The following is a 56,963-nucleotide window of genomic DNA, read 5'->3' as shown; positions in this document are numbered from 1 at the left end:
CTACACGTTCGCGGCAGTGCTGACCCTGATCGCCCTGGGCAGCGGCATCGTCTACGCCACGTGGATGGCCGGTTTCACCGAGACCGTGGAGAAACGCAATCCCGCGGCCACGGCGGTGGGGCTGGCGGTGTGGGGCGGCATCTTGCGCACGATCGTCACCCTGGTGCTCTTCGGCCTGTTGGTGGTGGTCACCGCCGCGGGCACGCTGGTGAACTACGGCCCACGGCTGCAAACGATTTCGACCAAGTACCGCGACGAGATCGCCACCATCCAGACCGTCGGCGAGGACACGCTGACGGCGCTCGGCAAGAATCCGAACGATCAAGCGGCACAGGTGAACGCGCTGGTGAAGCTGACCGGGGCCTCGCCCTCGGACGTGCAGACGGCGCTGTCGGTGAACGCCAAGTACCCGGACGAACTGGCCACCTTGCAGGCGATCGATTCGCAGATACTGGTCAAGCTGATGCTGAACCCCGGCGATCAGGCGACCGCGGCGACCGCGGTCGGGCAGGTCGCGCGGAAGTTCAATATCCCGCCGGATCAGGCCGCCGCCCGGATCGCGGCCGCCCAGAAGGTCCCGCTCGATCAGCTGACCGTGGTCTCGCAGGTCGGTCCACAACTCGCGGTCGCGAGCGCGAAGCTCAAAGCGGTGAGTGCCATACCGGCCGACGATCTGGCGTACCTCTCCGCGCACGGCAAGGACGTCCAGCAGGCCAAGGCGGATTCGGCGAAGCAGTGGAAGCGCTGGTGGCTGATCTGCCTGATCGCGCAAGTGGTGTTCTTGCCGTTCGTGTTCCTCATGTCCGGGCATTGGAGTCCGAAGAAGGCGGCCGAGGATACGGCCGAGCACGACGTGGCGGTGCAACGCGAGCTGGCGGCCTTGAACGAGTAGGGCGCCGACGTGTTGGTAGCGGGGACTGAAGTACAGTTATTGAAGTGAGAAATCCGGTAGCCGCGACCTTCGATCTACTCGGTGATCGCCTGACGCTGACGATCCTGCGGCACGCCTTCGTCGACCACGCGAGCCGGTTCACCCAGTGGGCCGACCGCACCGGGGCGCCGCCCGCCGTGCTCACCGCGCGGCTGGCGGCGCTGGTCGACGCCGGGGTCCTGGAACGCGCCCCGCGGGCGGGCTCGGCGGATCGTTACGAATACCGGCTCACCGAACTGGGTCTGGCGACCTGGGAGATTCTGGTCTGCGTCTGGTCCTGGCAGCGGGAGTGGACCCCGGAGTGGGCGCTGCTGCCCGAATTCACCCACACCGAGTGCGGGCATCGGGGCCCGCCGGTCATCATGTGCCGCGGCTGCGGTCGCGACGTGACCGCCCACGACACCGAGGTGGAGCTGGATCGGGATGCGCTGTGGCATCTCGCGTCCGGTCGCCGGCGTTCGGCGCGCGCGGCCGGGATCGCACGCGGCGACGCGCGGTTCGACGAGATCATGGAGGCCATCGGCGACCGGTGGAGCGCGGCCGTCACCGGGCTGGCGCTCGCCGGCGTGCGGCGTTTCTCGGATTTCCGTGCGGCACTGAATATGTCGCCGACCACGCTCACCGAGCGACTCGCGCGGTTGGTGGACGCGGGCATCCTGAACCGGCCCGAGGCGGGCGGCCGCGACTATCGGCTGACGCCGCGCGGGCGAGCGCTGTTCGGGGTCTTCGCGTTTCTGCTCGCCTGGTCCGACCGCGCGCATCCGGAGACCCCGGAACCCGGTCTGCGCATCCGCCACAAGGAGTGCGGCGCGGTCCTGGTCCCCGCACTGCGCTGCCGCGGCTGTGACGCCGTGCTCGGCCGCCGGGAGGTTCGCTTCGAGCCGCCGGTCGCCCGACCGACCCCTTGACAGCCTCTGGTGAGACGCGTATCACTTCATTAACTGTAGTGAATCTTGCCGGGCATTGCCTGCCCGGTTGCTGGAGGCTTCTCATGCCGCTCAACGAAGAACTCATCGCGCCCGCCGCGGAAGCGCTCACCAACCCGTATCTGGAAGGCCCGTACACGCCCTGCGCGCAGGAGACCACCGCCACGAATCTGACGGTGCTGCACGGCGAATTGCCGGTCGACCTCGACGGCGTCTACGTGCGCAACGGCCCCAACCCGCAGTTCGCACCGATCGGCCGCTACCACTGGTTCGACGGCGACGGCATGCTGCACGCGGTCCACTTCGAAAACGGTCGGGCCACCTACCGCAACCGCTTCATCCGCACCGGCGAGTTCGATGCCGAGCGCGCGGCGGGAACGGCCCTGTGGCGCGGTGTGATCGAGCCTTGGAACGAGAACCCGCCCGGTGATCGCCGCGAACGCAACTCGGCCAATACCGATGTCGTCTACCACCACGGCAATCTGCTGGCCCTGTGGTACCGAGCGGGCAAGCCCTATGCGCTCGACCCGATCAGCCTCGAGACCCGCGGCATCGACACCTTCGACGGCACCCTGCGCGGGGAGATGTCGGCGCACGCCAAGGTGGACGAGCGCACCGAGGAGCTGCTGTTCTTCGACTACGGCATCCACTCGCCCTATCTGCGCTACGGGGTGGCCGACCCGGACGGCGCCGTCACTCATTTCACCGGCCTGGAACTGCCCGGTCCGCGCCTGCCGCACGATATGGCGATCACCGAGAACCATTCGATCCTCATGGATCTGCCGCTCTACAACGATCCGCGCGCGGCCGCCGCCGGCCGCTTCAAGATCTTCTTCGACCGCACCCTGCCCAGCCGATTCGCGGTGCTGCCGCGTTACGGCGAAGGGGCGCAAGCGAAGTGGTTCGAGGCCGAATCCGGCTACATCTACCACACGGTCAACTCCTGGGAGGAGGGCGAGGAGATCGTCCTGGTGGTCTGCCGCGTCTGCGAGCCCAGCCCGGTGTCCGATCGCGCCCACCCGCTCGCACAGCTGCTGGCCTACCTGCGGCCCGAGGCCACGCTGTACAGGTACCGCTTCAACCTCCGCACGGGCGCCACCCTCGAGGAGGCCATGGACGACGTCAACACCGAATTCCCCGCCATCGACCAGGGCATCACCGGCCGCCGAGGCCGCTACTCCTATCAGATGCGCCTCTCGGTCGACCGCACCATGATCTTCGACGCCGTCATCAAGTACGACATCCTCACCGGCGCGAAGCAGACCGCGCCCTTCGGCGACGGCATCTACGGCAGCGAACTCGCCGTGGTTCCGCGCTCCGGCGGCACCGCCGAGGACGACGCCTGGCTCACCATGTTCGCCCACAACAATCACACCGGCCTGGGCGAGGTGTGGATCTACGACGCCGCCGACCTCGCCGCCGGACCCGTCTGCCGTCTCGGCCTGCCGGTCCGCGTCCCGCTCGGCTTCCACGCCACCTGGGTCAGTGGCGACCGCATGCGGGCCGCTGCCCGCCCTCTTTCCTGAAAGAGGCTGTCCGCGTGCCCTTTTCGCATCTGAGCGTCAGCCTCCCCTACTGGCAGAACCGTGAACCCCTCGACGCCCTGCGGGTGGCCGAGGCCGCCGACCGGCTCGGCTACCACCGGCTGTGGATCGGCGAGATGGCGACCTTCGACGCCTTCGCTCTCGCCACCGCCATCGGACGGTCGCCGGGCCGCATCCCGCTGTGCATCGGCCCGCTGGCCATCGGCGTGCGCAGTCCCGCGACCATCGCCATGGGGACCGCCACCGTCGCCGCCCTCACCGGTCGCCCGGTCGACATCGCCCTCGGCAGCTCCAGCACGGTGGTGGTCCGGGACTGGCACGGCCGCCGAAGACACCGCACCGCACGGCATCTGGAGGAAGCGACCCGCATCGTCCGGGCATTGCTGGCCGGCGAGAAAGTCGAGTACGACGGCCTGATCGAACGCGTGCGAGGGTTCCGCCTGCGCCTGCCCGCTCTGGGCCCGACGCTCGCCCGCAGCGTCGACGGGCCGCACACGGACGCCCAGATCGGCCGGCCCAGTGTGGGATCCGCGCACGCCAGGCATGGGCGTGAGCAGCAGTCGCGGCCCCCTACCGCGCCCGAGGGTGCCGCCACCGTGGACGAGGCCGAGAACGCGGGGCCCCGCGCCGTGGCCGCGCCCCGCGGCGGCGAGGTCGTAGTGGCGGCCTTCGGCGAGCGCGCGCTGGAGGTCGCCGCGCGTTGCGCCGACCGCGTCGTGCTCAATCTGGTGACACCGGCTCAGGTCGCCCGATGCGTCGCTGTCATACGTGAATTCGCTGCGGCGGCCGGGCGGCCGGCACCGCCCGTTTCGGTGTGGGTGACCGCGGCATTCGAGCCCGATGCGGGCATGCTCGTCACGGTTCGTCGAGGGGTGGTCGGCTATCTCCGCGCTCCGGGGTATGACGCCATGTTCACCGAGGCCGGGTTCGGCGATGTGGTCGAGCTGGCGCGCACCGGAGCGCACCCACGTCAGGTGCTGGCGGCCATTCCGAACGAATTGCCCGCGGCCGTCGGCATATTCGGGGATGCCGAGACGGTGGCCGCCCGGCTCGGCCGGTACCGGGACGCCGGTGCGGACGAGGTGGTCATCGTGCCGGTGACCGCCGACGACGATCCCGCCGGTCAACGGACGCTGGAGGCGCTGGCAGGAATTCGCGCGCAGTCGGCGGGACGGCCCGAAGGGAGTGTCGATGAGTGAGGCGTTCGTCTACGACGCGGTGCGCTCGCCGCGGGGGCGGGTGCGCAAGGGCGGCGGCACGTTGGCGGAGATCCCGCCGTACGAACTGTTCGGGCAATTGCTGACGGCGCTGGAAGAACGCGGGTGTCCGCCCGCGGCCGTGGACGACGTGTTCGTCGGCGTGAGTACCGCGGTGGGCGAGCACGGCGGGAATGTCGCCCGGTCCGCGGTGTTGTGGGCCGGATGGCCGGATTCGGTACCGGGAGCGGTGGTGTCGCGGCTGTGCTGTTCGGGCTTGGACGCGGTGGAGGGCGCGGCCGCGCGGGTGGCGGCCGGGTTCGCCGATGTGATCGTCGCGGGCGGAGTCGAGTCGATGTCCCGCGTACCCATGCTCACGGACCGGCCCGCCATCGCCGTGGACGCCGATCTGGGGGAGCGGACCGGGTTCGTGACCATTGGAGTATCGGCGGATCTGACGGCGGCCGAGTACGGCATCACCCGGCCGGAACTGGATGCCTACGCGGTGCGGTCGCATCGAAGGGCCAGTGGCGCTGCTACTTCGGAGTCGGTGATCCCGGTACGCAAGGGCGACAGCGTGATACTCGCCGCCGACGAGGGCGCGCGGCCGGACGCCTGCGCATCCGCCTTCGCGGCCCTGCCGACCCTGTTCGGCGCCGACCCGTCCTGGGGGCGGGTGGCTCGGCGGATGCCGCGCGCACGACATCCGATCGGCGGGCTGCACACCATCGCCACCGCACCGCAATTGGCAGACGGCGCTTCGGCGCTGCTGCTGGGCAATCGGCAGGCGGAACGCATTCTCGGCAGGCCGCCGGTCGCGCAGATCGTGGGCACGGCACAGACAGCCGTCCGATCGCCGCTGCTGACCGCGCCGACCAGTGCGGCCCGGGTGGCGCTGCAACGGGCGGGAATCTCGCCCGCGCAGCTGGATGTGATCGAGGTGAACGAATCCTTCGCCGTCACACCGCTGGTGCTCATGCGCGAGCTCGGACTGGATGCGGCGCGGGTGAATCCGTCCGGCGGCGCGGTCGCGGTCGGGCACCCGCTCGGCGCGACCGGAGGGATTCTCCTCGCCCTGGCGCTGGACGAACTGCGCCGCCGCGATGGCGAGCACGCGCTGGTCGCCATTCCCGCCGCGCTCGGACTCGGCGCGGCCGTGGTGCTGCGCCGCCTCACCTGACCCGCCGCCGTCACCGGACCAACTCGTCACCAGGGAATCCCGATGGTCGAAACATTCTCCTCCGCAACCACTCCCAGTACCGATCGTGCGGTGCGGCCCTGCCATCCCGCGGACACCGTGCGCACCTATCTCGAGCGCGGCTGGTGGCAGCCCGAGACGATTCCTGACGTCTTCCGCCACCGCGTCACCGAGGCCCCCGACGCCCCCGCGATCACCGACCCGGCCAATCTGGCGGATCTGACCGGAGCGCACCCGCGCACTCTCACCTGGCGCGAGCTCGACGACCACGTCCTCGACATCGCGGCGACCCTGCTGGCCAACGGGATTCGTCCAGGATCGACCGTCGTGATCCAGCTGCCCAACTCGATCGCATTGACGGCGGTCTACCTCGCCCTGTGGCGACTGGGCGCGGTCGCCACGCCCATGCCGGTGTCCTTCCGGCGGCACGAGCTGTCCGGCATTGTCGCGGCGACCGATGCCGAGGCCATCATTACCGTTGGGGCGCTGGGAGACCGGGAGATCGCCGCGGAGGCGCTGACCGTCGCCGACGGGAAGCGCACCGTCTTCGGCTTCGGTCCCGGCGTCCCGGAACACGCGATACCCCTCGGCGATCCGGTCGGCACGCCTGCCCGGAATCGCGTGCGCGACTACGCCTCCGCACTCCCGGTCACCGTGAACGACCGCATCACCGTCTGCTGGACCAGCGGCACCGAGGCCGCGCCCAAGGGCGTTCCCCGCTGTCACGGCGACTGGCTGGCCGTGGCGGGCGGCGTTCAGGACGGGCTGGGCGTGACCCCGGATTCGGTGGTGCTCAACCCGTTTCCCATGGTGAACATGGCCGGGTTCGCGGGCTCGTTCCTGCCGTGGCTGCTGGCGGGCGGGCACCTCGTGCAGCATCATCCGCTGGACCTGACGGTCTTCTTCCGGCAGATCGCCGAGCATCGAGTCACCCACACCAGCATGCCGCCCGCTCTGCTCACCATGCTCTTGCAGAACGACGCCCTGCGCGCCCGAGCAGACCTGTCCTCGCTGCGCACGGTCGGCTCGGGCGGTGCGCCGCTGCCGCCGCCGGTGGTCCGGCGCTGGCAGGAGGAGCTGGGCATACAGGTGATCAACTTCTTCGGATCCAATGAGGGCGTGAGCCTGCTGGGCGCACCCGCCGACATTCCGGATCCGACACTGCGCGCCCAGCATCTGCCGTACTACGGGGCGGCGGGAGTGCGCTGGTCCACCAGGCTGGCCGAGCGGACGGCGGTGAAACTGGTCGACGTCACGAGCGGGGAGACGGTCACCGAGATCGGCGGGCGCGGCGAGCTGCGGCTGCGCGGACCGGCCGTCTTCGGCGGCTACCTGCCCGGCACGGCCGACACCGGACCCTTCGACCACGACGGATACCTGTGCAGCGGTGACGTCTTCGAACTGTGCGGCGAGGGCGGCAGATACCTGCGCTTCGTAGACCGGGTGAAGGAGATCATCATCCGCGGCGGCATGAATATCGCACCCGCGGAGATCGAGGGCCTGCTCATGGATCATCCCGCGGTCGCGGATGTGGGGGTGGTCGGCTACCCGGACGCGGTGCTCGGCGAGAGATGCTGTGCCGTGGTCGTTCCCGCACCCGGCGCGACGGTGACCCTCGAGGATCTGGTCACGCATCTCAGGGCGCGCGAGGTCGCGTCCTTCAAACTGCCCGAGCGCCTGGAGATCACCGACGCGCTCCCGCGCAATCCGGTCGGCAAACTGCTGCGCCGGGAACTGCGCGCCCGACTCTGACCACACTTCGACAACAGGAGGACTCCGTGTCCGTGCACATTCTGGGCGGCGGCCAAACCGATTTCGCCGTCAACTGGCACCGCGTCGGCCTCGGATTCGACGCCCTGATCCGCGCCGTCCTGGACGAGACGCTCGCCGCCACTCATCTCGATGCCACCGCGATCGAGGTGATCCATGTCGGCAATGCCTTCGGTCAATTGTTCACCGGCCAAGGCCATCTCGGCGGTATGCCCGCCACCATCCATCCGGACCTGTGGGGAATCCCCGCCTCCCGTCACGAGGCCGCCTGCGCCTCCGGCAGCATGGCGGCCCTGGCCGCCATGGCCGACCTCGAATCCGGCCGCTACGACTGCGCGCTGGTGCTCGGCGCGGAACTCGAGAAGACCGTCCCCGGTGGGCAGGCCGCGGCATACATGGGCGCGGCGGCCTGGGCGGGTCACGAGGCGCAGGGCACCGACCTGGTCTGGCCGACCCAATTCGCCGCCATCGCCGAGGAATACGACCGCCGCTACGGACTCGACCCCGCCCACCTGCGCGCCATCAGCGAACTCAATATCGCGAACGCGCGGTCGAATCCGTATGCCCAGACCCGGAATTGGAGCTATTCCGACACCAGCTTCACCGACGACGACACCGCCAACCCGCCGGTGACCGGCATGCTGCGCCGCCAGGACTGCAGCCAGATGACCGACGGCGCGGCCGCTGTGATCCTGGTCTCGGACCGGTTCCTGAAGCGGCACAGCCCTGCCCGCGCCGAGCGCACCGCGGTGATCTCCGGCTGGGGCCACCGCACGGTCGGCCTCCCGCTCGAGGAGAAGTTCCGCGCCTCCGCCGCCGAAGCCTACGTCTTCCCCCACATCCGCACGGCCGTCCTGGACGCCCTGTCCCGGGCCGGGCTCGCCGACATCCACCAGCTCGACGGCGTCGAGGTCCACGACTGCTTCTCCATGTCCGAGTACCTGGCCATCGACCACCTCGGTCTCACCGCGCCCGGCGAGAGCTGGAAGGCCGTGGAATCCGGCGACATCACCCGCACCGGCAGCCTGCCGATCAATCCCGGTGGCGGCCTCATCGGTGTCGGTCACCCGGTCGGCGCGACCGGGGTCCGGATGCTTCTCGACGCCTACAAGCAGGTCACCGGGCAGGCCGGCGACCCTCAGCTGGCGGACGTCACCCGATACGGCACAGTCAATATCGGCGGCAGCACCACCACGGTCGCGAGCTTCGTCGTCGAATCCACCGCCGGCTGACGCCCGCACGGTGTGGAGTTGACGGACTTGTCACGCGGCGGTGTGGGGCCGGTGCCCATCGGGCCCCGCGTGCCGCGGAGGCGGGTCACCGTGGGCCGGCGCGTACCGGATCCGAGGGCGGTCCTCAGCATCGTGGTGATGGTGAGTGAGGCCCACCGTCCTCACGGCGGACGCCCGCCGTGAGGACCCGGGCCCACGTCTCACTCGGCGAGTTTGGCCGGGTCGCGGACCGCTCCCCGGTCGGACGAGGTGGCGAGCAGGGCATAGGTTTTCAATGCCAGGGAAACCTCACGTTCGCGGTGGCGCGGCCGATAGCCGCTGCCGGCCTCCAATTCGATACGGCGAGTGGCCAATTCGGCGTCGTCGACGTGGAGGGTAAGGGTGCGCGATGGGATGTCGATGGTGATGGAGTCGCCATCGTGGACCAGTGCCAGCGGACCGCCCGCCGCGGCCTCGGGTGAGATGTGGCCGATGGAGCAGCCGGACGAGCCACCCGAGAACCGGCCGTCGGTGATCAGCGCGCACTCCTCGGCGAGGCCGAGGCCCTTCAGATAGGAAGTCGGATACAGCATTTCCTGCATGCCCGGCCCGCCGCGCGGACCCTCGTAGCGGATGACCAGCACATCCCCGGCCTCGATCCGGCCCGACAGGATCGCCTCGACCGCGTCCTCCTGCGACTCGACCACCACGGCCGGGCCGGTGAAGGTGTGCATGTGCGCGGCTACGCCCGCCGACTTCACCACCGCGCCGTCGGGAGACAGATTGCCGCGCAACACCGCCAGGCCGCCATCACGCGAGTGTGCGTGGGCCCGATCGCGAATGCAGCCCACCGCGGCGTCCAGGTCCAGGGTATGCCAGCGTTCGGACTGGGAGAATGCCATCGCCGATCGCTTGCCGCCGGGCGCGGCATGGAACAACTCCAGGGCGGCGGGGGTGGGCCGGCCGCCCCGCACATCCCACTCACCAAGCCATTCGGCGAGTGAATCCGCGTGCACGGCATGAACATCGCGGTGCAGCATCCCGGCGCGGTCCAGCTCGCCCAACAGCGCGGGAATGCCGCCCGCCCGGTGCACGTCCTCGATCAGATGGTCGCCATTGGGCGCGACCCTGCACAGGCACGGCACGCGCAGCGACATCTTCTCGATATCGGTGAGCGTGTAGTCCAGTCCCGCCTCCCGTGCGGCCGCCAGCAGGTGCAGCACCGTGTTGGTGGACCCGCCCATGGCCAGGTCCAGGGCCATCGCATTGTCGAAGGCCTTGCGGGAGGCGATGTTCCGGGGCAGGACCGTCGCGTCGTCCTCGTCGTAGTAGCGGCGCGCCAGATCCATGACCGCGCGGCCCGCGGCCCGGTAGAGCTCAGCGCGCGCGGAATGGGTGGCCAGGGTGGTGCCATTGCCCGGCAGCGCCAGCCCCAGGGCCTCGGTCAGGCAGTTCATGGAGTTCGCGGTGAACATGCCCGCGCATGAGCCGCAGGTCGGACAGGCGTTCTCCTCGATGCGCTCGAGATCCGCGTCGGACACCTCGGGCGAGACCGCCTCGGCCATGGTGACGATGAGATCCAGTCGGCTGCGCACCGTGCCGTCGACCAGCACCGCGGTGCCGCCCTCCATCGGGCCGCCGGAGACGAACACCGTCGGGATGTTCAGCCGCATCGCCGCCATGAGCATGCCGGGAGTGATCTTGTCGCAGTTGGAGACGCATACCAGGGCATCGGCGCAGTGCGCATTCACCATGTACTCGATCGAATCCGCGATCAGATCGCGCGATGGCAGCGAGTAGAGCATGCCGCTGTGCCCCATGGCGATTCCGTCGTCCACGGCAATGGTGTTGAACTCGCGTGCGATGCCGCCCGCGGCGCGCACCGCCTCGGAGACCATGCGGCCGACCGGCTGGAGGTGGGTGTGGCCGGGCACGAACTCCGTGAAGCTGTTCGCGATGGCGATGACGGGCTTGCGGCCGATATCCGCCGAGGGAACGCCGCTGGCCCGCATGAGGGCGCGGGCCCCGGCCATATTCCGTCCGTGCGTGACCGTGCGGGAGCGCAACTCGGGCATCACGCCACCTCCTCCTCAATCTGCAACCGGGTGGTTGCAACTGCGTGGTTGGAGTTTGCCACAGCCGTGAGCCCCATCGCAACCGTGTGGTTGGAAATGGTTGGATGGAACCCATGGCGTGGGATACCGAGAGGACCAGACGGCTGCTGCTCGAGGCGGCGGTGCACGAGTTCGCCGAACGCGGACCCGACGGCGCCCGGGTGAACGCGATCGCGGCCCGCGCCGGCATCAACAAGGAACGCATCTACCAGTACTTCGGCGATAAGCGCGGCCTGTTCGAGGCCGTGCTCACCGATCAGCTCGAACAACTCGCCGCCGCCAGCCCGCTGACCGCCGACAAGGCCGGAGACCTGGCCGAATACGCGGGCCACGTCTTCGACTTCCACCGCACCCATCCACAGTTCCTGCGGCTCATGTACTGGGAAGGGCTGCAACCCCAGGATGGTGAGCTGCCCGCCGAATCGGCCCGGGCTTCGCACTACGCGGACAAGGTGGCGGCGCTCGCCGCCGCTCAGCAGGCCGGAACCCTGCCCCGCGATGTCGCGCCCGGCTACCTGCTGTACGCGGTCGCGGCGCTGGCGGCCTGGTGGTTCGCGGCGCCGCAGGTGGTCCGGATGATCCTGGGCGCGGACACCGACGATCCGGACACACTGCGGGCCGCACTGGTCAGCCTGGTGCGGCGGCTCGAGGTACGGAACTAGCGGCGAACCAATTCCTGCAGGGCTCCGATGATTTCGGCCGGATTCCTCGGCCGTGCGGTGACCGCGTGTGGCGGTCCGAGGGAGCGGGTCGCGAGCCCATCTGCCATCGGGCTGCGCCCGTGCCTGCCGGCCCGCGCCGCCCTCGACCCGGATGAGCGCGATCCGATGCGGCGGGTGAACTCCCCGGAGGGGGCACGGGATCGATCACCCCCGAATCCGCATCGCACTACCTGGATCTGCTGAACGCCAGACTCGGCTAGCCGTAATCAGTTGGGCGCGAGGGCATTCGAGAGCGCGGTCAGCACCGGTGCGCAGCCCGTGTCCAGGGTGAGGGCGGCGAGGTCGTGCCCGCGGGTGCGGCCGCGATTGAGGATGATGACAGGGCGGCCGGACTTGGCGGTGCGGCGGGCGAAGCGGAGACCGGACATGACCGTCAGCGACGAGCCGACGACCAGGAGGACATCGGCGGCGTCGACCAGCTCGAACGCGGCGGCGACGCGGGGTTTGGGCACGGATTCGCCGAAGTAGACGATGTCGGGTTTGAGCAGGCCGCCGCAGTGCAGGCAGTCGACCATGCGGAAGCAGTCGGTGTCGGCCACGACCGCGTCGGCATCCGGTGCGACCTCGAGTCCGTCGAGGAGCACCGAGTCGGCGAAGCCGGGGTTGGCGGCCTCGAGGCGATCGGCCAGAGCCATGCGCGACGTGAGCCGGTCACACGCGAGGCAGCGCACCCGGGCGTAGACGCCGTGCAGATCGATGACGCGGCGCTGCCCGGCCTTGGTGTGCAACAGATCCACGTTCTGGGTGATGAGACCGGTGACGATCCCCGCGCGCTCCAGCCGGGCCAGGGCGCGATGCGACGGATTCGGCCGGGCCGCGTCCATCCGCCGCCAGCCGACGTGATTGCGGGCCCAATACCGTTGGCGGAACACCGGATCGCCGACGAACTGCTGATAGGTCATCGGGTTCCGAGGCGGGGCGTCGGGGCTGCGGTAGTCCGGAATGCCGCTGTCGGTGGAGATGCCCGCACCGGTGAGTACGGCCAGGCGCCGCCCGGCCACCAGCTCCAGCAGGCGATCGAACTGCTGCGAGGAACCGGAATCGGGCATGCGGCCAGCCTACGACGCACCCGTCGTGTGCCCTCGATCACGTCGAGTCACACTCGCCGGGTCCACGTCGTCTCCATGGCAGGACGCCACCGCAGCGGCGGTGGGCACTCGGCGAAGGAGATGGTCGACATGGCGAAGACGGTTCTGGTCACCGGCGGTACCGGCACCCTGGGCAGCCTGGTCACCCCGCTGTTGCGGGAGGCGGGTGTACGGGTGCGCGTGCTGAGCCGCACCGCACGCGAGGGCACGGACGGCCTCGAGTATGTGGCCGGGGACCTGCAGACCGGTGACGGCATCGCCGCGGCGGTCACGGGCGTCGACACCGTCCTGCACCTGGCCGGCAGCCCCAAGGGCGACGGCGAGAAGGCCCGCATCCTGGTCGACGCCATCCACGCCGCCGGCGTCGCGCCGCATCTGGTTTACATCTCGGTGGTCGGCGCCGAGCGCGTCCCGGTCGAGAGCGCCCTCGACCGGCAGGTCATGGCCTACATGGCGGCCAAGCGGGAAGCCGAACTGGTGGTGGAGAATTCGGGACTGCCGTGGACCACCCTGCGCGCCACCCAGTTCCACGACCTGCTCTTCACCATGGTGTCGGCGCTGGGCAGACTGCCGCTGGTGCCGGTCGTCGACTTCCGCTTCCAGCCCATCGAAACCGCCGAGGTGGCAGCGCGTTTGGTGGAACTGACATTGGGCGATCCCGCGGGTCTGGTCGACGAGATCGGCGGACCGCGCATCTACACCATGAAGGAACTGGAGCGCAGCTACCTGGAAGCCATCGGCCGCCGCCGCCCGGTGTTCACCGTGAAGGCCCCGGGCAAGGCCGCCCGCGCCTACGCGGCGGGCGGCAACCTCACCCCGGAGCACGCGGTGGGCGAACGCACCTGGGAGGAATTCCTGGCCGCCAAGCTCGCGGCCGCGTGAGCGGATCGGATGCGAAAACCGGTGTCAGCGCGGTCCGTTGGTATTGAGGTACACCACCGGACCGTCGCCGAAGCGGCCGTGCGCGTTCATGTCCAGCAGCGCGGCCATCGCCTTGGCGGTGTAGACCGGCTCCAGCCGTATGTGCTCCCGATCCGCCGAGAGGGACTGCGCGGTAGCGGCTTCCGGCATCGGATGGCCGTATCCCGGACCGAGGTAGTCGGTCACGATATCCAGATTGCCGGCGGGGGCGAGGTTCCCGGGCAGCCGAGCACCGCGGGCCCGCAACAGCCGCTCGGTCCGGTCCGCCAGCTTGGCCAGCGTCCGTTCATCGAGGCGCAGCGTGTCGTTCACGACCACGCCCACCACCCGGGTCGGCAGACCGGCCAGCCGTAGTCCGAGCGAGAGCCCCGCCGCCGTCCCGCCCGAGCCGACCGGGATCACGATGTGGCTCGGCTCCGGCAGCGTCCCATCGCGCACCTGATCCGCCAATTCCAGTGCCGCCTCGACGTATCCGAGCGCACCCACCGGCGACGACCCGCCCGCCGGGAGAAAATAGGGCGGCCGCCACCCCGAGAAATGCCGGGCCAGCAGCAATGGCGCACTCAGGATCGTGCGGGCCTTGGAATGGGTGAAGTGCAATTCCGCACTCGAGGCCCGCAACCGCTCCAGTTGCGCGCGCACATGCTCGTCCACCGGTTGATCCACCAGCGCCAGCACGGTTTTCACTCCGTGCTCGCGCCCGTACAGCGCGGTCGCCAGACCCCAGTTGGTGCCCAGGCCACCCACCGTCACGATGGTCGTCCGCCGCTGCCGCAGCGCGTCGGGCAGCAGCCACTCCAGCTTGCGCACCTTGTTGCCGCCCCAGCCGCCGTCGCCGAAGGCGCTGTCGTCCTTGAGCCAGATGTCCGCGCCCACCGTGTCGAGGGCATCCAGTCGCCGCACCGGTGTCGGGGTCGTTCCCAGCCGCACATGCGGCAGTGTCCGGGTGAGTTCCGGGTGCAGGCGATGCAGGTGCGGCGTCACCGGTCCAACCTATCGACTGTCCAGTTTTGCGACGAGTGTGTCAGGTGACACATGGTTCGCACACCCCTGCTGCTACGTTTCGCAAAGCAATCAGATTCGGCAAGGAGAACTCATGCCTGGTGTAACCGATCGCGTCGTCATTGTCACCGGAGCTGGTGGCGGTCTGGGCCGGGAGTACGCGCTGCTGCTCGCCCGGGAGGGCGCACTGGTCGTGGTCAACGACCTCGGAGGCGCACGCGACGGGTCCGGATCCGGGCACAGCATGGCCGATGCCGTGGTCGAGGAGATCCGCGCGGCCGGCGGCACCGCCGTCGCCAACTATGACAGCGTCGCCACCGAGGAGGGTGCGAAGTCGCTGATCCAGACCGCGCTCGACAGCTTCGGCGCGGTGCACGGCGTGGTCAACAATGCGGGCATCCTGCGCGATATGAGCTTCGTCAAGATGACCCCCGAAGCCTTCGAGGCGGTGCAGCGGGTGCACCTGTTCGGCTCGTTCTACGTCACCCACGCCGCCTGGCCGCACTTCCGCGAACAGGGCTTCGGCCGCGTCGTCATGGCCACCTCCACCTCCGGCCTGTACGGCAACTTCGGCCAGGCCAATTACGGCGCGGCCAAACTCGGGCTGGTCGGCATGATGAACACCCTCGCCATCGAGGGCCGCAAGTACGACATCACCGTCAATGCCGTCGCGCCCATGGCCGCCACCCGCATGACCGCCGACATCGCCTCGGCCGAGATGCTCGACAAGCTGCCGCCCGCCCAGGTCGCCCCCGTCGTCGGCCATCTGGTCGGCGAGGACTGCACCGACTCCGGCTTGGTGCTTGTGGTCGGCGGCGGCTCGGTGCAGCGGGTCCAGCTGTTCGCCAACCAGCCCGTCTTCTTCAGTGAGGTCCCGACGGTCGATCAGGTGCGGGAGAATTGGAGTCGTATTACTGATATGTCCGACGCTCAGCCCGGGGTGAACCCAGCGGGCTGAGCCTGCCCGAGGAGCCTCGCCATGAGCGAGAACACGTGGGACGCACTGGTTGTCGGAGCCGGAGCGGGCGGGCTGTGCGCGGCCGCCCGGCTCTCTCACCACGGCTACCGCACCCTGGTCGTCGAACGTCTGGACCGCGTCGGCGGCCGGGCCTCCACCACCGAACTCGACGGCTTCCAAATCAACACCGGCGCGGTCGTCGTCGAACTCGGCGGCCTCACCGAACAGACCTTCGAGGAGTTGGGGGCGAAATTCGAAGTGCGCCCGGCCGATCCGCCGATTCTGTACCGAATAAACGGCCGTGACGTGGACGTCACCAGCGGCGGGTGGGGACTGCTCATCTCCCAGCTGACCCGGCAGGGCGCCAAGCTGCTCACCGGAGTCGGCGCGGCCCGCGTCGACGGCGGACTGCTTGACCGGGAACTGTCCACCGCCGACTGGGTGCGCCGGTACACCAGAAACGATGCGGTACAAGGGATCTTCCGCAATATGTGCGGCTCCGTCTTCGCGGTCGGCTCCGAGGAACTCCCGGCGCGGGTCTTTCTCACCTACTTCACCCGCAAGTCCGCCTTCAAGAAGTTCGGCTTCTGTCCCGAGGGCACCATCGGGATCTGGAAGGCGCTGGTGGAGGTGGTGGAACGCAATGGGGGAGAGGTCCGTCTGGGCAGCGAGGTGCGGCAGTTGCTCGTCGAGGACGATCGCGTCACCGGCGCGCGGATCCGCCGCGACGGCGAAACCTCCGATGTGTCGTGCGCTGTGGCCATCAGCGACATCGGCCCGTCGGCCACACTGGATCTCGTTGGCCCCGGCCACTTTCCGTCCGAGTACGTCGGCTCGGTGCTGCAGCGGGATCTGCCCTGCGCCATGATCTCGGTCAACTTCGCCAGCCGGGAACCGCTCATCGACGCACCCGGTCTGCTCAGCTTCGCCCGCACTCGGCGACTGTGCTACGTCGCCAACTTCACCGCCACCTGCCCGGAGATGGCGCCCGAGGGCTGGCACCTCTATGTGGGCGCCGGGGTGCCCAAGCCGTCGGTGGGCGACTTCGACTCCGAGGCCGAAACCGCACTGGTACTCCAGGATCTGCGCGAGGAGATCCCGGGCTTCGACCGGGCCCGCATCCTGTCCATCGCGGTGACCCGCGACGACTGGCCACCCCAGCGCGCCGTCGCCGGCTACGACCTACCCCACGACACCCCGATCGCCAACCTGTGGAATGTCGGCGACGCCGTCAAGGAGTACGCCAACGGCGGCATCACCGCCTGCGTGGAAACGGCGAAAATCGTTGTCGACGAAATAATCGCCAGCGGCGTAGGCCGCTCCGAAACGTGACACCTGACGCCGTATCGATGGAGGGACCCCAAGATCGGTTCGGCGCCCAGCCGGCGGCGTGCCCACGCGACCGGCAACGTCTTCTCAGCCGGGCGCCGCAGTACCGGGGAGGCGGGTCCGCATCCCGGGCAGCCGATCAACCATGGCCACAACGTAATCCGCGACGATTCCGACCAGCACCGGCCGCTCCACCTTCAGTCCGCCGTCGAGCCACACGAGGATCAGCTCCGCCGCACCGCCGGTGATCAATTGGGCCAGTGCGGTCAGCGCGGTGTCCTCGCCCTCCGGAATATCGAGAAGCACGCGGGTCTGCTCGATGAGCAGCTCCGCCACCCGCCGCATGCCCTCGAACCGGCGGCGCATGAGCATCTCGCTGCCGTACGCCTGGGCGAAGGCGATATTGGCCCGGCGCGGATCGTCGGTGACCGCGATGATGAGCGCCGCCACCCCGGCCCGCAGCTTCTCCTCCGGCCCGCCCGGTGTGTCGATCATGGCCGAGCGCGCCGCGTCCAGCGTCGCGCCCTGCACCTCGTCCAGCAGCGCCTCGGCCAAAGCGTCCAGGTCGGTGAAGGATTCGTAGAAGAAGCGCGGCCCCACCTTCGCCTGCTCGCACACCCCGCGCACCGTGAGTGCGGCCAGCCCCTGCGTGCCGACGATGTCGAGGGCCGCGTCCAGCAGCCGTCGTCGACGCTGCTCGCGGCGCTCGTCGGTCGTGGTGCCGCGATAGGTCCCGTTGGAAGCTCGCGTCACCCCCACAGCTTGGCACAGAAATCAGGAAACGACCGTTTACGGAAACCGTCGTTTCCGCTACCGTGGAAAGCATGGCTGTACGAAAAGCCGTGGTGAACCATCGAATTCAGTGCCGCGCCGCCGGGGTACTGCAGCGGTATCCCTCCGTGCCGCGGGCGCTGGCGACACCACCGCCCGGCAGCGGCCTCAAACCGGTGATGGGCGACTATGGCCCGCCCGGTATCGGTCACGTGGTGAGCAGTCTCGCCGATCCCCTCGCCTTCGGCCGCGAGCGCATGCGCCGCTACGGCCCCGTGCAATGGATGGGCGTGTTCGGGCGGCAGGTGGTCGGCATCGGCAGCCCGGCCGCCGTCGAGGAGGTGCTGCTCGACCGCAAGCACGTCCTGTCCGCGCAACAAGGCTGGGAATTCCTGATCGGCCCGTTCTTCCGCGGCGGACTCCTGTTGCGCGACTTCGACGATCACGCCTACCACCGCCGCATCCTGCAGCAGGCCTTCACCCGCCCACGGCTCATCGGCTACCTCAATCTGACCACCCCCCGCATCGTTCGCGGTGTCGATTCCTGGCTGCCCGGCCCCGATTTCCCGCTCTACGATCACGTCAAGCGCATGCTGCTGGAGCAGGCCACCGTGGTGTTCGCGGGCGCGGAACTCGGCCCCGAGGGCACCCGGCTCGCGCGCGCCTTCGAGGACGCGGTGCACGGCGGCAAGGCCATCATCCGCACGAATATGCCCGGCGGCGTATGGAATCGCGGTCTACGCGGCCGCCGCGTGCTCGAGGACTACTTCCGACGCGAACTGTCCGCCAAACGCGCCGGTGCGGGGGAGGACCTGTTCAGCGTGCTCTGCCACGCCGAGACCGAGGACGGTGAATCCTTCACCGACGCCGACATCGTCGACCACATGATCTTCGTCATGATGGCCGCCCACGACACCAGCACCCTCGCCATCTGCATGCTGGCCTACGAGCTGGCCCGGAATCCGGAATGGCAGGAACGGCTGCGCGAGGAATCCCAGGAGCTGGGCAAACCCACCCTCGACTACGCCGACCTCGACCGGCTGCCCAGTATGGAGCTGGCCTTCCGCGAGACCCTGCGGATGTACGCCCCGGTCGGGCAGATGGTGCGAGAAGCCTTGGAGGACACCGATATCGCCGGGTACTTCATTCCCAAGGGGGCGCTGATCATGGTCGGCCCGTACTCCATGATGCGCAATGCGGAGTATTGGCACGATCCGGATGTCTTCGATCCGGAGCGCTTCGATCCCGCACGCGCCGAGGACAAGTCGCACCGCTTCGCCTGGCCGCCCTTCGGCGGCGGCGCGCACAAGTGCATCGGCCGGTACTTCGGCGGCATGACCGTCAAGGCGACCATGCACCGCATGCTGCTGAACTATCGCTGGAGCGTGCCGGACGGCTACGAGGTGACCCTGGTGGCCGGCACCGGCCCCTCTCCCGCCGATGGACTGCCGATCCGTCTGAGCCGTCTCTGAACACCGCGCGGCGGCTCAGCGGACGTCACGCGGGATCCCGAGTTCGATGTCCAGATAGCGTAATTCCGGATCCCGGCGCCGCCCATTGCGGAAGGCGCGGAACACCAGATCCTGCGGATGCCCGACGGTGAACACCTCCGTGAAGGTCGCCACCGTCCGCCGCGGCGCACCCTCCAGATTGGGATTGAACCCGACCTTGGCCAGCGGCCCCTCCCAGATGAGCGCCGCCCCGCCGGGCACGCTGTGCGGGGCGAAGCTCCAGCCCAGTTCGCGCATGCGGCGATCGAATTCGGCCGCGCCGTGCCCGGCCACGTCCCAGCCGCTGGCCTCATTGAAAAGCTGCCTGCCGTGCAGGAATTGGACGAAGCACGGATCCGGGCCGGGATGCGGGGTGCTGAGATTGATGACGCCGTCCCAGGGCAGGGTGGTCAGCGCCCAGCTCAGCCGCGCCTCGAAATCGGCCCAGTCCGAACACACCACGGGCGCCTGCCGCTCGCTCGGGCGGTCGGCGGGCAGGCCGTAACTGCCGACACCGGGCGCGTCCATGCTCCACGTCGCGAACCGCAGCCGGTCGCCGTCCATGCCGAGGCCGTCGCGTAGCACCGCCACCACGGATTGAGCGACCCCGCGCCGATGGTCGACGGACTCGCCGCGCTGCCAGCCGGTGCTCCACTCGCGCGCCAGCCGCGGCTGCTGATGCACCCGCTGCATGGCCCGCCACTGCGGATCGGGTGCGGTGGCATCGGATTCCGAGGGTAGTGGCACCGGATCCCAGGTGCCGTCGGGCTGGATGCGAAGGACGCTCAGCAGCTGTTCGGCGTCGGCGGCGTCCTCGGGGACCGCCACCAGGACCTCGATCTCGGTGCCCTGCTGTGCGAAATGCACACGGCGGTCGGTGAGTTCGTCACGAACCTGAATGAATCGCGGGTTCCACCCGAGCCCGGATTCGTCCGCGTCCTCGTCCTCCTCGAGAAAAAATGGCATCCATTTGAGCAGTACGTCCCATCCCTGCGAACCCACCTTGCCTCCCTCCGGGTTCTCGCCAACCTACTCGCCGTTCCCGCGCCGTGTCCGCCGGTGGGTACCGGCCGACCTGCCCACTGTGGTAGAACGTGTTCTAATTTTTCACCTGAAGGACCACGAATGAACTGGTATACCGGCAATACCGTCTACGACACCGTGCTGACGATCGCTTTCGCGTTCGCGGCTTTCGTTCTGATCGGCGGCCTCTTCGGGCAGAGCCCCTACGGCCGCTTCGCCACCGCCAAGCTCGGACTCAATATCGATCCGAAGCTCGGCTGGTGGTTGATGGAGATTCCGGCCACCGTGGTCTTCGCGATCGCGTACCTGACGGGTCCGCGCCGCTTCGAGCCGACTTCCCTGGTGCTGGCGGCCATCTGGATTCTGCACTACGGCAACCGGGGCTGGTTCTTCCCCCTCTCGATTCGCCAAGTGCCCGGCAAGACCAGTAGTTTCAACGTTTCGGTGCTGGGCATGGGCATGTTCGTGACCGCGCTGCACGGTTACCTCAATGGTGCGCTGTTCAGCAACGATTATCTCGGGCAGTACGGAACCCACTGGCTCACCGACCCACGCTTCATCGTCGGATTGATCATCTATCTCAGCGGTTTCGCGCTGCTGGTGAGCTCGGAGGCGATCGTTCGCAATCTTCGCGACAAGAACAACCCGGGCGCAACGGAATACAAGATTCCGTACGGTTTGGGATTCCGATTCGTCACCAGCCCCACGTATCTGGGCGAGCTGGTCGCCTGGGCGGGATTCGCCATTCTCACCTGGGCGCTGCCCGGAGTGGTCATCTTCCTGATCACCTTCGGGAACCTGGTGCCGCGCGCCTTCGCCACCCACACCTGGTACCGGGAGAAGTTCGAGGACTATCCGCCGGAGCGAAAAGCGCTGGTGCCGTTCGTCATCTAGCGTCGCCCAGTGCGCCGTGGCGCAGCGCCTTGTCGCGATACATGGCGGTGTCCACGGCGTGCATGAGTTCGTCGATGGCGGTGGAGTCGGTGTCCACCAGTGCGGTGCCGATGCTCGCGCCCACGTGGACCAGCAATCCCGCGACATCGAACGGGTCGCGCAGCGCGGCCAGCAGACTCTCCGCGATGGTGTCCAATTCGTCCTGACCCGAGCAGTTTTCGACCAGGACGATGAACTCGTCGCCACCCAGTCGCGCCGCCACGCCGTTGGGCGGCAGGGCCCGGCGCAGTCGCTGGCCCACCTCGCAGAGCACCCGGTCGCCGGCGGTGTGGCCGCGGCGGTCGTTGACCTCCTTGAAGCCGTCCAGATCCAGGTAGCAGACCCCGACCTGGCCGGTGGCGGCGGCGAGGCGGTCGAAGAAGAGCAGACGGTTGGGCAGGCCGGTCAGCCAATCGTGGTGGGCGTCGTGCCAGAGCTGGTCGGCCAGCTGCTTGCGGTCGGTGACATCGACGGTGACGCCGACCAGGAAGCGCGGCCTGCCCTCGCTGTCGCGGACCACGGTCATCGACAGGTCGATGGTGGTGCGCGCGCCGTCCGGTTTGGTGTGCTCGCTCTCGAAACGGAAGCGGTCGATCTCCCCGGACAGCAGGCGCTGGAACAAACCGAACGCCTCGCCGATATTCGCCGGGCCGAGAATGTCGGCCACCGAGCGGCCCGGCATGGCCTCCGCCGGCACGCCCAGCGTCTCTGCCATGGCGTTGTTGACGTCCAGCACCAGCCCGGTGTGGATGTCGATGGTGCCGATGCCCACCGATGCGCCCTCGAAGATGGCCTGGAACCTGGCTTCCGACAGCTGCCGGCGAGCCTCGGCCTCGCGGGCCGCGGTGAGGGCCGCGCCCAGGGTCCTCTCCTGCTCGGACAGCGCCACATTGCGCAGTCCGGCGGTGAACTCGGCCGCGAACTCCGCGCCCAGCTCGATGGCGCGGTCGCGGACGGGCCAGTAGTCGGCGCAGTCGCGTTCGGGGCATACAGCCTCGACCAGGTCCTTGCACAGCACCAGCACCGACCGATGCACGGCCAGCGGATCGCGGTAGTTGGCGGCCACCAGGGCGGCGGCCGCCTCGCGGGCGACCGACATGTCCGCGGTGCCGCGCACGGCGGCGATCAGACGCTCGCCGAAACCGTCGAGCAATTGCTCCACCTGGGCCCGGGTGAGCGTCGGCGCGACCGCGCCGTCGAGAGCGTCGGCCCATCGGACCGCCAACTCCTGTGCTCTCACCGGATACCCCCTACCCCTGCCTCGTTCGAACCACTCAGGCCTTGCGGCCCACACCCGCCAGCCCCAGCGATCGCCCCGGCGCCTCGTGCTGGTCACGGTCGGATTCTGGCCGCCACATCGGCAATTCCACCACACCGGGGTCGATCGGCTCCCACTTGCCGAACAGGGCGGTGATCTCGTCGCGGGCGCGGAATTGCAGCCCTATCTTGCTGACATTGTGTGAGTTCTCCACCAGCTTGGCCGCATCGTCGGGGCGGGTGGCCGAGGTCAGATGCGAAATCGCGACGTAGCTACCGGCGGGCACGGCATCGAAGAGAGCGTTGACCTTGTCGATGGGGGTGTAGTCGTCGCTCATCAGGTGCAGGACCGCGATAAGCAGAACACCAACCGGTTGGTTGAAATCAATGATGCCGGTCTCTCGCGCCCGCACCAGCAGGGCCTCGGGTTCGCGGAGATCGGCCTCGATGGCAGCGGCCCGGTCATTGCCCTGCAGGATGGCGCGGGCGTGGGCCACGGCCACCGGATCGATATCGGCGTAGAGCACCCGGCATTCCGGATCGATGGTCTGCGCCACCTCGTGCACATTGCCCGCGGTCGGAATGCCGGAACCGATGTCGAGGAACTGCCGCACCCCCGAATCCACCAGGAAGCGCACCGCGCGGCGCAGGAATGCCCGGTTGCTGAGGGCCAGTCGCGGGAGATCCGGAACCAGCGTCTTGCCGGCCTCGGCGGCCTGGCGGTCGACCTCGAAGTTGTGCGAGCCGCCCAGCAGCGCGTCGTACATGCGCGCTGGGCTGGGCCGGTCCATGTCCACGCCCTCCGGGGCCCATGCCGGTCGTTTCATCCCGAAACCCTCCTTGCCGCAACGATCGAACGCCCGCCGGTGGTGCGAGGCAGGCCAAGAGCCGGGCGAATCCGGTGTTCGGGACCACCCGGACGGTGTAGGGCGAATGTTAGTCCGCGTTCACCAGAAATCTTGCAGCGATACCACTCTCGCCCTGAGGTGCGAGAATGCTCACCCGGCGGTTGACGTCGCGCAGGTGTTGTGCGTGAGCGGCGGCACACAGACGCCCGTGACATCGGCCAGCAGCAGGCGCGCGCCGACGACGAGCGAGCACAGCGCAACCCCGGCGAAGGCCAGCACCCACATCAGGCCGGGAATCCGCGTCAGGTAGGCGAGCTGGTCGGCATCGGAGTTGGGCTCGTGCGCGCGATTGCGCTGCAGCTCGATCACCGGCCGCACCGCCGCCAGCAGCAGGAACCAGGCCGCCAGATACGCCAGTACCGCCTGGGTGGTGTCGCTGCCGAACCAGGACACCGCGAACACCCCGCCGCCGGTCACCAGAATCGACAGCAGGCCGTACCAGTTGCGGATCTTCGACAGCAGCACCACCAGCAGCGCGATGGTCAACCACAGCATGAGGGTGATGCGATGCGCGCCCAGCAGCGCCGCGTAGGCCAGTCCCAGCAGCGCGGGCGCGGGATATCCCGCCGCGGTCGTCGCAATCATGCCGAGCCCGTACGGTTTCCCGCTCGATATGGTGAGTCCGGAAGTGTCCGAATGCAAGCGGATGCCATTGAGCCGCCGTCCCGTCAGCAGCGCGGTGAACGCGTGCCCGCCCTCATGGGCGATGGTCACCGCATTGCGCAGAATCCGCCATGTCGGCCGGAAGGCCACCAGCGCCAGCGCCACCATCCCGGTCCCGACCACCAGCTGCCACGGCGGGGGTGACTGCGTAGTGGACAGCCGATCCACGACCGTACTGCCCCGCTGAACGAATTCCGCTGTATCCACCGCCGCACCCTATCGACTCCGCCTGAGAGCGACCACAGCTCGATCGGGATGGTTGTCGACCCCGCTGACGGCGGTCGGCTCGGTGGCGGGTGTCGCGGAGCCGCAAGGCGGTGGGCCGCGTCAGTTTACGAAGATGTCAGATAGCCGATGGTAAATGTCAACGCACACAGCCATTGTCGTTGATTACGCTGCAAAGCGGCAGTGAGCCGGGTGCCCGTCCGGTACTGCCCGAGTGGGTCTCGCTGGTATCCCGAGGCGTAACCACCGAAATCGCTGATGCCGCCGGAATCCCATCCCCTGCTCCGGCGGCATCGCCAGGCGGGTCCGGAGTTCGCGGATGGTGATTCGCCGGTCAGGCCACGGCGTACGGCTTCGGATCGGACGTGGTCTCGTGCTTCGCGTCGGTCTTCGAACCCCGCTCCCGGTGTGCGCGCAGCCGGAAGGTGATGCAGGCCAGGAGTTCCTGGGTGTGCACCGGCAGCAGCAGGCATTCCGACGCGCCCGCGGCCAGGATCGAGTCCAGGGAGTCGGGATCGTGGTCGGTGCTGAGCACGATGATCGGGGCGGTGGTCCGCGCGCGTAGCTCGCGGCACAGATCGCCCGCCGAGAGATCGGACACCGAACGATCCAGCAGGATCGCATCAGGGCACAGTCGGGCCTGAGTCCGCAGGGCCTGTCGTCCGCTCGCGGTCTGAACGGCCTGGTAGCCCGCCGCGGCGAGTACCAGCACGGTCATCTCCGCGACGGCCGGATTGCTTTCGATCACCAGGATCTTCGCTGGTGCGGTCTCATCCTCACCCGGTGTGATGTGTGGGTGAGTCGTCGAACTCGATGTCGGGACATTGTTCATGTTGCGGTCCTCCGCTCGGCGGGTCCCCCGACCCATGCCGTCAACCGTCGCGCGAAACATCACCGCTGTGGCGTCCGTTTCGACTAACTTGCCCGAACGTGCAACCGACGGAACCCGACGCTATCCCGTTGCCAGTCCGATATGCCAGGAAATTCCGAGAATTAGCCGCTTGATTGCTATAGTGTTCTCGATACCGACACCTGTTGTTAACCTTTTGTACATCTATGATTAGCCGTTTGGTCGACTTCGCGAGATCATCGTCGGTGATCGCTCGAACCGGATCGCTCGCTCCGACTCCGGTGCCGCGTTGTCGGCTCTCGTTCGGTGACCACGGCGCGGCGCTGCCATAGCGGATCAGTTGCCGCAGAGACGAAACTCGGGCGGTTTCGGCGCGAGGTCGAGTAGCTGCGCGGCCGCCTGTGGCACGACCGGGGCGCCGCAGGGCTGTCGAGATCAGGACGATCTGTTGTGTCCGATGCCGAGGGCGAAGTTCCGCCATTCTCGAGCCCATTCGGCATCGCGGCGACGGCTGAGGATGTGGTCGGCGCACCAGACCAGAGCGGTTGCGCCGCAGCAGGTTGCGATCACGGTCAGGGCGCCGATGTCGAAGCCCTCGATCACGGCGTCGAAGGCGGGGCGCGGCGAGGCGGTGGCGCGGCCCGAGGAGTCCAGCCACCGGGTGACGGTGTCGCCCCGCTTCACCGAGTCCGGGACCACGGCCACCGCGATATCGGTGCGGCCGTGGAAACCCCACTCGACGGTAGCCTGCGGCGGACCCGACGCCACCGCTTGGCCGACCGGGAGCGCGAGGCGAACGGGATCGGAGATGACCGTGGCCGTCACAGCGGTTTTCGACGCGTTGTCGGCCCGGATCTGCGCGCCGGTCGTGGCAGCTGCCGAGATTCCCATCATGACCGCCAGCGGGATGGAAGCCAGGGCCATCAGGACGGCGAACAGCCGCCAGGCTGCCTGCACCCGGTCCGAGCGCCGCATCAGACGATTCCGGCTCCACGGAGAGATCCGGTGGATCCGCGGCGGTAGCGGCACCGGGCGTGCCATTCTCGTCGGCCTCCTGCTCAGGTGTTCAATCGCGGCCGAGCGCGTGTGCGAGTTGAGCCTTGGACATGCTGGAGCGGCCCTCGATGTTGCGCTTCTTGGCCTCGTTGTAGAGCTGGTCCCGGGTGAGTCCCTTGGGGCCGCGTCGGCCGGAGCGCTGCCCACCGCGCTGCTGCGGGGATTTGTCCTCGAGTGAAGTGCGGCTTGCGGTCTTGGTCTCACCGGCGCGCGCTCGATTCTTGTTCACCGTGCGAGCGCCGATCTCTCTGGCGCGCTTCGGGGATGCGCCGCGTTCCTCGGCCGAGTCCCGGATGTGCTCGTACTGGCGTTCTTCCTTGCTGGTCCATTCCTTCGGCATGACTGGCCTTTCGGTCGGGGTTGGGGCAGCTCATGGTGGAGGCGAATCGGTGTCACCGGTGTCTGCCGCCCTTCGATGCCGTCATACCCGGATACGGCGAGGGGAAACGGCGGGGTAGCCACCGTCGCGGTCCGGTGGCAGACTGAGGAGAGGTTGAGACTCCAGCCGATCCCGGTCCCACATGCCTTCTCACAGTTCGGGCGGTCATTCACACGGCCACGGCCCCAGACGCTCTGCGTCGAGGCGGAATCGGACGCCCCCCTCTGGGAGGTTTGTGTCATGTCAACGGTGTCCCTGGTACGCAGTCATATCGCACATGAAGTGGCGGCCCGTCGATCGCGATTCACCCGCGATACGAATGGGCGATCGACTGCCGGGACCGGATCCATCGATTGCCTGGTCATCGCGGTCACGGGTGAACTCGATATCAACGGGTTGCCCGCATTCCGGACCACGCTGTCCACAGCGGTCGATGCCGGGCCGCCCGCGGTGGTCGTAGACCTGCGCTATGCGCGATTTCTGAGTCTGGGCAATGCTGTCGTGCTTCTCGATGCGGTCCAGCGTGCCGCCCGACGCGGCGTCGGAGTTTTCGTACCGACCGCGCCCCGCCCCATCGAACGAGTACTCGACCTGACCGGTGTGCGGGCCCTGGTCGATCGCGAACCCGATGTGTTGAGCAGCTGATCGGAACGGCCGGCGCGGCCGATGTCGTATCGGTCGCGCCGAGTTGTTCCCCGCGCAGGTGAAGCAGCGGATAATTCGGCTGTGACACAAGGCGGACATGTCCCTCCAGACGATGCGAGAATCCTCGGACGGGTGATAGGGGCAGGCCGCCCACAGAGCGTCGGCAGTTTTCGCTTCTGGTTCGGTGACCAGCGGTGGGAGTGGTCCGACGAAGTGGCGGTGATGCACGGGTACCAGCCGGGGTCCGTCCAGCCGACCACTGATCTGCTGCTGTCGCACAAGCATCCCGACGATCGCGCCCAGGTCGCCAGCACCATCGCACGTTCGGTGGCCGACTCCCTGCCGTTCTCGAGTCGGCACCGCATCATCGATACCGGCGGGAACGTGCACGACGTGATCGTGGTGGGCGACCAGATGCTCGACGGGGAGGGTCGGGTCGTCGGATCGGCGGGCTACTACGTCGACGTGACCGACGCCCTCGCCGAACATCGCCAGGAGGCCCTCGACGACAGCCTGCCCGAGCTGTACGCCGCGCGCGCCGTGATCGAGCAGGCCAAGGGCGCGATCATGCTGGTCTACGGCGTGAGCGCCGAGGCCGCCTTCCGCGTGCTCACCTGGCGGTCGCAGGAGACGAACACGAAGTTGCGCGCGCTGGCGGCGCAATTGATGGAGGAACTGCAATCACTGGCAGATTCGGCGATGCCGATCCGCACCCACTTCGACCACCTGTTGCTGACCGTTCACGAGCGAATATCCGATAGATGACTTCGGGCGGTTTCCCGGCCGCCGCACGGGGTACGCGATCAACGAATGCGGGCGAGCAATCGCACATCGGGATTGATGGGTGGGTGACGCATGAATGAACCGTCACGGGGCAATGGGACCGAGCGCGGTCGAACGCCGTGGACGGCCTTCACCGATCCGCAGAACAACGGACAGGCGCCCGCGGTCACCGACGGCGCGGCGATGGAGTCGCGGTCGCTGTGCGGTCGGGTGGCGTTGCGGGTGCCGGCCGATGTCGGGCAGCTGGCGATGCTGCGTGCGCTCACCGAAACCGTCATGCTCACAGCGGATTTCACGATCGACGTAGTGATCGATGTGCGGGTGGCGCTGGACGAGGTGGCCACCACGCTGATCGCCGCCGCTGTTCCCACCGCCTCGATCGAGTGTGAATTCCATTTCGACGAGCAGCGAGTCCGGGTGAGTGCGGCGGCCGTGACCGGTTCCGATGCCGGATTGATCGAGCACAGCTTCGGGTGGCATTTCGTGGAGACATTGACCGACTCGATCGCGGTGAGCAGTGCCGACTTCGACGCCGTGAAGAGCGGATACCCGGTGGTCGTGGAGTTCACCCGGCTACGGGGCGGGAACGACGAGGGATAGCGGGAAACGGGATTATCCCGCGGGGCAGGTCCCGATCGCGGCGTCGTGCGTCCCGTCGATCGTGGCCTGCCGTTGTTCGCCGGTGAGAACCGGCCAATCAGGGCTGGAGGGATAGGCGGCGATGGTCTCGTCGACGGCTCGCGCGACTCCGGCCTGCCCGGAATCGTGACGGACCCGGTCCAGCCGGGACCGCAGGTCCTCACAGGTCTTGTGCCGCAGCGCGGCCGGTGAGATGCCCGAGGGGGCGGATACCGACCGCGAATTCCGAGGTGGCACAAGATCTTTGGAGATGGCGGTCGCATTCGTCGCGGACGGGGTGGACGAGACGGACAGTGGCTCGGCGGGGCCGTCGTGGATGAGGTCGCACGCGGGAGCCGTCAGCGTCACCGCGCAGAGACATACCGCAACCAGATACCGGCGCACGGGCATTCCTTTCTCCGACCGTGTGTCCCAGCTCGCTCAGCGGGTAAGTCGGTGGCATCAAGCAATCAGCGAGGAGGTATGGACATGGTCGAGGTACCCGGAACCGACGGGCCGAACCTGCCCCCGTTGCTCGACGCCACCGGCGCCGGTGGTACGCAGGTGAACCGGATGGTGCGCGAGCAGATCGAGCTCGCGGTGCGCGAAGCGCTCGGCGGAATGGTGCCGCGGTTGCGCGAGGGGGCCAAGTGGAATGCCATGGCGGCGGTGCTCGCGCTGTACGGCGGAGGAGCACTGGTCACGACGATGCTGCTGTTGATCGCTCTGGTGGCTCCGGCCTGGGTCGCCGCGCTCATCGTGGGCGTGCTCCTGGTGATCGCCGCGGCGATCGTGCGCGCGCTGGCGAAGTCCCGTACGCATCCCGAGCCGAGCCACGTGCCGGCCGAACGGCGCGGCGTGGAATCGCATCGGCCGGGGTAGGGGAATGCCCCAGCGCCACGATTCGACGGTCCCGGCTGACGAGGAGTCAGCGGGGCAGTCGGTCGCGGCGACCGAAAACCGTAAGAGCGTAACGGATACCGTCCGGCCGAGCCTGGTGATCGGCGCGCTGGGGGTGGTGTTCGGGGACATCGGGACCAGTCCGATCTATACCCTGCGGACGGTGTTCGATCCGTCGGATCCGCACCCCGTCCCGGTGGACCCCGGCAATGTGTACGGCGTTGTATCGCTGGTGTTCTGGTCGGTGCTGATCATCGTGACGGTCACCTATGTGCTGCTGGCCATGCGCGCCGACAATGACGGTGAGGGCGGGATCATGGCGCTGATCACCCTGGTGCGGCGCTGGGCCGCGGGCGGGCGGCGGCTGGCGGCGATCCTCGCGGCGCTCGGAATCTTCGGCGCGGCACTGTTCTTCGGCGACAGCATGATCACCCCGGCCATCTCGGTGCTGTCCGCGGTCGAAGGGCTCGAGGTGGTGGAACCGCCGCTGGCGAAGGCCGTGGTGCCGATCACCGCGCTGATCATCGTGCTGTTGTTCCTCTTTCAGCATCGCGGGACGGCGTCGGTGGGCCGATTGTTCGGTCCGGTGATGGTCGCGTGGTTCCTCGCGATCGGAGCGTGCGGCATCGGCGGGATCCGGCAGCATCCGGCGATCCTGAAAGCGCTGTCACCGGGCTACGCGCTCGGCTTCCTCGCCGGGCACTTCGCCATCGCCTTCTTCGCGCTGGCCGCCATCGTGCTGGCGGTCACCGGCGCGGAGGCGCTGTACGCGGATCTGGGGCACTTCGGACGCCGATCCATCACTCGCGCTTGGCTTTTCCTGGTTCTGCCCGCCTGCGTGCTCAGCTACTTCGGGCAGGCCGCCCTGGTGCTCGGGACCCGCGGGCATGTCGCGAGCCCGTTCTTCCTGATGGTCCCGGGCTGGGGGCGGCTCCCCATGGTCGCCCTCGCCACCGCGGCGACCGTGATCGCCTCGCAGGCGGTGATCACGGGCGCGTACTCGGTGGCCTCCCAGGCGGCGCAGATCGGATATCTGCCGCGGCTGCGCATCGCGCACACCTCGGAGTCGACGCCCGGGCAGATCTATGTGCCGTGGGTCAACTGGCTGCTCCTGGCGTCGGTGCTGACACTGATCTTCGCCTTCCGCAGTTCGACGGCGCTGGCTTTCGCGTTCGGCATGGCGGTGACGTGCACGATCACCATCACGACACTGCTGCTCGGCTACCTCGCGCACGCGAAATGGCGCCTGCCGCTGTGGCTGGTCGTGGCGGTCTGGACACCCCTGCTCGCGGTGGACCTGCTGTTCGTCGCGGCCAATCTCACCAAGCTGGTCCGCGGGGCCTGGCTGCCCCTGCTGATCGGCCTGGCCGCCTTCATGGTCATGACGACCTGGCAGCGCGGTCGCGAGGTGGTCGCCGGCAAACGGGAGCGGTTGGAGGGGCCGCTGCGCGAGTTCGTCGACGAGTTGTGGCGGGACGGGTCGCGGCTGGTCACCATCGACCGGACGGCGGTGTTCCTCAACCGTGGCAAGGAAACCGTGCCGCTGGCGCTGCGGGCCAATGTCGAGCACAACGGCGTCCGCCATCGCCAGATCGTCATCGCGTCCGTCGAAACCGAGCCGGTGCCACGAGTTTCGGCGGAGGACCGCGTGCGGATCGATCACCTCGGCTACCGCGACGACGGCATCGTGCACGTGACCGTGCGTGGCGGATATATGGAAACCCCCGACGTCCCGGCGGCGCTGGCCGGCCTGGATCCGGAGGAAACCGAGGGTGAGCTCGATCTCGACCATGCGTCGTATTTCCTGTCCGAGATCGAGTTGCGAGCCGCGGCGGAACCGGTCATGTCCCGCTGGCGCACCAGGCTCTTCATCGCCATCGGCTACCTCTCCGCCGACGTGGCCGACTACTTCCGGCTGCCGCGCCAACGCACGGTGATCCTGGGTGAGCGGATCGAGGTGTGACGCGGGAACACCGACCCGCGCAGTGGCGCCGCAGGGCGTCGCGGCGCTCAGCGGGCCGTCACCGCGGAACCACACGCAGGGTGCGTAGGTGCGGGTCGGCCGGGTCGGGGACGTTCATGCCGGCTTCGATCCCGGTTCGCAGGTAATCGATGACAGCGGTGTCGATCAGTTCGCCGGGCACGATCACCGGGATGCCGGGCGGGTAAGGGGTGACCTGCTCGGCCGCGATCCGGCCCGGGGCGGCATCGATGGGGACGGTTTCGTGGGGGCCGAAGAACGCCGCGCGCGGTGGCATGATGGTGGCGAGTTGCAGCTCGTGCGGAGCGGGCAGCCGGATAGCTTGGGGTGCAGGTGCTTTCAGCTGGATGCGCCAGGCGGCGAGTCCATCGACGAGGGCATCGATCGACTGCTTGTCGTCACTCATCGACAGGGTGGCCAGGATGCGGCGGTGGTCGCTGTGCCCGACGTCGAGGCGCCGCTGCTCGCGGAGCCAGTCGGCGATCTCATAACCGGTCGCGCCCGTGGCGGAGACGTCCATGAGGACTTGCAGCCGGTCCAGATCGTGGGAGGCCTCAACGCCGAGCAACTCGTCCTCCATGACGGAGATATCCGGCACGGCGTCGAGTGCGCCGCGCGCGTAGGCGGCGACTTCGAGTGCGGTGCTGAGCAATTCGTACCCGTGCTCGACCATCTGGCGGCGCCACCCGTCGATGGCCGCGTACAGCAACACGTTGGGGCTGGTTGTCATCAGCAGGTCCGCGCACCGGCGCAGTCGGTCCCGGTTCACGAGGTCGCCCTGGACGTGAAAGACCGATCCCTGCTCGAATCCGGCCCCCATCTTGTGCACGCTGACCACGCAGATGTCCGCGCCCGCGTCCATCGCCCAGGTCGGCAGGTCCGGATGGAACGGCAGGTGCGCGCCCCATGCCTCGTCGACGATGAGGGGTTTGCCGTATTCGTGGCACACCGCGGCGATTCCAGCGATATCCGCGCAGGTGCCGTAGGGGCTGGGGCTGACGATGAGTGCCCCGGCCGCCTCGGGGTGGGCCTGCCACGTTTCGCGAACCTGTGCGGGTGCGGGCGGATGTGAGAAATGCCGCGCCGCATCCCATCTGGGCGCGATCCAGTACGGCCGCACCCCGGAGAACACCAGGCCCGCCACGATCGACTTGTGGCTGTCGCGACCCAGGATGAGTCCGCCATCGCCACCGGCGACGGCCATCATGGCCGCCTTTACCGACAGTGAGCTGCCGCAGGTGGAGAAGAAGGCATAGTCGGCGCCGACCGCGTCGGCCATGAGCTCCTCGGCGTCGCTGAGATGGTGGCCGCGGGCGAGTCGGTCGTCCATGCCGGGGGACGCGAGGATATCCGAGCGCAGCGCGTCCCCGAGGACCTCACGCACGCGCGGGTCGGCGGCGCGGCCCTGCCGGTGCCCGGGCGGGGTGAATCCGTAGCGGCCGAGTCGCCGATAGTCGGCGAGCGCGTCGAGTACCGGGGCGGTCGAATGATCCATGTTTTCTCCCTGAGCCGTGTCGGCGGCGGTGATCGTGTGCGCTCTATTGCGGAGATAACCGGTTCGGCGTCGGTCAATCATCGCGAGGGGCCGGCCGCGAGGGCATGGACTCACCCGGGCCGATCGCGTGCAGGCCCCGGCCATGTGCCCGAGCCTCGTAGCCGTGGTGTTTCGGTGCGCCCAGCAGGGGTAGGCGATCAGCGACGAGATCGCGATCCACGGTAGAGGGCATCCGGGTGCCGTCAGGGTGCCGGGCCATTCGAACGAAAGGACAATGCGCCATGGTGACGGGTACGGCCGGCGATTCGAACGACAAGCAACGACAACTCGATTCGGCTCGGGTCGATCGCGAGCAGGGCTATCTGACCACTCAGCAGGGTGTGCGGGTGGACAGCACGGACGACGCGGTGAAGGTGGGCGAGCGGGGGCCGACGCTGCTCGAGGATTTCCACGCGCGGGAGAAGATCACTCATTTCGACCACGAGCGCATCCCGGAGCGCGTGGTGCACGCGCGCGGGGCCGGGGCGTATGGGCACTTCCGTCCCTACGCGGACTGGCTGGGCCGGTTCACCACCGCACGGTTTCTCACCGATCCGACGGTGCGGACGCCGGTGTTCGTCCGGTTCTCGACGGTCGCGGGGTCGCGTGGCTCGGCCGATACGGTCCGGGACGTGCGCGGGTTCGCGACCAAGTTCTATACGACCGAAGGCAACTACGATCTGGTCGGCAACAACTTCCCGGTCTTCTTCATCCAGGACGGCATCAAGTTCCCGGACTTCGTGCACGCGGTGAAACCCGAGCCGCACAACGAGATTCCGCAAGCAGCCTCCGCCCACGACACCTTGTGGGATTTCGTGGGGCTGCAGCCGGAGACACTGCACGCCATCATGTGGCTGATGTCGGACCGGGCTTTGCCGCGCAGCTACCGCATGATGCAGGGATTCGGGGTCCACACCTTCCGGCTCATCGACGCCGATGGCCAGGGGACGTTCGTGAAGTTCCACTGGAAGCCCAAACTCGGGGTGCACTCGCTGCTGTGGGACGAATGCCAGCAGATCGCCGGCCACGATCCGGATTTCAACCGCCGCGACCTGTGGGACAACATCGCCGCCGGCCAGTTTCCGGAATGGGAGCTGGGCGTGCAGCTGATCCCTGAGCACCGGGAGTTCGACTTCGATTTCGATCTGCTGGACGCGACGAAACTGATTCCCGAGGAACAGATTCCGGTGCGGCCGGTCGGGTCCATGGTGCTGGACCGCAATCCGGACAACTTCTTCGCCGAAACCGAACAGGTCGCCTTCCATACCGCGAACCTTGTCCCGGGCATCGATTTCACCGACGATCCGCTGCTGCAACTGCGCAACTTCTCCTACCTGGATACGCAGCTGATCCGGCTGGGCGGGCCGAATTTCGCGCAGCTGCCGATCAACCGCCCGGTGACGGATGTGCGAAACCATCAGCAGGACGGATACGGACAGCACACGATCCCCCGGGGGCAGGCCGCCTACACGAAGAACGCCATCGGCGGCGGCTGCCCCGCCCTGGCCGAGGAGGGCGCCTTCCGGCACTATCCCGAACCGCTGTACGGCGCTTCGGTCCGGGCCCGCGCCGAGAAGTTCCGCGAGTACTACCGGCAGCCGCGCATGTTCTGGCGCAGCATGTCCGAGCCCGAGGCCGACCACATCGTGGCCGCTTTCGCCTTCGAACTCGGCAAGGTGACGCGACCGGTCATCCGGGCGCGGGTCGTGGAACATCTCGCGCGGATCGACGCGGATCTGGCGGGCCGTGTCGCCACCGAACTCGGCCTTCCCGCTCCGGCGGTCCGGGACAAGCCCACCGACGCCACGATGTCACCCGCGCTGTCGCAGCTGAGCGTCTCCGGCGAGGGCATCGCGACCCGCAAGATCGCGGTCCTGATCGCCGGCGGGGTCGACGCGGAGGGCTTGCGCCGGGTCCGCGCCCAGCTGACGGCGCGCGGAGCGGTGCTGGAAACCCTTGCCGCACACGGCGGATCAGTGCCTGCCCAAGGCTCGGACGGGGAAACCGTCACGGTGGACCGATCCCTGGCGACCGTGTCCTCGGTGCTGTACGACGGCGTGCTGGTCCCGGGCGGCCGGGCGGCGGTGGACGCGTTGAGCGGCGACGGCCCCGCGGTCCACTTCGTGCTCGAAGCGTTCAAACACGCCAAACCGATCGGCGGATTCGGGGCGGGCGCGGCGCTGCTACGGGTCGTCGGCCTCACGCCCGAACTCCCGGATGCCGAACTGAGCGCGACGAACGGGGTCGTCGTCACCTCCGCGTTCGGCCGCGACGTACCCGGCCGGTTCGCCGACGCCTTCGCGGAAGTGCTCGCCCATCATCGGGTCTGGCGGCGCGCCACCCACGCGGTCCCGGCCTGACCACCGACCGCCACGGCCCGATCACCCCGATCCTGCCAACCGGATCGGACCGTGGCACCGGGTCGCGCGCTTGGCCACCGCGCGGCCCTTCCATCGTGAATCCGGGCTTTCCCGAAGGAAATCCGGTCAGCTGGAGGCGTGGGATCGGGCGGCGGGTACCGGGGAAGCCGGATGGAGTTCGTAGACCGCGTACGCGGCGCCCAGTACGGGCTGAGCCACATTGCGGACCGGTATTCCGCCGGGCGTCTCGCCGTGTTCGGTGCCGGCATGGGCGTGGCCGTGCAGGGCGAGGTCGGCGCCGGCGGTGTCGATGGCCTCGCCGAGCAGGTAGGAGCCGAGGAAGGGATAGATCTCGCGGGGCTCGCCGACGAGGGTGCCCTCGATGGGGGAGTAATGGGTCAGGGCAACGCGAATGTCGGTATCGAGCGCACTGAGCGCGGCGTACAGGGAATCTGCGAGATCCACGGTGTGCGAGGCGAATTCACGCATCAGAGGTTCGCCGAAGACGCTCGCGCACCGGCCTGCGAAGCCGCCGCCGAAGCCCTTCGTGCCGGCGATGCCGAGCACCGTCCCGTCGATGCTGAAGGCGACGGCCGAGCCCTCGAGCACCACGATTCCGGCGTCGGCGAGGACGGCGGCGATTTCGTCCGCCGCATCCCCGTGATGGTCGTGATTGCCGAGTACCGCCACCACCGGGATGCCCAATCCGGAGAATTCCCGTGCGGTGACCCGGGCCTCGGCCACGGTCCCGCACTTCGTCAGGTCCCCGGCGAGGAGCAGCACGTCCGCGAGCCGGTGCAGGTCCTCGAGCGCGGGACGGTACAGGCCCTGTGAATCGGTGCCCACATGGACGTCGCCGACAGCCGCTATCCGCATGTGCCACTGTCCTTTCCGGGTTCACATCCCGAGTGTTTCGACGGTTCCCGGCTTCTGCGGCGGGATCACGCGGACCTCGTTGCGGATTCGGGATTCGGGGAGATGTTCGCGTACGACGAGTTCCACCTGCCGTCGGCGTTCTTCGGTGGTCACCGCGCCGGTCAGCACGACGGTGCCGGCGCGGAGCCGTACCTGGACGCCGAGCTCGGCGGTGCGAGGATCCTCGGCCAGCGCTCGATGCACGTGGGCGGTGTCATATTGGGGCTGTTCGGTCATCAGCAAGCTCCGATCACGTCGAGATCGGCCAGCAGGCCGAAGAAGGCGCGGGCGTAGGGCGAGTGCGCGGTCTGCGCCCGCACCTCGATCCAGTCGACCTGCTCGCGCAGGTCCCGTGCGATCTGGAGCAGCGGCGCCATATCCAGCCGGTGCGCGTTGAACACCAGCATCTTGTCGATCATCAAATCGGTCCCGCTGATGACCGGCGCCACCGTGGACCCGACCCGCATGACCTCGGCGCGATTCAGCATCTCGTCGGTGACCTCGCGATAGTTCGGGCGGTAGATCAGGTCGATGAGAATGTCCCCGTCGTATGCCTTGGTGAGCCAGTCCTCCGGCGCGTCGGCGACCCGCAAGCCGCCCGCGACCAGCGCGCTGCGTGCCCGGGAGGCATCGGCGGGCCTGATGAACAGATCCACGTCGTGATCGGAGGCCGGACCGCCCCGGGCGTACACCGCGCAGCCGCCGGCCACCGCGAATCGAATATCGGTCTGCGCGAGCGTGTTCACCGCCCGTGTCAGCGCGTGCAGCAGTTTGTCGAGGGTGGCGGCCATAATGCCGCGGTACCCGGTGCGGCGGCGATCAATCGGGGTGGTCGGTTTCGCGTCCGCGAGGTCAGGAGGCGGTCGAGGCCCGGTGGACGATGAGCAGGTCGGCCGACTGTTCGACGGCCGTTTCCACGGCATCGCGGTCGGTCGGTCCGAAGCCGTGGCACCGCTCGCCGTACACGCTGAGCACGCCGATCACCGCTCCGTCGCGCCGGACGGGCTCACACAGCAGCGACCGCACCCCGAACGGCCTGACCTCGAACGCGTAATCGGTCCAGCGCTTCTCGAGGCTGATATCGGCGACCAGAATCGTGCGCTCGAGCCGGGCGGCGGCGCGGCACGGGCCGAGTGTGCAGAGCATCGGCGCCTCCTCGACCAGCTTCGCTCGAGGGCCGGACCAGTCGAGGGCGGTGAGGGCGCCGTCGTCGTAGGCGGTGATCCCGACCATCGGCCGTCCGGACAGCGCTCGCGAGACCAATGCGGCGACGCTTTTCAGCGGCTGATCGGCCCGTGGACCCGGTTCGGTCGGCTGTTGCTGTGAAGATCGCACCTGTGACGGGTTCCCGGTGCGTCAGCGCGGAAACGTCGAGTCGGGGCCTTCGCGGCTGTCGACCGCGAGGCGGCCGGCCAGGGGAACGCGGAGTCGTGTCGCGTGCCGATCGGCATCGATGCCGCGCGACCGCGGCGGTGACATGAGGTGGCGAGGAGCCGAGCGCTTCGAGTGATGCCGAACGGCACGCATGCTAGCCAGGGGCCGGTCCGGTGATGGGCGGCGACAGCGGGGCCAGATGGTGGGTGGCGGGTCCTTCGAGCCGGGTGCCGTCGGCGGCGAAGCGGGAGCCGTGCAGCGGGCAGTCCCAGGACTTCTCGGCCGGATTCCACCGCAGGATGCCGCCCAGGTGCGGGCAGATCGCGGAGACGGTGGTGGTGGTGCCGTCGACGGTGCAGGTGGCGGCCGGGCGGCCGAAGCGGCGCTCGACGTGCCCGGTGCCCTCCGGCGCCCGCACCGGATCGGCGCCGGCGCGGACCGCGTGCCACCAGCCCGCGCAGAACTCCAGTGCGACAGAGGCGTTTGTCCGGGCCGCGGTCGGGAGTGACCGCAGTTCCTCCGGCTGCCACGTGGCGTAGACGTGTGCCCAGTCCGGTGGTTTGCCGGTGATATGTCCCGCCAGGACCTGGGCGGCGGCGACGGCGTTGGTGAATCCCCACTTGGCGTATCCGGTGGCGAGCAGGATTCCGTTGCGGCCCGGAATCAGGGGACCGGCGTAGGGGAGTTCGCCGAGCGGCAGGTAATCCTGTGCGGACCAACTGGTCAGCGGTGTCGCCGAAGGGTACCAGCGCTCGGTCCACTCGCGCAGGTCGGAGACGCAGTCTCCGGTGCGCTCCGCACGCCCGACCACATGGCCGTTGCCGCCGACCAGCAGCACGTCGCCCTCCGGGTCGGGGACGGTGCGGACGGACCGGGTGGGTTCGCCGGCGGTGATGTACATGGCGTGGGACAGCGGTTGCGGCAGCCGGTAAGCGGTGAGGTAGGACCGTAGCGGGATGAGCCGCGCGAAGAATCCGCCACGGTCCAGAATCGGCGTCCCGGTGGCGAGGACGACGGTGCCGGCCAGGACCGGGCCGTGCTCGGTGTCGATGCGGTGGTCGCCGGTGGCGGCGGCGTTCACGCCGTACACGAGACTGGATTCGTAGATGGGTACGGTGTTCGATTCCACGTCGGCGGCGAGGGCCGACAGCAGCGGCATCGGATTCAGCTGCGCCTGTGCAGGGAGCCGCACGGCGCCCAGGGCCGGAAACGGCGCGTCGATCCGATCGGTGAATTCGACCGGCATCTCCGCCTCCCGCAGCGCGTCGAATTCTGTCCGGGCCAGCAGCAGTTCGGGCTCGGATTGCGCGTAGGTGTAGGCGTCGGCATGTTGGAACGCGACGGCATGGCCGCCGCAGTACTCCAGGAGCCACTGCTGGCCCGCCCGGTTGGCGTCGAGGTAGGCGCGCAGTGTGGCGGCGCTGTGCCGGTGTCTGATGCGCTGTGCCCTGATGCCCTGCAGCAGGCTGACTTTCGCGGTGCTGGCGCCGGTGGTGCCGTCGCCGATGCGCCGGCCTTCCAAGACCGCGACCTCGACTCCGTTCTCGGCCAGCAGCAGTGCCGTGACCAGGCCGGTGAGGCCGCCGCCGATGACCACCACGTCGTACCGCAGTCCCGGTGTCACGCGCAGGCGGGCCGGGGTCGGGGTCTTGATCTTCCAGACAGGCGTCATGGTCTCGCTATAGCCCGCCGCGCGGAGCCGAAACGGTCGCGGTGGCAGCGGCGGTCCGGCAATGATCGCGAGGCGGATTACCCGCGGGGCGCGGTGGTATTCGGCGGACATGACCGCGGATGCGAGGAACGAATCGAAGGTTGTCGTCATCACGGGAGCGAGCGCCGGGATCGGGCGGGCGGCCGCGCGCCGGTTCGGCGCGCAGGGGGCGTCGGTCGCGCTGCTGGCACGTGGGCGCGCGGGTCTGGATGCCGCCGTCGCGGACGTGTGCGCCGCGGGCGGCCGAGCGCTGGCCATCCCGGTGGACGTCGCCGAATACACCGCGGTGGATGCCGCCGCGACCCGGATCGAAGAGGATCTGGGGCCCATCGATGTGTGGGTGAATTCGGCGTTCACCTCGGTTTTCGCGCCGTTCTGCGAGATCGATCCGCTGGAGTACCGGCGCGTCACAGAGGTCACGTATCTCGGCTCGGTGCACGGGACGCGGGCGGCCCTCGCGCGGATGCGGCCGCGGGATCGCGGTGCGATCGTGCAGGTCGGGTCCGCGCTGGGAGAACGGTCGATCCCCTTGCAGTCCGCGTATTGCGGAGCCAAGCACGCGGTCAACGGTTTCGTGGAGGCCGTGCGCGTGGAACTGCTGCACGACCACAGCAACGTGCACATCACCATCGTGCAGGCGCCGGCGGTGAACACTCCGCAGTTCTCCTGGGTGCTGTCGCGGCTGCCGCGCCGGCCGCAGCCGGTGCCGCCGATCTACCAGCCCGAGGTGGTCGCCCGTGCGATCGCCTTCGCGGCCGAATATCCACGGCACAAACAGTATTGGGTGGGGGCGAGCACGGTGGGCACGGTGCTCGCGCAACGACTGGCTCCCGCGCTGCTGGACCGGTATCTGGCCCGCACCGGCTTCGAGAGTCAGCAGACCGAGGCCACCGCCCAGCGCCGGGCGAGCAATTTGTGGACACCGCTGGACGAGGCCGACGGTCGCGACTACGGAGCGCACGGAGAATTCGACGATCGGGCCCATCCTCGCAGTCCGCAGTCGTGGCTCACCCGCCGGATGCGATCACTCGGAGGGTTCGGCAGGGCGTGAGATTCGGTACGGCGCAGCGGATGCCGACAGACGCATGCCGTGCCCATACGGTTCGGCGTCCCGTCCGCGCGGTGCGATCCGGCCCTCCACGACCACCGGCGCCCCGGTCACCAGCAGCGGTTCCAGGCGGGCGTGATCGACGAACCACTCGATGTGCCGCAGCCGCGGCACCGCGGCGGCGATGCCCGCGTGCAGGGCGGGTGCGCAGTGCGCGGAGATGTCACGGTGATTGGCCGCGGCCACGGCGGCGCCGCGCAGGAATCCGGTGTAGCCGCCGCAGCGGGTGACATCGAGTTGCAGGCAGTCGACAACATCGATCAGACGTTGGGCCTCGTACTCGCTGTAGACGTATTCACCCGCCGTCACATCACAGCGGACAGCGTCTCGGACCGTCCGCAGCCCCGCGGTGTCGTCACTGGTGACGGGTTCCTCGAACCAGATGACGCCGAGCCGGTCGAGTTCCTCGCCGACCCGGCAGGCCTCGCCCGGCGTGTACGCGCCGTTGGCGTCGACCATGAGGGCAGTCTTTCCCCCGATCAGCTTGTGTACCAGTGTGATTCGTTCGACATCCCGCTCGGTGTCGACGCCGATCTTGATCTTCACGGCGGTGCAGCCCGCGGCTTGCCAGCCGATGACTTGATCGGTGAGCTGGTCATCGGTGAGATTGACGAAGCCGCCCGAACCGTAGACGGCGGTGGCCCTGCGCACCGAGCCGAACAGGGCGTTCAGGGGCACCTCCATCAGGCGAGCCTCGAGGTCCCACAGGGCGATGTCCACGGCGCTGAGGGCATGTGCCACGACTCCGGGCGTGCCGATATTGCGGCACGCGCGCCGCAGCCGGAGCCAGGTGTCGGTCACGTCCCCGGGAGAGGTCTTGCGAAGCTCCGGCGCGAGATGATGCTCGATGACCGTCGCGGCCGCGGGGGAGCTGTAGGTCCAGCCGAGCCCTCGTTCGTGCCCGGCCTGGATCGACACGACCACGGCGGTGGTCGCGTCCCAGGCCAGCGTCCCGTCCGCTTCGGTCTGCGGAGTCGGGAATCGATAGCTGTCGACGGTGACGTCGTTGATGAGCGGGGTACTCATGGGGATTCGCCTCGAATCGCGGCAGCGAGCAGTTCGGCCGCATGGTGGGGTCGGGCCTCGGGAAGGAGGTGACGGATCTGGGTGCGGCAGCTGAACCCGTCCGCCACGACAGCGGTCTCCGGTGAGCGCGCCCGCAATGCGGGCAGCAGGGCGTCCTCGGCGCAGGCGACGGAGACCTCGTAGTGACCTCGTTCGAAGCCGAAATTGCCTGCGAGACCGCAGCATCCGGCGTCGAGGACGTCGACCTCGGCGCCGGTGGCGGCGAGCAGCTCCCGGTCCTGGTCGAAGTGGAGGATGGCATGGTGGTGGCAATGTGGTTGCACGACCGTGGATCCGCCGATCAGCGGGGGCGACCATTCGGGGGCGCGTTCGGCGAGCAATTCGGCCAGCGTGCGGGTCTGTCCGGCCAGGCGATGGGCATCCTCGTCTCCGTGCAGCAGTTCGGGCAGGTCCGAACGGAATACCGCGGCGCAGCTGGGTTCCAGGACGACGACCGGAATTCCCTCGCGCAGAACGGGTTCCAGGATGCGCAGGGTGCGTTTCAGGATCCGGCGAGCGGTGGGCAGTTGACCGGTGGATATCCAGGTCAGCCCGCAGCACACGGTACGGTCCGGAATCTCGACGTGGAACCCCGCGGCGGTGAGCACCTCGGCAGCGGCGTGCCCGATTGCGGGTTCGAAATTGTTGGTGAAGGTGTCCGGCCACAGCAGCACCCGGCCGTGTGAGGCGGCGGCGAGATCCTCGTCACCGGTGAAGGTTTCGGTGAAGCGGGCGCGGGCGAAGCGGGGCAGCTCCCGCCGCGGATCCACCCCGCCCGCGCGCGCGATCATCCGGCGCAGCCCCGGTGCGTGAGTGACCGCGTTGACGATTGGCGCGGCAGTGGTGGCCAGTCGCGCCCACAGTGGAATCCAGCCCATCGAATAGTGCGCCGGCGGCCGCACTCGTCCGTGGTAGTGATGGGACAGGAACTCCGCCTTGTAGGTCGCCATATCCACATCGACCGGGCAGTCGCTGCGACAGCCCTTGCAGGCCAGGCATAGATCGAGGGCGTCACGCACCTCGGTCGACCGCCAGCCTTCGGTGATGACATCACCCTCGAGCATTTCGAACAGCAACCGCGCCCGGCCGCGGGTCGAATGCTCCTCCTCCCGGGTGGCGCGGTAGCTGGGACACATCACGCCACCGCTCTCGCCACGGCATTTGCCCACACCGACACAGCGATTGGCGGCCCGGCTGAAACGGAAGTCGTCCGCGGGAAAGGAGAAATGTGTCGCGGGTTCCCATGGCCGGTAGGCAGAGCCCTCGCGCAGATCCCCGTCCAGCGGGCGGGGCTGGACGATCTTGCCCGGATTCATCCGATTGCGCGGATCGAACACGTGCTTCAGCTCGCCGAAGGCATCGATCACCCTCTCGCCGAACATGATTCGCAGCAATTCGGCACGCGACTGTCCGTCACCGTGCTCGCCGGACAGTGATCCGCCGTAGTCCACCACCAGATGCGCGCTGTGCGTGACGAATTCGCGGTAGCGGGCGATGCCGTCGGCGGTGCGCAGATCGAAGGGGATGCGGGTGTGTACACAGCCCTGGCCGAAATGGCCGTAGAGTGAACTGGATTCGTAGTCGAAGCGCTGCAACAGCCGCTCGAAGTCGCGCAGGTAGTCGCCGAGCCGTTCCGGCGGCACCGCGGCGTCCTCCCAGCCCTCGTGGGTGTCGCGTCCACCGGGCGGATACGCGGTGGCGCCGAGCCCGGCCTCGCGCGCCGACCACAGATCGGCCTCGCGCTCCGGGTCGTCCACCAGGGTGGCGGTCGCGCCGGTGTGGCGCTGCACCGCGCGCATCATGTCCCGGGCCGCGGCATCGGCCCCATCCTGGGTGTCGCCGTCGAATTGCGCCATCAGCCAGGCGTTTCCGTCCGGCAGCCGCTGGATCGCCTGCTCCGCGAGGTGTCGGCTGTGTTCGAGCTGGACGAGTCGGCCGTCCAGACCCTCCAGCGCCGCGGGATGGTGCCGCAAGACTCGGGGTACCGCGTCGGCGGCGGTGAACACGTCGGAGAAGCCCAGCACCACCAGCGCCTTCGCGGCCGGGATCGGGACCAGCTCGAGCTCGGCGCGCAGCACCGTGACGAGGGTGCTCTCGCTGCCGACGAGCAGTTTGGCCGTGCTGAAACCGCGCTCCGGAAGCAGGGAGTCGAGGTTGTAGCCCGACACCCGGCGTGGGATGTCGGGATAGGAGGTGCGGATGTCATCGGCATAACGGTCGGCGAGATCACACAGGGAATCCCGCAGCTGATCGGTGAGACCCTCCGGCCCGGGACCGACCCACATGCGCGTGCCGTCGTAGGTCAGCACCTCCAGCCTGCGGACCGAATCCACCATCTTCCCGTACGCCTGGGCGGTGGAGCCGCAGGAGTTGTTGCCGATCATGCCGCCGATGGTGCAGCTGACGTGAGTCGACGGTTTCGGCCCGACCATGAGGTCGTGAGAGCGCAGCTCATGGTTCAGCGCGTCCAGGGCTATGCCCGGCTCGACCACCACGGTCCGCGTGTCCGGATCGAGGTCGAGCATCCGATGGCAGTACTTGGTCCAGTCCAGTACGACCGCGGCGTTGCAGCATTGGCCCGCCAGGCTGGTCCCGCCGCCCCGGGACAGCACCGGCATGTCGTGCTCACGGCACACCGCGATCGCGGCCATCGCATCCTCCGGTGTGCGGGGGACGACCACGCCCAGGGGCAGCACACGGTAATTGGAGGCATCGGTGGAGTAGGCGGCCCGCGATCCCGGGTCGAAGCGCACTTCCCCGGCGACGGCGCTGGTCAAGTCGGCGGCGACGGCATCGAGGGGAAGCCGGGTACGCTGCCCCGATCGTCGCTGGTGATCGGATACTGCCGTCATCTTCGCGCCTCCATTCCAGCGGTCACGTGCGGTCCTCTGTCGCGCGGATACCCGCGACGTCGGCGTAATCACGCGCCGATTGGGGATCGGGCGCGCGGGTACTCGGGCGCTGTTCACACAGATCCGCCGAGAGGGACAGGAGAGACCATGACCCGGCAAGTGAGTGATCATGTGTTGGAGCGGTTGCGGGAATGGGGCGTCGAGCAGGTCTTCGGATATCCCGGCGACGGAATCAACGGCCTCATCGCGGCATTCGGCCGCGCTGACGGACGGCCCGCCTTCATCCAGGCGCGCCACGAGGAGATGGCCGCGTTCGAGGCGACCGGGTACGCGAAGTTCAGCGGCAATGTGGGGGTGTGCACCGCGACCTCGGGTCCCGGGGCCATTCATCTGCTGAATGGGTTGTACGACGCGAAACTGGACCATGTCCCGGTGGTGGCGATCGTCGGACAGACCGCGCGCAGCGCGATGGGCGGCAGCTATCAGCAGGAAGTGGATCTGCAGAGCCTGTTCAAGGATGTGGCCTCGGACTATCTGGTCGAGGTGAACGTGTCGAGCCAACTGCCCAACGCGCTGGACCGTGCCTTCCGCACGGCGCTGGCGCGGCGCGCGCCGACCACGGTGATCATCCCGTCCGATCTCCAGGAGGAGAAATACGAAGCGCCCGAGCACGAGTTCAAGCAGGTGCCCTCCAGCTCGCCGGGCACCATGTCGGCGCCGAGGGTGCTGCCACCCCGTTCCGAGATCGAGCGCGCGGCCGAGATCCTCAACGCCGGAACCCGAGTCGCCATTCTGGCGGGACAGGGCGCGCGCGGCTGCGCCGCGGAACTCACCCGCATTGCCGAGCTGACCGGCGCCGGCATCGCGAAGGCGCTCCTCGGCAAGGACGTGCTCTCCGACGAACTGCCGTTCGTGACCGGAGCGATCGGCCTGCTCGGCACCCGGCCCAGCTATGAATTGATGCGCGACTGCGACACCTTGCTCATCGTGGGCTCGAATTTCCCCTACGCGCAGTTCCTTCCGGACTTCGGGCAGGCCCGCGCCGTGCAGATCGACATCGACGGCACCATGATCGGCATGCGCTATCCGACCGAGGTGAATCTGGTCGGCGATGCCAAAGCCACACTGGCCGAAATGATTCCGATGCTGGCATCGAATCCGAACCGGGCGTGGACGACCGATATCCAGGAGAACGTCGCCCGCTGGTGGCAGACGATCGAACACCAATCCATGCTCGAGGCCAAGCCCGTGAACCCCATGCGGGTGGCGTGGGAGCTGTCGCGGCGGCTGCCCGAGAACGCCATCATCACCTCCGATTCGGGCTCGGCGGCCAACTGGTACGCGCGCTGTCTGCGCTTCAGCGGCAGCATGCGGGGTTCGCTGTCGGGCACGCTCGCCACCATGGGGCCCGCGGTGCCCTACGCGATCGGCGCGAAATTCGCCTGCCCGGATCGGCCTGTCATCGCTCTGGTGGGCGATGGGGCAATGCAGATGAACGGGCTCGCCGAGCTGCTGACCGTCAAGCGGTATCAAAGCCGCTGGGAGGACCCGAGACTGATCGTGTGCGTATTCCACAACAATGACCTCAATCAGGTCACCTGGGAACTGCGCGCCATGGGCGGCGAGCCGAAGTTCGAGGATTCGCAGACGCTTCCGGACATCTCCTACGCCGAGGTCGCGCGTTGCGCGGGTCTGGCCGCCATCTCGGTCGACCGTCCCGACGCGGTCGGGCCCGCCTGGGAAGCCGCGCTGTCCGCCGATGGGCCCGTACTCCTCGACGTCCACACCGATCCGGAGGTCCCGCCGATTCCGCCGCACGCCACGTGGGAACAGCTGAAGGACACCGCGGAAGCGGTCCTTCGCGGCGATCCGGGCGGCTGGCACCTCATCATCCAGGGCGCGAAGACGAAGGCGCAGGAGATGCGCCCGGCCCGCCGCGGCTGAGAAAAAGCGCTGCCGCCGCTACCTTTTCGGCACGAGGATGCCGGTGAGATCGGCATCGCGGATCGGGGTGTCCGGATTCCGCTGGGCCTGACACATGAGCGTGATGGCCGCGATGGACGCGTCGACGGTGTCCGGATCGGCGGTCGGTGTCACCTTCGTGTCCTGCTCGAGGTACTTGCGGACGGTGATCCGCTGCTTGCTCTGATCCTGTGCCATGAACTCGCTGCACGGGGTGCTGCCGCCCTTGTTGACGGCCTCCTTCGCTTGCTCACAGGCCCCGAGGAGGGGAATGAGCAGGACGGCGGTCACCAGGACCGTGGTTCGGATCGCGTATCGGGTCATCGAAGACACTTCCTCGTTCTCGTCACCCCCGCACATCGATTGCCCGGTCCCTCGGTCTCGAAACAAGATGGCTTACAGCCTGTTTCGGCTCGGAAGTCACGGGTAGATCCCCAATGTCCCTGCAATCCGATATTCGGAGGTATATCCCATGTCCGAGCATGAGAAGAGCGGAGCCCGGGAGGGCGTCGAAGGCGCGGTCGAGGGCGTCAAGGGCGCGGCCAAGGAGGCCGCGGGCAAGGTCTTCGGCAATGAGAGCCTGCGCGAGGAGGGCCGCGCTCAGCAGGACAAGGCCGAATCGCAGCGCGACGCCGCCAGGCGGGAAGCGCAGGCCGAGAAGGACCGGGCCCAGGCCCAAGCCGAGGAAGCGCGTCAGCGGGCGCACCAGAATCGGTGAGCGCGCATGGCCGATACGAACGACAAGGACGTGATCGACCTGCTGGTCGCCCAGCACGGCCAGATCAAGATCCTGCTGCAACAGGTCCATCTGGCCGTAGGCCCGGCCCGGCAGCAGGCGTTCGACGATCTGGTGCGGCTGCTGGCCGTGCACGAGAGCGCCGAGGAGCAGGTCGTGCACCCGGCGTCGCGCCATCATGCGGTAGGCGGCGAGATCGTCGACAGTCGGCTGCGCGAAGAGCAGGAAGCCAAGCAGGTCTTGGCGTCGCTCTACGACCTGGGCCTCGGGCATCCGGAGTTCGATTCGAGATTCGCGTCGTTCGCCCAGAAGGTGATCGAACACGCGGAGCTCGAGGAGAAGGAGGAGTTCAGCGAGTTGCGGCTGAACACGTCCCACGACGAGCGAGTCCGGCTCGCGAGCGTGGTCAGCTTCGCCGAGGCCCTCGCACCCACCCGCCCGCACCCCGAGGTGGGCGGATCCCTGGCCGCGAATCTGCTCATCGGTCCGCCGCTGGCGGTTTTCGACCGGATCCGCGACGCCATCCGCGATTGGCGTAAGCAGAGCAGCAACGCCTAGGCCAGCGTGTCTCTCGATATCCACACCGAAATCCCCCGGCCCGCAACCGAATAGACCGGGGGATTTCCGGTGGCGCGGTGGTGTGAGCGCGCTGGCCGATCCCCGTGATCGAGAACCGCCACCGGGTCGGCGTCATCGCCCAGATCGATATCGCCCGAGCCGTGGCCGACCGTGATCCGGCGGAGTGGGCGGGCGGCCTCGGAGGAATGACCGAGACACGATGTCGGCGGGCCGACCGGCGAAAACGAGTGCGGCCGGCGAGATCGCCGACCGCACTCGTTTTCGCACTGGTTCGCCCGGGTTGGAAATACGTTCCGGAAACCGTGGGTCACCAATAATGCGAGCGTCCGCCGATCGGGCGTCCGGCCATGCCGAGCAGCCACGCGGCCGCGCCGACGAGCATCAGAATGACCCCGATGGTCGTGAGGATCGGGATGCCGAAGACAATTCCCAGGATCAGCAGAATGAGGCCCAGGATGATCATGATTATTCCTTCGTAGGGGCGATTGTGACACTCACGCAGTTCCCGGTGTGCCGGTGCTCAAACCAGGGTTACCGGCAATTTGCGAAGCACCGAGATATCTTCTGTCGCAGCGATTGATCACGGCCGTCGCGGGTATTCGCGGCGAATGAGAGACGGCCGGAACGAAACCGCTACCGAGCGGCTGGATCGCAACTGGAACAGTCTGATGCAGGAGTTGCGCGTGGTGCAGACGGGCGTGCAGTTGCTGACCGGATTCTTGCTGACAATCCCGTTCCAGAATCGATTCGACACCGTGTCCGAGCCGATGCGAATGCTGTACCTCGTGGTCGTGGCCGCGTCGATCGGCGCCACCGTCTGTCTGATCGCACCGGTCGCCGCGCACCGGATGCTGTTTCGGCGTCACCGCATCGAGAATGTCGTGACCGCCGCTCATCGCTATGCCATCGTGGGCCTGGGGCTGTTGGGGGTCGCGCTCACCGGGGTAGCGGTGCTCATTTTCGGCATCGTCGGCGGCACCTGGGCGGGGGTCGTGGCAGGAATTGCGTTCGGATCGCTGTTCGCTGCGATATGGGTGTTGCACCCCTGGCATCAGCGTCGTGGCAAAAGCGCCTGACCTGGTAATTCGCGATCAATTATGATGGACATGTTCGACCGGCGTGCGGACTGGGTACCCCTTCTTCATGCAGTTCAGCCGAATACGGGGTGATTCCGATGACGGGTGACAGCTACGACGACATAGAGCCACTGCTGAAACAGCTGGCCGTCGCCGTGGAAACCGGCGCTCCCGAGCGAAAGGCCTTGCGAGAGGAAGCGATAGACCGCTGCCTGCCGCTGGCCGATCACATTGCGCGCAAGTTTTCCGGTCGCGGCGAAGCATTCGAAGACCTGCTCCAGGTCGCGCGGCTCGGCCTGGTCCAATCGATCGACCGATTCGATGTGTATCGAGGCTCCCGATTCCTGTCGTTCGCCGTCCCGACGATGATGGGGGAGGTCCGCCGCTATTTCCGCGACAGCACCTGGGCCGTGCGGGTGCCGCGCCGGATCAAGGAGACCCAGGTCCGCCTCGGCGTCACCATCGAAACCTTGGCCCAGCGCCTGGGCCGCATGCCGAAGGCCCGCGAGCTGGCCGCCGAACTGGACGTGGACCAGGGCGAGTTGACACAGGCGCTGCTGGCCGCCAACGCGTACCAGAGCGCGTCGCTGGAGGCCGTGTGCCCCGATGATGGGGAGAACACCCCGCTGGCGATGTTGGACGCGCTGGGCGTGGATGAGACGGGTTATGAATACGTGGACCAGCTCCTCGCGGTTCGTCCGCTCATCGCCGAGTTGCCGGATCGGGAACGCCGGGTCCTGATGATGCGGTTCTTCGAGTCGATGACCCAGAACCAGATAGCCGAACAGCTCGGCGTCTCCCAGATGCAGGTATCGCGCATCCTGTCCAAGACCCTCGGCCGGCTCCGCGCCGAATCCCTCGCGAACTAGGGCCGCGCCGAATCCCTCGCGACCGAGGGCGCGGGCCCCATGATTCGGTCGGTGGCCGAGCGCTTCCGGCTCGGCGGCACAGCGCCGCTCGAGCCGGAGGGCTACCGCGTCGGCGGGGTCAGAAACCCGCCAATCCCGAAGCCAGGTCCGGGAATTGGATGGCCTGTACGGCCGCGTCATGGACGTCGGGGCAGGTCGCGATGGTGGTTCGATCGATGACCGAGCGGTTGCGCATCACCGCGATGTTCACGCCGTTGTTGCGCAATGCCCAATCCTGAACGGTGGCATTGAATTTCAGCCGTGCCTCGGCAGGCCCGTCGGTGCGCCACTTGTCGACCTCGGGACGGATCATGTCACAGAGCTGCTTCGCGGCATCGGCGGTGATGGTCGGGGCGCCGGACGACTGCGGTGCGTCGGTGCCCGGAACCCCCGGTGCGGTGCTGTTCGCGCAGCCGACGGCCACGACGGCCGCAGTCGCCGCCACGCACAGCCACAAGGCTGTTCGTGCTGTCGGGGGAATGACGTGCCGCAACGCCATGAAGCCGACCCCCGTCACCGGGTTCGGCGGGTGGCGTCGCGGGCCGCGTCCGCCGCCCGCTCGCCCCGCTCCCGCGCGACGTGCGCGAGCCGCCCGCCCTGTTCGCGCGCGGTGCCGGCCAGCTGTCCGCCCTGTTCGCGCGCGGCGCCGGCGAGCTGTGCTCCGTGCTCGCGCACGGCTTCGGCGAGTTGCCCGCCGTGTTCGCGCGCGCTCTCGGCGAGGTTGCCACCGTGTTCGCGCGCGGCGTCGAGGAGCTGCCCGCCTCGATCGGAGGCGGTCTTGCCCCATTGGGCGCCGACATCGCGGGTGGTCTGCGCGAGCTGTTCGCCGCGATGCTGGGCGACATCGACCAGGCGTTCACCCCGATCACGCACTGCCGCAACGAGTTCGGGACCATGGTCGCGCGCCGCGTCGGCGAGGTGCTCGCCCCGCTCCCGCAGTGTCGCAACGAGTTCGGGACCATGCTCGCGCGCCGCGTCGGCGAGGCGCTCGCCCCGCTCCCGCAGTGTCGCGGCCAGTTCGGGTCCATGTTCCTTCGCGGCGTCGGCGAGGTGGACGAGCCGATCGTGGGCCGGGCCGGTGTCCGAGTGGAGCTTCCCGATGGCGCGACGACCCCGCCAGCCGAGCGACGGCTTGCCCTGCCGATCGGTGGAGGCGATGAGCAGGCCGCCGAGCAGGCTCACATCCTTCAGCAGCGCGGTGCGTTTCGCCGCGCGCCGCTCGGGATCCTGCTCTGTCCAGAAACCCTGTTCGGACAACGCGGCGGGGACGACGGTCGCGGCGAGCACCGCCGTGGACAGGCGCGGCAGCTTCCCGAAGGCGAGCAGCACGCCGCCGCCGATGCGGACCGCCGCATTGATCCGGATCAGACGAGCCGGGTCATCGGGCAGGTACTGCGCCAGCCGCGACGGTAGCTGTCGCTCACCTTTCTGCAGCGCCGCGGTCGCGGTCTTGACCCGGGGATCCGGATTGGTGAGAGTGTCGATTCCATCGACGACGAAGGCGGTCGCCAGCATGGGGTGGGCAATTCGCCGCAGCATGGTGGATTCCTTTCCGAAAGGCTTGCCTCACGTGGGCTTGACGTTGTCGCTGTTCCCGGCGTGCCGGCCGTCAAACGCGCTGATCGCGGTGGCGATACCGGCCGCGCCGCCGGCGATCGCCCAGCCCACGGGACCGAGCGGGCGGCAGCCGAAGTAGCCGCAGATGCCCGGCGTCATGACGATTGTGACCAGGACGGCGCCGCTGGCGGCGGTGGTGAACCACACCAGTGGGCTGTGCCGTCCGGCCAGCAGGGTCTGCCCCAGCTGTGTGCCGATCAGGGCGACGAGCCCCATCGTGCTCGCCCGGCGCGCGGTCCCGGTGTACCGGCCGATCAGCCACGCTCCCGTGGCGCCCGCGGCCGTGGCGGCTCCCCGGGACAGGATGGCGTTCAGCAACTCGGCGTCCGGATCAGCGGGGGGCCGGGCGGCCAAGCGGGCACCCAGTTCCTCGGCGCGGCCGGGGCTTTCGGCGGCCTCTTCGGTCGCCGGGTCGGGCGATACCGCGACGGCCATGGCCGGGAACATGTCGGTGAGCAGGTTGACGAGCAGGAATTGCCGGGTCCCCAGCGGCGCGCGCCCGGCCACCGCGGTCCCCAGCACAGTGAACGCGACCTCGCCCGCGTTGCCGCCGACCAGCACACCCACCGCGTCGCTGACCCGCCGCCACATGCTGCGCCCCTCGGCCAGCGCCTCGAGCACCACCAGCGGATCCGGATCGGTGAGAACCAGATCGGCGGCGTTGCGAGCGGCCGTGGAACCCCGTGCGGCCAAACCGATTCCGATATCGGCGGTGCGGATCGCGGCGGCATCGTTGCCCCCGTCGCCGGCCATCGCCACCACGTGACCGTCTTGTTGCAGTGTGGAGACGATGCGGACCTTGTGGCGCGGGCTCACCCGTGCGAAAACCATGCTCTTGCTGATGAGTTCGGCCTGATCCGATTCATCGAGTTCGTCGAGTTCCGCGCCGGTCGTGACGGTCGCGGCCTCGATGCCCAGTTCGCGGGCCACGGCGGCCGCGGTGACCGGATGGTCTCCGGTGATGATGCGTGCGCTGATCTCGTTGTGCCGCAGAGCGGTGATCAACGGCCGCGCCTGCGGCCGCGGCGTGTCCGCCAGACCCAGGAAGCCGATCAGTGTGAGTTTCTCGACCGCGCCCTCGATATCGTCGGGCGCGGACCGCAGATCGCGGCGGGCCACGACCAGCACCCGCAGACCCCGCCCCGCGAGTTCGTGTACCAGGTGGTCGGCGCGTTTCCGTTCGGTATCGGAAAAGGCTGTGCTGGAGGGATTTCCGGAGTCGTGCCGCACCCTGGCGCAACGGTCGAGCACCACCTCGGGCGCGCCCTTCACCACCAGCCGCAGCCGCCGCGGGTTGTGCCCGAGGGTGGCGGCGAAGCCGCGATTGGATTCGAAGGGCAATTCCTGCACCGTTTCCCAGCCCTCGTCCGCGGGCAACTCGGCGGCGGCGTCCAGGACAGCACGGTCGGTGGAGTGCACGATCGGGCCGTCGGGATCCGGGCAGGCGTGCGCGGCATCGCGCAGCAGCCGCCGGGAGACGGGATCGGCATCGCCGGGCTCCCATTCCCTGTCGAGCGAGGCGAGGGCGGTGAGCCGCAGCCTGCCCTCGGTGAGCGTGCCGGTCTTGTCGAAGCACACGGTGTCGACGCGGCCGAGCGCCTCCACGGTCCGGCTGGCGCGCACCAGGATTCCGCTGTGCGAGAGGCGGCGGGCCGCGGCCGACTGCGCCACCGTCGCGACCAGCGGCAACCCCTCCGGCACCGCGGCGGTCGCGACGGCCACGCCCTCGGCCAGTGCGGAGCGCAGGGGGCGGCCGCGCAGCCAGCCCAGCGCGGTGACGGCCGAGCCGCCGGCCAAGGTGGTGGGCAGCGCCTGGTCGGTGAGGCGGCGCAATTGCGCCTGCACGCCGGTGCGGCGCGGTGGAATCGCCGCGGCCGCAGCACGTTCGGCCTCGGTGTCGGCGCCCACCGCCACGACGACCGCCGTGGCGATGCCATTGACGACGGTGCTGCCTCGGAACAGCATGCAGTACCGCTCACTCAGCGCGGCTCCGGGCGTGGCGGCCACTCGCTTCTCCACGGTGACCGATTCGCCGGTGAGCGCGGACTCGTCGATCTCGAGGTCGTCGCAGCACAGCATCCGGGCGTCCGCGGGCACCACATCGCCGGTGCGTACCAGGACGATATCGCCGACATGCAGGTCATCGGCGGGGATCTGGTGCCCGGCAAGGCTTTCGAGGTCGCCCGGACTTCGCTGCAGCGCTTCCCGCCGATCGATTCGACAGGCGCGCAGCTGCTCGCGGTGCAGGAGATCACGTAACGCGGATTCGGCGCGCAGGCGCTGCACCGTCGACACCACGGCATTGACGGTCACCACCGAGGACACCAGCAACGCATCGGTCGGTGCACCCAGGATCGCGGATGCGGCGGCGCCGACGCCCAGGATCGGCGTCAGCGGATCGGCCACCTCCGCGCGCAGATGGCCGGCGAACCGGGTGAACGGTCCGGCGGTCGCGGTCGCTCGGTCGAGGATCGGCGTGAACGAATTCGGCCGGGAGGTCTCGGCGGGCGGCTCCGGTTCGGGCAGCCGGGTCAGCACCTCGCGCGCCTGGAGCCCATGCCAGGGAAGCAGCGGCGCGTCCGCGGCATCGAGATCGGAATGCGTTGCCCGCCAGCCACTCAGGCCACCGGTGAGCAGGCCGGTCGCCTGTGCGGCCGTGACCGGGAGCTGCTCGTTGTGACGCTGTGGCGCGGCCGCCACCAGCAGACCGCCCAGCGAGGCGGCCGACAGCGCCAGAGCTCGGCCGCGGGCGCTGGCATTGCGTGCGGGTGCGATCGCGGCCAGCACGCCGAGTACCTGGACCAGGTCGGTGCACAGAGCGTCGGCCGCCCAGGGGGACCGGCGCCCGCATGCCCGGTCGTATCGCACCACCCCGATCGCCGCATCGGCCGCCGCGAGCGCGCGATCCGCTGACGCGGAGATCACCGCGACACCGTGGCCCTGCTCCTGCAATCGGCGCACCAGGTCGTGCCGCGATTGTGTGCGGGACACGAATTCGTCTGCGGAGGAGCGTAATTCGGTAGCGTCACGGGTGCCGACGAGAATCACCCGCAATCCGGCATCGCGCGCCGCGAGCAGGATCGCCTGGGCACGCGGATGGAGTTCGTGCCCGACCAGGACGCGACCGACCTGCCCGGTATCATCGTGGACTTCGTGCCAGACCGGTCCATCCGGCTCCGGCTGCTCTTTCTCGACGAGCCGCAGCGGCCTTTCGGCGGACGAATCATCGTTTGCGGCAGTGGAATCCGCGTCGTCGGTGGTCCACAGCCGATCCTGCGCGGCGCTCCAGATCCGTCGCAGCTCCAGGCTGTCCGCCGCCTCGGCATCGAGTACCAGGCGATGCGTGCCGAGCAGGACCTCACCGTCGATGACGATGGCGCTGAGCCGGTCCAACCGCCGCCACACCCCGGGATCGACGGTCAACACCCCGGCGAGTGCGAGTCGGATGGCCACGGCCGCCGCGAACGATTCCCGGCTGGTCCGGGCGGCTTTCGGCGCGGCCAGACCGAGCGCGGGCGCGGCGTCGGCGGTGCCGCGGCCGAACAGGGCGGTGGCGGTGGCCAGCGCCGAACCGGTGGCGACCTCGTCCGCGCACTGCTCGACCGGTCCGGGCGGCAGCTCGACCGGCCGCGCCCCGATCCGCAGCGGCTCCCTCGGCCCACTGTGCGGCCGGAACCGGGGCGCCGCGAGCTCCCATTGGCGCCATCGGACATGTCGAGTCCCCGCCTCGGCCAGGACCAGCGCCCGTTGCCCGGCGTCCACGAGCAGACTGCCCACACCCTCACCGGCCGCCTGCCCGATGGCATTCGCCGTCGTCACCAGCAGATCGGTGCGCGCGGGTCCGATGCGCTGCTCGAGCATGGCGCGCAGTCGCGGCTGGGTGTCGAGGATGGCGGCCGTGGCCTGGAAGAACTGCACGGGCGCCCGTTGGGGTGTCACCGCGCCGGCGACCGCGAGACCGAGGGCCAGCGTATCGCTGAGGAGTGAAATGGCCGCGGACAGCGCCGGTTCCAGGTCGCCGGGATGCGGCGTGGTGGGATCCCAGGGACGGTCGGAGAGCCCGAAGTCACGTTCGATCGCCGCTACGGCCTCCACCAGATCCGGGATGTCGGTGTCGGTGGTGACGACGACCTGCCCGGTGATCGAATTCGTGCGCACGTGCTCGACTCCCGGGACAGCCCTGAGCGCCTCGCGCACTGCCGCGGCCAGTTTCGGGCCGCGCTCGGAACCGAGGCCGTGCACTTCCACGAACACCCGATCGCCCACTCGTGCCACTCGACGGTCGCGGTGCAGGCCCGGATCGAGCAGGGTCCCGAGATCGTGGCGGAGCTGTGCCCCGATCTCGGCCACGGTTCCCAGGCTGCGGGTGAGACCGCGCGCCGTGCCGGTGGTGAGACCGATCAGGCGGGATAGCACGGCCCGCCTCCCTTCCAGGTTGGTTATTCGCTCTGCGCCAGGCGGGGTATCAGGCCGCCGGCCAGGACGTCTCGTACCTGTCGCGGTGAAAGACGATGCCGGACAGTGAAAGTGGTTTCCTTGCTCATGTCGAGCACTCGCAATGACGTCCGGTGCGCGATATCGCCCAGGTTGTCGAGGCGCAGGAAGTCGTCGCGATCGATGCCGTCGTAGTCGGCCGGATCCTCGAATTCGAGTGCCAGGACGCCGAAGTTGGCGAGGTTCTGCCAGTGGATGCGGGCGAAGGATTTGGCGATGACGGCCCGGAGCCCGAGGTAGCGCGGCGTGATGGCGGCGTGCTCGCGGGAAGAGCCCTGGCCGTAGTTCTCCCCGGCGACGAGCAGGTGGCCGGACTCGGAAACATGCTGGGCGCGTGCGGGATAGGTGTCGTCGATCTGGGTGAAGGTGAACATCGCCAGTGTGGGGATATTGGATCGGAAGGGCAGTGCCCGGGCTCCGGCGGGGGAGATCTCGTCGGTGGAGACGTTGTCGCCGACCTTCAGCAGCACCGGCGCTTCGATCCGTTCGGGCAGCGGAGTCAGGGGCGGCAGGCTGGAGATATTGGGCCCCTTCACCGGCCGCACCTGCCGCGCGAGTTCCGGATCCAGGGGGGCGACCAGCATCGTGGTGTTCACCGAGGCACGCGTGGGCAGGTCGAGCTTCGGATAGTCCATGTGCACGGTGCGCGCCCATTCTCGCGGATCGGTGATCACACCGGTGAGCGCCGAGGCGGCGGCGGTTTCCGGCGAGCACAACCAGACCGAGTCCTCTCTGGTGCCCGAGCGACCGGGGAAGTTGCGCGGCATGGTGCGCAGCGAATTTCGGCCCACGGCCGGCGCCTGGCCCATGCCGATGCAGCCCAGACATCCGGCCTGGTGGATGCGGGCCCCCGCGATCACCAGGCCGGTGACGGCCCCCATCTCGGTGAGATCGGTGAGGATCTCCCGCGAGCTGGGATTCACGTCGAAGCTGACCTGCGGCACGGTCTGCCGTCCGGCCACCATGGCCGCCGCGATCGCGAAGTCGCGCAGGCCCGGGTTGGCGCTGGACCCGATCACCGCCTGCGCGATGTCGGTGCCGGCGACCTCGCGGACCGGCACCACATTGCCGGGCGAGGACGGCTTCGCGATGAGTGGTTCGAGGGTGGACAGGTCGATGGTGTCCTCGATGTCGTACTCGGCGTCGGGATCGGCGGTCAGCTCGACCCAATCGCTCTCGCGGCCTTCCTCGCGGAGAAACGCCCGCACGGCCGCGTCGCTCGGGAATACCGTTGTGGTGGCGCCCAGTTCGGCCCCCATGTTCGCGATCACGTGGCGGTC

At 68.6% G+C, this 56,963-nt stretch carries 51 protein-coding genes (2 of these 51 only partly in view); 25 read left to right on the top strand and 26 right to left on the bottom strand.

The window, feature by feature from the left end; translation table 11 throughout:
- From GLP40_RS23685 to GLP40_RS23655, 7 genes are all read left to right on the top strand, one after another.
- Positions 1–892 carry the 3' end of an MFS transporter gene (locus GLP40_RS23685; protein WP_154790192.1) on the top strand. 1,064 nt of this gene lie to the left of the window's left edge, so the window shows 892 of its 1,956 coding nt (coding positions 1,065–1,956); the start codon falls outside the window, past its left edge; the stop codon is at positions 890–892.
- 44 nt (positions 893–936) lie between these two features.
- Positions 937–1,839, top strand: coding sequence for a winged helix-turn-helix transcriptional regulator (locus GLP40_RS34900; protein WP_328290570.1), 903 nt, complete (start codon positions 937–939; stop codon positions 1,837–1,839).
- An 83-nt stretch (positions 1,840–1,922) separates the two neighbouring features.
- A complete protein-coding gene (locus GLP40_RS23675; protein WP_154790191.1) occupies positions 1,923–3,383 on the top strand; it encodes a carotenoid oxygenase family protein in 1,461 nt (486 codons plus the stop codon).
- Between the two features lie 14 nt (positions 3,384–3,397).
- Positions 3,398–4,600, top strand: a complete 1,203-nt coding sequence (locus GLP40_RS23670; RefSeq protein ID WP_328290569.1) for an LLM class flavin-dependent oxidoreductase — start codon at positions 3,398–3,400, stop codon at positions 4,598–4,600.
- Positions 4,593–5,777 (top strand): acetyl-CoA C-acyltransferase, encoded by a 1,185-nt coding sequence (locus GLP40_RS23665; RefSeq protein WP_154790190.1) that lies wholly within the window; start codon positions 4,593–4,595, stop codon positions 5,775–5,777. Before GLP40_RS23670 ends, GLP40_RS23665 begins: the two co-directional genes overlap by 8 nt.
- Before the next feature lie 42 nt (positions 5,778–5,819).
- Entirely contained in the window at positions 5,820–7,547 is a 1,728-nt protein-coding gene (locus GLP40_RS34040; RefSeq protein ID WP_154790189.1) for a class I adenylate-forming enzyme family protein, read from the top strand.
- Positions 7,548–7,573: 26 nt separating this feature from the next.
- On the top strand, positions 7,574–8,797 hold the full coding sequence (locus GLP40_RS23655) for an acetyl-CoA acetyltransferase (RefSeq protein WP_328290568.1): 1,224 nt from the start codon (positions 7,574–7,576) through the stop codon (positions 8,795–8,797).
- Between the two features lie 200 nt (positions 8,798–8,997).
- Here GLP40_RS23655 and ilvD read toward each other — a convergent pair whose 3' ends face one another.
- Complete coding sequence (gene ilvD, locus GLP40_RS23650; protein ID WP_154790187.1) at positions 8,998–10,851, bottom strand: dihydroxy-acid dehydratase; 1,854 nt, start codon at positions 10,849–10,851, stop codon at positions 8,998–9,000.
- 113 nt (positions 10,852–10,964) lie between these two features.
- Here ilvD and GLP40_RS23645 point away from each other — a divergent pair, with 113 nt between their 5' ends.
- Positions 10,965–11,552, top strand: coding sequence for a TetR family transcriptional regulator (locus GLP40_RS23645; protein ID WP_154790186.1), 588 nt, complete (start codon positions 10,965–10,967; stop codon positions 11,550–11,552).
- Positions 11,553–11,818: 266 nt separating this feature from the next.
- Here the strand turns inward: GLP40_RS23645 and GLP40_RS23640 are convergent, their stop codons facing one another.
- Positions 11,819–12,661 (bottom strand): NAD-dependent protein deacetylase, encoded by an 843-nt coding sequence (locus GLP40_RS23640; RefSeq protein ID WP_154790185.1) that lies wholly within the window; start codon positions 12,659–12,661, stop codon positions 11,819–11,821.
- Between the two features lie 129 nt (positions 12,662–12,790).
- Between GLP40_RS23640 and GLP40_RS23635 the strand changes: the two genes are divergently transcribed.
- On the top strand, positions 12,791–13,582 hold the full coding sequence (locus tag GLP40_RS23635) for an SDR family oxidoreductase (RefSeq protein WP_154790184.1): 792 nt from the start codon (positions 12,791–12,793) through the stop codon (positions 13,580–13,582).
- A gap of 24 nt (positions 13,583–13,606) precedes the next feature.
- On the opposite strand, the gene GLP40_RS23630 is transcribed toward GLP40_RS23635, so the two are convergent.
- Positions 13,607–14,605 carry a 1-aminocyclopropane-1-carboxylate deaminase/D-cysteine desulfhydrase gene (locus tag GLP40_RS23630; RefSeq protein WP_328290567.1) on the bottom strand — a complete coding sequence of 333 codons (999 nt, stop codon included), beginning with the start codon at positions 14,603–14,605 and terminating at the stop codon, positions 13,607–13,609.
- Positions 14,606–14,717: 112 nt separating this feature from the next.
- Between GLP40_RS23630 and GLP40_RS23625 the strand changes: the two genes are divergently transcribed.
- Together GLP40_RS23625 and GLP40_RS23620 are read left to right on the top strand one after the other, a co-directional pair.
- A complete protein-coding gene (locus tag GLP40_RS23625) occupies positions 14,718–15,581 on the top strand; it encodes an SDR family oxidoreductase (RefSeq protein WP_154790183.1) in 864 nt (287 codons plus the stop codon).
- A 21-nt stretch (positions 15,582–15,602) separates the two neighbouring features.
- A complete protein-coding gene (locus GLP40_RS23620; RefSeq protein WP_154790182.1) occupies positions 15,603–16,913 on the top strand; it encodes a phytoene desaturase family protein in 1,311 nt (436 codons plus the stop codon).
- 84 nt (positions 16,914–16,997) lie between these two features.
- Here GLP40_RS23620 and GLP40_RS23615 read toward each other — a convergent pair whose 3' ends face one another.
- The gene (locus GLP40_RS23615) at positions 16,998–17,663 is read right to left on the bottom strand and encodes a TetR/AcrR family transcriptional regulator (RefSeq protein WP_328290566.1); all 666 of its coding nucleotides are present in this window, start codon (positions 17,661–17,663) and stop codon (positions 16,998–17,000) included.
- A 71-nt stretch (positions 17,664–17,734) separates the two neighbouring features.
- On the opposite strand from GLP40_RS23615, the gene GLP40_RS23610 reads away from it, so the two are divergent.
- Positions 17,735–19,153 carry a cytochrome P450 gene (locus GLP40_RS23610; RefSeq protein WP_154790180.1) on the top strand — a complete coding sequence of 473 codons (1,419 nt, stop codon included), beginning with the start codon at positions 17,735–17,737 and terminating at the stop codon, positions 19,151–19,153.
- Positions 19,154–19,168: 15 nt separating this feature from the next.
- Here GLP40_RS23610 and GLP40_RS23605 read toward each other — a convergent pair whose 3' ends face one another.
- The gene (locus GLP40_RS23605) at positions 19,169–20,173 is read right to left on the bottom strand and encodes a TY-Chap domain-containing protein (protein ID WP_154790179.1); all 1,005 of its coding nucleotides are present in this window, start codon (positions 20,171–20,173) and stop codon (positions 19,169–19,171) included.
- A 123-nt stretch (positions 20,174–20,296) separates the two neighbouring features.
- On the opposite strand from GLP40_RS23605, the gene GLP40_RS23600 reads away from it, so the two are divergent.
- On the top strand, positions 20,297–21,088 hold the full coding sequence (locus GLP40_RS23600) for a phosphatidylethanolamine N-methyltransferase family domain-containing protein (RefSeq protein ID WP_154790178.1): 792 nt from the start codon (positions 20,297–20,299) through the stop codon (positions 21,086–21,088).
- Here the strand turns inward: GLP40_RS23600 and GLP40_RS23595 are convergent.
- The 6 genes from GLP40_RS23595 to GLP40_RS23570 all read right to left on the bottom strand — a co-directional run bounded on the left by GLP40_RS23595 (position 21,081) and on the right by GLP40_RS23570 (position 26,426).
- Positions 21,081–22,367 carry a sensor domain-containing diguanylate cyclase gene (locus GLP40_RS23595; RefSeq protein ID WP_328290565.1) on the bottom strand — a complete coding sequence of 429 codons (1,287 nt, stop codon included), beginning with the start codon at positions 22,365–22,367 and terminating at the stop codon, positions 21,081–21,083. The two genes, GLP40_RS23600 and GLP40_RS23595, sit on opposite strands and share 8 nt — an antisense overlap.
- A gap of 34 nt (positions 22,368–22,401) precedes the next feature.
- The gene (locus tag GLP40_RS23590) at positions 22,402–23,211 is read right to left on the bottom strand and encodes an SAM-dependent methyltransferase (protein WP_154790177.1); all 810 of its coding nucleotides are present in this window, start codon (positions 23,209–23,211) and stop codon (positions 22,402–22,404) included.
- A 171-nt stretch (positions 23,212–23,382) separates the two neighbouring features.
- Complete coding sequence (locus GLP40_RS23585) at positions 23,383–24,162, bottom strand: M50 family metallopeptidase (protein WP_328290564.1); 780 nt, start codon at positions 24,160–24,162, stop codon at positions 23,383–23,385.
- Between the two features lie 352 nt (positions 24,163–24,514).
- A complete protein-coding gene (locus tag GLP40_RS23580; protein WP_196054764.1) occupies positions 24,515–25,012 on the bottom strand; it encodes a response regulator transcription factor in 498 nt (165 codons plus the stop codon).
- 453 nt (positions 25,013–25,465) lie between these two features.
- Positions 25,466–26,071: an Rv1733c family protein gene (locus tag GLP40_RS23575; RefSeq protein WP_456094005.1), complete on the bottom strand. Its 606-nt coding sequence runs from the start codon at positions 26,069–26,071 to the stop codon at positions 25,466–25,468.
- 25 nt (positions 26,072–26,096) lie between these two features.
- The gene (locus tag GLP40_RS23570) at positions 26,097–26,426 is read right to left on the bottom strand and encodes a plasmid stabilization protein (protein WP_154790174.1); all 330 of its coding nucleotides are present in this window, start codon (positions 26,424–26,426) and stop codon (positions 26,097–26,099) included.
- Between the two features lie 279 nt (positions 26,427–26,705).
- Between GLP40_RS23570 and GLP40_RS23565 the strand changes: the two genes are divergently transcribed.
- The 3 genes from GLP40_RS23565 to GLP40_RS23555 all read left to right on the top strand — a co-directional run bounded on the left by GLP40_RS23565 (position 26,706) and on the right by GLP40_RS23555 (position 28,493).
- Positions 26,706–27,110 (top strand): STAS domain-containing protein, encoded by a 405-nt coding sequence (locus tag GLP40_RS23565; RefSeq protein ID WP_196054763.1) that lies wholly within the window; start codon positions 26,706–26,708, stop codon positions 27,108–27,110.
- Positions 27,111–27,242: 132 nt separating this feature from the next.
- The gene (locus tag GLP40_RS23560; RefSeq protein ID WP_328290563.1) at positions 27,243–27,875 is read left to right on the top strand and encodes a PAS and ANTAR domain-containing protein; all 633 of its coding nucleotides are present in this window, start codon (positions 27,243–27,245) and stop codon (positions 27,873–27,875) included.
- A 90-nt stretch (positions 27,876–27,965) separates the two neighbouring features.
- Entirely contained in the window at positions 27,966–28,493 is a 528-nt protein-coding gene (locus tag GLP40_RS23555) for an ATP-binding protein (RefSeq protein ID WP_230329858.1), read from the top strand.
- A gap of 12 nt (positions 28,494–28,505) precedes the next feature.
- Here the strand turns inward: GLP40_RS23555 and GLP40_RS23550 are convergent, their stop codons facing one another.
- Complete coding sequence (locus tag GLP40_RS23550) at positions 28,506–28,916, bottom strand: hypothetical protein (protein WP_154790171.1); 411 nt, start codon at positions 28,914–28,916, stop codon at positions 28,506–28,508.
- Positions 28,917–28,994: 78 nt separating this feature from the next.
- Here GLP40_RS23550 and GLP40_RS23545 point away from each other — a divergent pair, with 78 nt between their 5' ends.
- Together GLP40_RS23545 and GLP40_RS23540 are read left to right on the top strand one after the other, a co-directional pair.
- The gene (locus GLP40_RS23545; RefSeq protein ID WP_230329857.1) at positions 28,995–29,393 is read left to right on the top strand and encodes a phage holin family protein; all 399 of its coding nucleotides are present in this window, start codon (positions 28,995–28,997) and stop codon (positions 29,391–29,393) included.
- Positions 29,394–29,397: 4 nt separating this feature from the next.
- The gene (locus GLP40_RS23540) at positions 29,398–31,374 is read left to right on the top strand and encodes a potassium transporter Kup (RefSeq protein WP_154790170.1); all 1,977 of its coding nucleotides are present in this window, start codon (positions 29,398–29,400) and stop codon (positions 31,372–31,374) included.
- A 58-nt stretch (positions 31,375–31,432) separates the two neighbouring features.
- Here the strand turns inward: GLP40_RS23540 and GLP40_RS23535 are convergent, their stop codons facing one another.
- Complete coding sequence (locus tag GLP40_RS23535; protein WP_154790169.1) at positions 31,433–32,887, bottom strand: aminotransferase class I/II-fold pyridoxal phosphate-dependent enzyme; 1,455 nt, start codon at positions 32,885–32,887, stop codon at positions 31,433–31,435.
- Between the two features lie 281 nt (positions 32,888–33,168).
- Between GLP40_RS23535 and GLP40_RS23530 the strand changes: the two genes are divergently transcribed.
- Positions 33,169–35,286, top strand: coding sequence for a catalase (locus GLP40_RS23530; RefSeq protein ID WP_154790168.1), 2,118 nt, complete (start codon positions 33,169–33,171; stop codon positions 35,284–35,286).
- Positions 35,287–35,412: 126 nt separating this feature from the next.
- Here GLP40_RS23530 and GLP40_RS23525 read toward each other — a convergent pair whose 3' ends face one another.
- The 5 genes from GLP40_RS23525 to GLP40_RS23510 all read right to left on the bottom strand — a co-directional run bounded on the left by GLP40_RS23525 (position 35,413) and on the right by GLP40_RS23510 (position 39,247).
- On the bottom strand, positions 35,413–36,162 hold the full coding sequence (locus GLP40_RS23525) for a metallophosphoesterase family protein (protein ID WP_154790167.1): 750 nt from the start codon (positions 36,160–36,162) through the stop codon (positions 35,413–35,415).
- Between the two features lie 21 nt (positions 36,163–36,183).
- Positions 36,184–36,438 (bottom strand): BON domain-containing protein, encoded by a 255-nt coding sequence (locus GLP40_RS35115; RefSeq protein WP_230329856.1) that lies wholly within the window; start codon positions 36,436–36,438, stop codon positions 36,184–36,186.
- On the bottom strand, positions 36,438–36,992 hold the full coding sequence (locus GLP40_RS23520) for a hypothetical protein (RefSeq protein ID WP_230329855.1): 555 nt from the start codon (positions 36,990–36,992) through the stop codon (positions 36,438–36,440). Before GLP40_RS23520 ends, GLP40_RS35115 begins: the two co-directional genes overlap by 1 nt.
- A gap of 61 nt (positions 36,993–37,053) precedes the next feature.
- Entirely contained in the window at positions 37,054–37,536 is a 483-nt protein-coding gene (locus GLP40_RS23515; protein WP_328290562.1) for a GAF domain-containing protein, read from the bottom strand.
- A gap of 193 nt (positions 37,537–37,729) precedes the next feature.
- Complete coding sequence (locus GLP40_RS23510; RefSeq protein WP_154790165.1) at positions 37,730–39,247, bottom strand: FAD-dependent oxidoreductase; 1,518 nt, start codon at positions 39,245–39,247, stop codon at positions 37,730–37,732.
- A 109-nt stretch (positions 39,248–39,356) separates the two neighbouring features.
- Between GLP40_RS23510 and GLP40_RS23505 the strand changes: the two genes are divergently transcribed.
- Entirely contained in the window at positions 39,357–40,337 is a 981-nt protein-coding gene (locus GLP40_RS23505) for an SDR family oxidoreductase (RefSeq protein WP_154790164.1), read from the top strand.
- On the opposite strand, the gene GLP40_RS23500 is transcribed toward GLP40_RS23505, so the two are convergent.
- On the bottom strand, positions 40,311–41,420 hold the full coding sequence (locus tag GLP40_RS23500) for an enolase C-terminal domain-like protein (RefSeq protein WP_154790163.1): 1,110 nt from the start codon (positions 41,418–41,420) through the stop codon (positions 40,311–40,313). The genes GLP40_RS23505 and GLP40_RS23500 overlap by 27 nt on opposite strands.
- The gene (locus GLP40_RS23495; RefSeq protein WP_154790162.1) at positions 41,417–44,311 is read right to left on the bottom strand and encodes an FAD-binding and (Fe-S)-binding domain-containing protein; all 2,895 of its coding nucleotides are present in this window, start codon (positions 44,309–44,311) and stop codon (positions 41,417–41,419) included. Before GLP40_RS23495 ends, GLP40_RS23500 begins: the two co-directional genes overlap by 4 nt.
- A 147-nt stretch (positions 44,312–44,458) precedes the next feature.
- Here GLP40_RS23495 and GLP40_RS23490 point away from each other — a divergent pair, with 147 nt between their 5' ends.
- The gene (locus tag GLP40_RS23490; RefSeq protein ID WP_154790161.1) at positions 44,459–46,255 is read left to right on the top strand and encodes a thiamine pyrophosphate-requiring protein; all 1,797 of its coding nucleotides are present in this window, start codon (positions 44,459–44,461) and stop codon (positions 46,253–46,255) included.
- A gap of 18 nt (positions 46,256–46,273) precedes the next feature.
- On the opposite strand, the gene GLP40_RS23485 is transcribed toward GLP40_RS23490, so the two are convergent.
- The gene (locus tag GLP40_RS23485; protein ID WP_154790160.1) at positions 46,274–46,597 is read right to left on the bottom strand and encodes a hypothetical protein; all 324 of its coding nucleotides are present in this window, start codon (positions 46,595–46,597) and stop codon (positions 46,274–46,276) included.
- A gap of 148 nt (positions 46,598–46,745) precedes the next feature.
- On the opposite strand from GLP40_RS23485, the gene mbp1 reads away from it, so the two are divergent.
- Entirely contained in the window at positions 46,746–46,991 is a 246-nt protein-coding gene (gene mbp1 / locus GLP40_RS23480) for a microaggregate-binding protein 1 (protein WP_154790159.1), read from the top strand.
- Between the two features lie 6 nt (positions 46,992–46,997).
- On the top strand, positions 46,998–47,567 hold the full coding sequence (locus tag GLP40_RS23475; protein ID WP_154790158.1) for a hemerythrin domain-containing protein: 570 nt from the start codon (positions 46,998–47,000) through the stop codon (positions 47,565–47,567).
- A 328-nt stretch (positions 47,568–47,895) separates the two neighbouring features.
- Here GLP40_RS23475 and GLP40_RS23470 read toward each other — a convergent pair whose 3' ends face one another.
- A complete protein-coding gene (locus GLP40_RS23470; RefSeq protein ID WP_154790157.1) occupies positions 47,896–48,051 on the bottom strand; it encodes a hypothetical protein in 156 nt (51 codons plus the stop codon).
- 145 nt (positions 48,052–48,196) lie between these two features.
- Between GLP40_RS23470 and GLP40_RS23465 the strand changes: the two genes are divergently transcribed.
- Positions 48,197–48,664, top strand: coding sequence for a DUF6328 family protein (locus tag GLP40_RS23465; RefSeq protein ID WP_154790296.1), 468 nt, complete (start codon positions 48,197–48,199; stop codon positions 48,662–48,664).
- Positions 48,665–48,762: 98 nt separating this feature from the next.
- The gene (locus tag GLP40_RS23460; RefSeq protein ID WP_154790156.1) at positions 48,763–49,533 is read left to right on the top strand and encodes an RNA polymerase sigma factor SigF; all 771 of its coding nucleotides are present in this window, start codon (positions 48,763–48,765) and stop codon (positions 49,531–49,533) included.
- A 118-nt stretch (positions 49,534–49,651) separates the two neighbouring features.
- On the opposite strand, the gene GLP40_RS23455 is transcribed toward GLP40_RS23460, so the two are convergent.
- The 4 genes from GLP40_RS23455 to GLP40_RS23440 form a co-directional block, all read right to left on the bottom strand.
- On the bottom strand, positions 49,652–50,017 hold the full coding sequence (locus tag GLP40_RS23455) for a hypothetical protein (RefSeq protein ID WP_230329854.1): 366 nt from the start codon (positions 50,015–50,017) through the stop codon (positions 49,652–49,654).
- A gap of 68 nt (positions 50,018–50,085) precedes the next feature.
- Entirely contained in the window at positions 50,086–51,111 is a 1,026-nt protein-coding gene (locus GLP40_RS23450) for a DoxX family membrane protein (RefSeq protein ID WP_154790154.1), read from the bottom strand.
- 27 nt (positions 51,112–51,138) lie between these two features.
- Positions 51,139–55,605 carry a cation-translocating P-type ATPase gene (locus GLP40_RS23445; protein ID WP_154790153.1) on the bottom strand — a complete coding sequence of 1,489 codons (4,467 nt, stop codon included), beginning with the start codon at positions 55,603–55,605 and terminating at the stop codon, positions 51,139–51,141.
- A gap of 23 nt (positions 55,606–55,628) precedes the next feature.
- Positions 55,629–56,963, bottom strand: the 3' portion of a protein-coding gene (locus GLP40_RS23440) for an aconitate hydratase (RefSeq protein ID WP_154790152.1). The gene runs 615 nt beyond the window's last position; only the last 1,335 of its 1,950 coding nucleotides appear in the window; its start codon lies off the right edge, out of view; the stop codon is at positions 55,629–55,631.

Source organism: Nocardia aurantiaca (assembly GCF_009708175.1).
In the GTDB taxonomy this organism is placed as follows: Bacteria; Actinomycetota; Actinomycetes; order Mycobacteriales; family Mycobacteriaceae; genus Nocardia; species Nocardia aurantiaca.
The sequence above is the reverse complement of the archived record's forward strand: the minus strand, read 5'-3'. Positions and strand labels throughout refer to the sequence as shown.

Excerpts from the sequence above, each read along its gene's own strand:
- GLP40_RS23450 (WP_154790154.1), bottom strand. The coding sequence starts at position 51,111 with ATGCTGCGGCGAATTGCCCACCCCATGCTGGCGACCGCCTTCGTCGTC.
- GLP40_RS23675 (WP_154790191.1), top strand. The coding sequence starts at position 1,923 with ATGCCGCTCAACGAAGAACTCATCGCGCCCGCCGCGGAAGCGCTCACC.
- GLP40_RS23610 (WP_154790180.1), top strand. The coding sequence starts at position 17,735 with ATGGCTGTACGAAAAGCCGTGGTGAACCATCGAATTCAGTGCCGCGCC.
- GLP40_RS23635 (WP_154790184.1), top strand. The coding sequence starts at position 12,791 with ATGGCGAAGACGGTTCTGGTCACCGGCGGTACCGGCACCCTGGGCAGC.
- GLP40_RS23665 (WP_154790190.1), top strand. The coding sequence starts at position 4,593 with ATGAGTGAGGCGTTCGTCTACGACGCGGTGCGCTCGCCGCGGGGGCGG.
- GLP40_RS23570 (WP_154790174.1), bottom strand. The coding sequence starts at position 26,426 with ATGCCGAAGGAATGGACCAGCAAGGAAGAACGCCAGTACGAGCACATC.
- GLP40_RS23620 (WP_154790182.1), top strand. The coding sequence starts at position 15,603 with ATGAGCGAGAACACGTGGGACGCACTGGTTGTCGGAGCCGGAGCGGGC.
- GLP40_RS23495 (WP_154790162.1), bottom strand. The coding sequence starts at position 44,311 with ATGACGGCAGTATCCGATCACCAGCGACGATCGGGGCAGCGTACCCGG.
- mbp1 (WP_154790159.1), top strand. The coding sequence starts at position 46,746 with ATGTCCGAGCATGAGAAGAGCGGAGCCCGGGAGGGCGTCGAAGGCGCG.
- GLP40_RS23510 (WP_154790165.1), bottom strand. The coding sequence starts at position 39,247 with ATGACGCCTGTCTGGAAGATCAAGACCCCGACCCCGGCCCGCCTGCGC.
- GLP40_RS23590 (WP_154790177.1), bottom strand. The coding sequence starts at position 23,211 with ATGAAACGACCGGCATGGGCCCCGGAGGGCGTGGACATGGACCGGCCC.
- GLP40_RS23640 (WP_154790185.1), bottom strand. The coding sequence starts at position 12,661 with ATGCCCGATTCCGGTTCCTCGCAGCAGTTCGATCGCCTGCTGGAGCTG.
- GLP40_RS23530 (WP_154790168.1), top strand. The coding sequence starts at position 33,169 with ATGGTGACGGGTACGGCCGGCGATTCGAACGACAAGCAACGACAACTC.
- GLP40_RS23645 (WP_154790186.1), top strand. The coding sequence starts at position 10,965 with ATGGCGTGGGATACCGAGAGGACCAGACGGCTGCTGCTCGAGGCGGCG.
- GLP40_RS23535 (WP_154790169.1), bottom strand. The coding sequence starts at position 32,887 with ATGGATCATTCGACCGCCCCGGTACTCGACGCGCTCGCCGACTATCGG.
- ilvD (WP_154790187.1), bottom strand. The coding sequence starts at position 10,851 with ATGCCCGAGTTGCGCTCCCGCACGGTCACGCACGGACGGAATATGGCC.
- GLP40_RS23540 (WP_154790170.1), top strand. The coding sequence starts at position 29,398 with ATGCCCCAGCGCCACGATTCGACGGTCCCGGCTGACGAGGAGTCAGCG.
- GLP40_RS23505 (WP_154790164.1), top strand. The coding sequence starts at position 39,357 with ATGACCGCGGATGCGAGGAACGAATCGAAGGTTGTCGTCATCACGGGA.
- GLP40_RS34040 (WP_154790189.1), top strand. The coding sequence starts at position 5,820 with ATGGTCGAAACATTCTCCTCCGCAACCACTCCCAGTACCGATCGTGCG.
- GLP40_RS23525 (WP_154790167.1), bottom strand. The coding sequence starts at position 36,162 with ATGCGGATAGCGGCTGTCGGCGACGTCCATGTGGGCACCGATTCACAG.
- GLP40_RS23520 (WP_230329855.1), bottom strand. The coding sequence starts at position 36,992 with ATGGCCGCCACCCTCGACAAACTGCTGCACGCGCTGACACGGGCGGTG.
- GLP40_RS23465 (WP_154790296.1), top strand. The coding sequence starts at position 48,197 with ATGAGAGACGGCCGGAACGAAACCGCTACCGAGCGGCTGGATCGCAAC.
- GLP40_RS23470 (WP_154790157.1), bottom strand. The coding sequence starts at position 48,051 with ATGATCATCCTGGGCCTCATTCTGCTGATCCTGGGAATTGTCTTCGGC.
- GLP40_RS23500 (WP_154790163.1), bottom strand. The coding sequence starts at position 41,420 with ATGAGTACCCCGCTCATCAACGACGTCACCGTCGACAGCTATCGATTC.
- GLP40_RS23580 (WP_196054764.1), bottom strand. The coding sequence starts at position 25,012 with ATGAACAATGTCCCGACATCGAGTTCGACGACTCACCCACACATCACA.
- GLP40_RS23475 (WP_154790158.1), top strand. The coding sequence starts at position 46,998 with ATGGCCGATACGAACGACAAGGACGTGATCGACCTGCTGGTCGCCCAG.
- GLP40_RS23545 (WP_230329857.1), top strand. The coding sequence starts at position 28,995 with ATGGACATGGTCGAGGTACCCGGAACCGACGGGCCGAACCTGCCCCCG.
- GLP40_RS23565 (WP_196054763.1), top strand. The coding sequence starts at position 26,706 with ATGTCAACGGTGTCCCTGGTACGCAGTCATATCGCACATGAAGTGGCG.
- GLP40_RS23555 (WP_230329858.1), top strand. The coding sequence starts at position 27,966 with ATGAATGAACCGTCACGGGGCAATGGGACCGAGCGCGGTCGAACGCCG.
- GLP40_RS23575 (WP_456094005.1), bottom strand. The coding sequence starts at position 26,071 with ATGGCACGCCCGGTGCCGCTACCGCCGCGGATCCACCGGATCTCTCCG.
- GLP40_RS23490 (WP_154790161.1), top strand. The coding sequence starts at position 44,459 with ATGACCCGGCAAGTGAGTGATCATGTGTTGGAGCGGTTGCGGGAATGG.
- GLP40_RS23460 (WP_154790156.1), top strand. The coding sequence starts at position 48,763 with ATGACGGGTGACAGCTACGACGACATAGAGCCACTGCTGAAACAGCTG.
- GLP40_RS23625 (WP_154790183.1), top strand. The coding sequence starts at position 14,718 with ATGCCTGGTGTAACCGATCGCGTCGTCATTGTCACCGGAGCTGGTGGC.
- GLP40_RS35115 (WP_230329856.1), bottom strand. The coding sequence starts at position 36,438 with ATGACCGAACAGCCCCAATATGACACCGCCCACGTGCATCGAGCGCTG.
- GLP40_RS23600 (WP_154790178.1), top strand. The coding sequence starts at position 20,297 with ATGAACTGGTATACCGGCAATACCGTCTACGACACCGTGCTGACGATC.
- GLP40_RS23485 (WP_154790160.1), bottom strand. The coding sequence starts at position 46,597 with ATGACCCGATACGCGATCCGAACCACGGTCCTGGTGACCGCCGTCCTG.